Source organism: Micromonospora sp. NPDC051227 (assembly GCF_044455385.1).
In the GTDB taxonomy this organism is placed as follows: Bacteria; Actinomycetota; Actinomycetes; order Mycobacteriales; family Micromonosporaceae; genus Micromonospora.
This window is the reverse complement of record NZ_JBITET010000007.1, coordinates 267,843-324,693: the sequence shown is the minus strand read 5'-3', so window position 1 is coordinate 324,693 and position 56,851 is coordinate 267,843. Positions and strand designations below refer to the sequence as shown.

Genomic DNA, 56,851 nt, shown 5'->3' with positions numbered 1-56,851 from the left:
GCCGTGGCGTCGGCCGCCGTCGGCGGCGACGACCACGAGGAGCAGCCCAGCCGGTTCCTGCACGAACTGGGCCCGAGCACACCGCCGCCGACCCCGCCGAGCACACCGCCGACAGCGCCCGGCCCGCCGCCGACCCCGCCGAACACGCCGCCAACCACGCCGACAGCGCCCGGCCCACCGCCCGGTCCCCGCACCGAGCCGTCCTCCGGCGGCACCGGCGGCTCTGCAGTGGGTGAGACCGGCGACGAGGAGCCGGGCCGCCCCGGGGCACTGCCGGTGACCCGTCCACCCCGGGCGCTCACCCTGCCGGCGTTGGTCGCGGAACTGCGTACCGCCATCACCGACCCGGCCGCCCCGGCGGCCCGGCGGCGCGCCGCGGCGGCCGAGCTGGCCCGGCTCGCCGCCGCCGGGGTGCCCGGCGCGCACCCCGACGACTGGTGGGGGCTGCGGGTGCTCTCCGACGACCGGCCGCTGGTCGACGACGGTGACCCGGTGCGGGTCACCCCGTCGGCCATGGAGAGCGCGTTGCGGTGCAGCCTGCGCTGGCTGCTGGAACGGCACGGCGGTAGCGGCCCGACCAGCACCGCGCAGGGGGTGGGCAACCTGGTGCACGCTGCCGCGATGCTCGCCGAGGACGCCAGCGCCGACCGGGGCGCGCTGCTCGACTACGTGGCCGCCCGGTTCGACGCGATCGAGCTGGCGGCCCGGTGGATGGCCGGGCCGGAGCGGGAACGCGCCGAGGCGATGGTCGACAAGTTGCTGCGCTGGCTGGCCACCAATCCGCGTCGGTTGCTCGCCATCGAGCACGAGTTCGCCGTCCGCCTGGACGACCCGAACCGACCCGTCGACCTGACCGGCCGGGTCGACCGGCTGGAGGTCGACGAGGCCGGGCGGCTCGTGGTGATCGACCTGAAGACGGGCAAGTCCACAGCTGTCACCGGCACCGACCTGGCGGAGCACCCACAGCTCGGCGCGTACCAGGCGGCGGTGGAGGCGGGGGCGTTCGCCGAGTTCGGTGACGAGTCCGGGGGTGCCGCGCTGGTGCAGCTCGGGACCTCCGCCAAGGACGCCAGGGAGCAGAATCAGCCCGCTGCCAGCGAGGGCCCGGCGGCCGGTTGGGCGACCGCGCTGGTCCGGCGGACCGCCGATACGATGGCAGCCGCCACGTTCGCCGCGGTGGCCAACTCGAAGTGCCGGGTCTGCCCGGTGCGCACCAGCTGCCCGGTCTCCGGGCAGGGTCGCCAGGTCGTCGAGCCGCCCACCGTTCGACGCACAGGTGAGGGCGAGGAGTGAGCTTGCGAGCCCAGTCGCGCGTGAGGGCGAGGAGTGCGCCGGTGTTGGGAACCGAGACGGCACCGTGAGTCAGCCCACCCTGTTCGGCGCGGGCCCCGCGCCGACACCCCGACTCGCGGACTCCGGCCCCCGGTACACACCGGTGGAGCTGGCCAAGCTGCTGCGGTTGCCGGCGCCCACCCGGGAGCAGGCCGCGATCATCGCCGCTCCGGTGGAGCCGCTGCTGGTGGTCGCCGGCGCCGGGTCGGGCAAGACCGAGACGATGGCCGCCCGGGTGGTCTGGCTGGTGGCCAACTCGTACGTTCGGCCTGAGCAGATCCTCGGGCTGACCTTCACCCGCAAGGCCGCCGGTGAGCTGGCCCATCGGGTACGGACCCGGCTCGACCAGCTGATCCGCCGACTCGGCCGGCAGGGACGGGACCCGCTGGGCGATCCGCTCGCGGGAGAGCCCACCGTCTCGACCTACCACTCGTACGCGGGGCGGATCGTCACCGAGCACGGGCTGCGGGCCGGCTACGAGCCGTCCACCCGGCTGCTCACCGAGGCGTCCCGCTGGCAGTTGGTCGACCTGTTGGTGCGCAACTACGACGGCGACATGTCCGAGGTGGACCGGATGCCGAGCACCATCACCGACGCGGTGCTGGCGCTGGCCGGGGAGCTGGACGAGCACCTGGTCGCGCCGGACGACCTGGCGGCCTGGACCGGTCGGTTCTTCGCCGAGGTGCAGTCCCGGCCGGGTCGGGTCTACGCCGACGTGCGTAAGGCGCTCACCCTCCAGCAGACCCGGTTGCGCCTGTTGCCGCTGGTGCGGGCGTACGCCCGGCGCAAGGAGGACTTCGAGGCGATGGACTTCGCCGACCAGCTCGCCCGGGCGGCCCGGGTGGCCCGGGACCATCCGGGGGTCGGCGTGATCGAGCGGGACCGCTTCCGGGTGGTGCTGCTCGACGAGTACCAGGACACCAGCCACGCCCAGGTGGTGTTGCTCAACGCGTTGTTCGGTGGCGGGCACCCGGTGACCGCGGTGGGCGACCCGTGCCAGTCGATCTACGGCTGGCGGGGGGCCAGCGCGGGCACCCTGGACCGGTTCCCCACCGAGTTCGCCCGCGCCAACGGTGAGCCGGCCCCGGCGCTGGGGCTCACCACGAGTTGGCGCAACCGCCCGGAGATCCTCCGGGTGGCGAACGCGCTCTCCACCCCGCTGCGGGCGGCGGGTGCCCGGGTGCCGGAGCTGCGCTCCGCGCTGACCGTCCGGGACCCGATCCCGCACCGCAGCCCGGGCGGCGCGGCCGGCGGTACCGTGCACTGCGCGATGCTGCCCACGTACGCCGACGAGGCCGACTGGATCGCCGACAGTGTGCTCGCCGCTTGGCGTGGGGCGGCCGGGATGCCGGGCGCGGCCCCGGAACACATCCCGGTGGCGCGGCGTCCGACGACAGCCGTGCTGGTCCGGGTGCGCAGCCAGATCCCGGCGATCGAGTCGGCGCTGCGTGAGCGTGGCCTACCGGTCGAGGTGGTCGGGCTGGGGGGCCTGCTGGACACCCCCGAGGTACGCGACGTGGTCTGCACGCTGCGGGTGCTGGCCGACCCGACCGACGGCGCCGCGCTGCTGCGGTTGCTCACCGGCGCCCGTTGGCGGATCGGGCCACGTGACCTGGTGGCGTTGCACCGGCGGGCACGGGCCATCGCGAACGCCCGGCGACAGGTGGCCGCGGACGAGGCCGCGGAGATCAGCCCCGACCTGTTGGACGAGGCGACCCTGGTGGAGGCGTTGGCCGACCTCGGGCCGGCGCAGGCGTACTCGGCGGAGGGGTTCGCGCGGCTGCGCGCGTACGGCCGGGAGTTGGCGCTGCTGCGCTACCGGCTGGACCAGGCGCTGCCGGACCTCATCGCGGACATCGAGCGGACCATCGGCCTGGACGTGGAGGTCGCGGTGCGGGCCGGCCGGGACGGCGCCGGCGACGCGGGCCTGGCCCGGGGGCATCTGGACGCGCTCGGCGACGTCGCGGCCCGGTTCAGCGGGGAGACGCCCGGCGCGACCCTGTCCGGGTTCCTGTCCTACCTGGCCGCCGCCGAGGACGAGGAGCGCGGTCTGGCGCCGGGCGAGGTCGAGGTGGTGGAGGGCGCGGTGCAGGTGGTCACCGCGCACGCCGCCAAGGGCCTGGAGTGGGACGTCGTTGCGGTGGCCGGGCTCAGTCGTGGTCTGTGGCCGGGGCCGGTCCGCAACTCCGACCACTGGCTGGGTGGGCTGGGCGTGCTGCCGTTCCCGCTGCGCGGCGATGCCGACGGGCTGCCCGAGTTGGCACTCGACGAGGCGGGGGACCAGCGGGCCGTGGCGCGGGCGGTGACCGACTTCACCGACGCGTGGCGGGCCCACGACGAGCGGGAGGAACGCCGGCTGACGTACGTGGCTGTCACCCGACCGCGCCGGCTGCTGCTCTGCTCCGGTTACTGGTGGGGAGAGGGCACGAAGCGACCGCGAGGTCCGTCGGTCTTCCTGCGGGAGGTGTACGACGCCTGCCTCGACGGCGATCCGGGGCACCTGATCGACGTGTGGGCGCCGGAGCCGACCCCCGACGCGACGAACCCCACGGCCGAGGTGGTGCTTCGCGCGGAGTGGCCGGCCGACCCGCTGGGCGGTCGCCGGCCGGCGTTGGCCGAGGCGGCCGGGCTGGTGCGTCGCCTGATGGCCGACGGTCCGGCGGCGGCGCTCCCCGGGCCGGTCGGGCCGGTGCTTGCCGGGCCGGTCACGCCGATCGGGTCGACGGTCGAGCCGGTCGAGCCGGAGGTTGATCCGGAGGTGGCGCGCTGGCAGCGCGAGGCGGACCTGCTGTTGGCGGAGCGCGCCGAGCTGACCCGGCTCTCCGGTGCGGTCGAGGTGGCGCTGCCCGGGGCGCTAAGCGTCACTCAGCTGGTCGCGCTGCGGCGCGATCCGGCGGCGCTGGCCCGTACGCTGCGTCGCCCGGTGCCGGCCGAACCCAACCCGTACGCCCGTCGAGGCACCGCCTTCCACGCCTGGCTGGAGCAGCGCTTCGGCGCCGACCGCCTGTTGGACCTGGACGAGCTGCCGGGCGCGGCCGACGCCGATGCCGCACCCGACGAGGCGCTGGTCGAGCTTCAGGAGCGGTTCCTGGCCAGCGAGTGGGCCGACAGGTCCCCGGTGGAGGTGGAGGTGCCCTTCGCCACGGTGATCGCCGGAGTGGTGGTGCGGGGCCGGATGGACGCGGTCTTCGCCCGGCCGGGTGGCCGGTTCGACGTGGTCGACTGGAAGACCGGCGCGCAGCCCACCGGGCCGGCGGCCGACGTGGCCGCCGTGCAGTTGGCCGTCTACCGGCTGGCCTGGGCGGAACTTGCCGGCGTGCCGGTCGACACTGTGGGCGCGGCGTTCCACTACGTCCGGCACGGGGTGACCGTTCGGCCCGCCGACCTGCTGGATGTGACCGGCCTCACCGCCATGATCGCCCAGTTGCCCGAAGATTCCGCCCAAGCTTGACCATGGCGGGGGGAGCTGTGGTAGCTTATCCGGGTTGCAGTTTTGGTTACCAGAGACTCTGTGTGCGCCTGGCGGGAATTGTGGCCCCAGGCGCTCTTTGTTGTGTCCGGAGTTCTCCGGGCGGGGCGACCAGAAGCGACAGGCGATTCGCGCATCCCCGCGCGGAGCGCTCCTCTTCGGGCACGCAACAAGTGCGTGTCCGACGTTCCGTCAAGGAGACGAAACACATGGCTATTGGCACCGTGAAGTGGTTCAACGCTGACAAGGGCTTCGGCTTCATCACCCCGGACGGCGGCGGCGCTGACGTCTTCGCCCACTTCTCGGCGATCCAGTCCTCCGGCTACCGGAGCCTGGACGAGAACCAGCGGGTCGAGTTCGAGGTGACCCAGGGCCAGAAGGGCCCGCAGGCGGAGAACATCCGCCCGCTCTGATCTTCGGATCGGTCAGCATTACCTGTCCCGCCCTCCGGGTGTGACGGTGACGGGACCGGCCCGCCCCGCTGTCGCCTGCCTACGCAGGCGGCGGCCCGGCGGCGGGCCGGCCTGTACTCCCTTTCGGTTCGTGCTTGTGAGTCCTGGCGGCCTTTTTCCGCTGGTGACAGCGCCGACTTCGGCGCCCTCCCTCGACACGTTCCGCGTCGAGGAAGGCTTTTCGCATGACCACAGTTATTCCGTCGTTCGCTCATACCGGTCTGGCACCGGCGCTGCTCACCGCGCTGACCACGCAGGGCATCACCGAGCCGTTCCCGATCCAGACGGCGACGCTGCCCGACTCGCTCGCGGGCCGGGACGTGCTGGGCCGGGGTCGTACCGGCTCCGGTAAGACCCTCGCCTTCGGGCTTCCGCTGCTGTCCCGCACCGCCGGCCGTAAGGCGCGGCCGGGCCGCCCGCTGGCCCTGGTGCTGGTGCCGACCCGCGAGCTCGCTCAGCAGGTCACCACCGCCCTGGCCCCGTACGCCCGCGCCGTCGGGCTGCGCTGCGCCACAGTGGTCGGCGGCCTGTCGTTGCAGCGGCAGGCGGACGCCCTGCGCGCCGGCGCCGAGGTGGTCGTCGCCACCCCCGGCCGGCTGCACGACCTGATCAACCGTGGCGACGCTCGGCTCGACCAGGTCGAGATCACCGTCCTGGACGAGGCCGACCAGATGGCCGACATGGGCTTCCTGCCGCAGGTCACCAAGCTGCTGGAGCAGGTCGCGCCGCAGGGGCAGCGGATGCTCTTCTCCGCGACCCTGGACGGTGGCGTGGACCGGCTGGTCCGCCGCTTCCTGAGCAACCCGGTCACCCACTCGGTCGACCCGGGCACCGCCACCGTCACCGCGATGACCCACCACGTGCTGCACGTCGACGCGCTGGACAAGCCCGACGCGCTGACCCGGATCGCCGCCCGTGAGGGCCGCACCATCCTGTTCATGGGCACCAAGCACCGGGCCGACCGGCTGGCTCGCCAGTTGCTCTCCAAGGGCGTACGCGCGGCCGCGCTGCACGGTGGCAAGTCCCAGCCTCAGCGCACCCGGATCCTGGAGCAGTTCCGCAACGGTCAGGTGACCGCCCTGGTCGCCACCGACGTGGCGGCCCGTGGCATCCACGTGGACGGCCTGGACATGGTGGTCAACGTGGACCCGCCGACCGAGGCGAAGGACTACCTGCACCGGGGCGGCCGTACCGCCCGGGCCGGTGAGTCCGGTTCCGTGGTCACCCTGGTCCTGCCGGAGCAGCGTCGGGACGTGTCCCGGCTGATGGCCACCGCCGGTATCCGGCCCGAGTCGGTCCAGGTGCGCCTGGGTGACGGAGCGCTGGCCCGGGTGACCGGTGCCCGCGAGCCGTCCGGTGTGCCGGTGACCATCGTCGCTCCGCCGGCGCCCGCCTCTCGGGCCCGTACCTCCGGTGGCGCGTCCACCGATGGTGGCGCCCGTCCGGCGCACCGCGCGTCGGGCCGGTCCCGTCGCCCGCGTCGCCCGCGTACCGTCTGATCTTCTGCGCGTCGACCGACCCGTCCCGCTTCGGCGAGGCGGGTCGGTCTTGTCTGCGCGGTGTTCCGGGCCGGTCGGCTGTCCGTGCGGCGCGACCGGTCAGCCGGCCGCGCCGGGTGGCCCCTCTGCTGAGTCGGTAATCAGCCTCTGCTGGGTCGGCTGGCCGACTGCGCCCCGGCCGGTCGTGGTCGAGGCTGACCGATGGGGGAAGTCGGGCGGGGGGCCCGGCACGGGAGGGGTGACCATGGCGGGCGAAGCCGGCTCGGGCGCACTGCGTGAACTGATCCTGGTGGTCGCGGTCGCGCTCGCCGGGTTGTTGCTCGCCATGGTTGCGGCCTTCGCGCCCTGGCATGCCACCCCGGCGGGTAACGCTCCCGCCGGTCTGGTGGAGCTGCACAGTCCTGGCGACCCGGGCCTCGGCCCGGCGACCGCACACGTGGGCTGAGCAGCGACCGGCCTACCGGTGCCGGCGGAGGGGCAGGCCCGGTCAGGATCGGTACGAGGTGTGGTCGGGTCGGCGGGGCACCGGCCCGACCACATCGCCCCCGCGCCCCTCTCCCGGCGCCGATCTTGCACTTTCGGATGTCGATATGATTCGGATGTCTCTTATGCGGGGACAGTAAGTGCAAGATCGCGGAGTGGGACGTGTGGCGATCGCCCCGTGCACCGCCAGCCAGACGTCGGTGAGCCCGGCTGCCACTCCGTGATAGCCGGCCCGCTCGGTTGGCAGGCCGCGGACCGTGGTGAGCGAGCCGCCGACCGCACGCAGCACGTCTCCAACGGTGATCTCGTCGGCTGGGCGCGGGTCAGCGCGTACCCGCCGTCGGCGCCGCGATGGCTGTGCAGCAGACCGGCCCGGCGCAGGTCGAGCAGGATGCCCTGGAGGAAGCTGAGCGGAATGTCCTGCACCTCGGCCAGGCTGGCCGCCTTCACCAACTCGCCGACCCGGTCGCCGTCGCCGCCACCACCGGCGGCGGCGACGGCGAGCAACGCCCGGAGCGCGTAGTCGCTGCGCGCGGAGACGAACACGTCACTGACCAGCCTGGTCCAGTACGCCCCAGCGGCGCCGGATCGCCTTGTCCGCCGCGCCGAACGCGGCGTCCACGACGAGGCCGACGACCAGGATGACGATCATCGTGGAGAGTAGCCAGGGCGCGTCGGACAACTCGCGGGAGTAGGTGAGCTGGGCGCCGAGCGAGGTCTGTGAGATACCGCTCACGAGCAGCTCACCGGCCATCAGGCTGCGCCAGGAGAAGGCCCAGCCCTGCTTGAGACCGGCGACGATCGCCGGCAGGGCGGCCGGCGCGATGACGTACCGGTAGAGGTTGAGTCCCCGGGCGCCCAGGTTGCGGCCGGCGCGCACCAGCAGCGGCGGCACGTAGTCCACCCCGGAGATCACCCCGTTGGCGATGGACGGCGCCGCGCCGAGCACCACCACGAAGAAGATCGCCTTCTCGCTCAGCTCGAAGAGCAGGATGGCCAGCGGGAACCAGGCGATCGACGGCATGGTCTGCAATGCGGTGATCATCGAGCCGATGGCGGCGCGCAGCACAGTGGACCGGGCCACCGCGAGGCCGAGCAGCAGGCCGACGGCGACCGAGAAGACGTACCCGAGGGCGGCCCGTTGCAGCGTGGTGAGCAGGCCGTCCCAGAGCTGCGGGCCCTGGGCCTGGGCCACCAGTTCGCGGCCGACCTCCAGCGGTGGCGGCAGTGAGTACGGCGGCTTCCAGCCCGTCCAGACGACGATCTGCCAGGCGGCGATGGCGATGGCCAGCGCGGCGAGCTTGGGCCAGATGGCCGCCCAGATCCGGGCACCCCGGGAGACCTCCTTGTCCCGGCCGGCGATCTCCAGCGCGTCGAGGCCGGTGATCTCCGCGTCGGTACGCGCCGAACTGGTGAGGGTGTCACTGGCCATGGCGGCCCACCTCCGTACGGAGCCGCTCGGTGACCTCGGCGGCGATGGCGGCGACCTCGGGGGAGTCGATCCGGCGAGGGCGCGGGATGTTCACCTCGGTGGAGTAGATGATCCGGCCGGGTCGGCTGGAGAGCAGGATGATCCGGTCGGCCAGCCGGGCCGCCTCGCGGACGTTGTGCGTCACGAAGAGCACCGAGAGTTTGCGCTCGGACCAGATCCGTTCCAGCTCGTCGTGCAGGATGTCCCGGGTCATCGCGTCCAGCGCGCCGAAGGGCTCGTCCATCAGCAACACCGGCGTGTCCAGGGCCAGGGTGCGGGCCAGCGCGACCCGTTGCCGCATCCCGCCGGAGAGCTCGTGCGGGCGCTTACGGCCGAAGTCGGCCAGGTGCACAGTGCGCAGCAGCTCCGCGACCCGCTCGTGACGCTGGGCCCGGGGGAGCCGACGCAGCTTGAGCGGCACCTCCACATTGGCGTCGACGGTCAGCCACGGGAAGAGCGCCGGCTCCTGGAACATCAGGCCCGGGTTGGCGTCGCCGGCCAGGCTGATCCGCCCACCGCTGACCCGGTCCAGCCCGGCCACCAGGTTGAGCAGGGTGCTCTTGCCGCAGCCGGACGCGCCGACCAGGCAGACGAACTCGCCGGGCGCGACGTTCAGCGACACACCGTCCAGGGCCAGGACGGCGTTCGCCCCGCGCCCGTACACCTTGGTCACGCCGGAGAGCGTGACCGCTGTGGTCGCGCTCTGCGGCGCCGTCGTTGTCGACGTCATGGCTGGACGACCTCGGGCTTGCCCTGCGCCTTGAGCGCGTTGTTGAGGTACTTCAGGTCGTACAGGCCCTTGAGGTCCACCGGCTCGGTCAGGTCCACGTCGACGGCGTGGTCGAGCCCGGCCTTGAGGGAGGACGAGATCGGGTCGTTGGTGAACTCCAACGTCGGCCACGCCTGCTTGATCAGCTTCAGGTCCAGCGGCTTGCCAGTGATCTTGCCAATCGCGTCGGAGATGGCCTGCTGCGCCTCCTCCGGCCTGGTGTTGACGAACTCGTTGGCGGCCACCTGACCGTCGACCAGCTTCTGCACCACGCCCGGGTGCGCCTTGAGGAACTTGGTGCTCACCAGCAGGTTGGTGATGACGAACTTCTTGTCCGGCCACAGGTCGCGCTCGTCGATCAGCACCTTGCCGCCGGCGTTGACCAGGCGGGAGACGAACGGCTCGGGCACCCAGGCGCCGTCGATCGCGCCGCTGTTGAACGTCTCGATGGTCTGGGCGTTCTCCTGCGGCACGATCTTGACGTCACCACCACCCTCCTTGGTGGTGGTGAGGCCCTGCTGCTTGAGCCAGTAACGGATCGCCACGTCCTGGGTGTTGCCCAACTGCGGGGTGGCGATCTTCTTGCCCTTCAGGTCCTGCGTGCCGGTGATGCCGGGCTTGACGACCAGCGCCACGCCGCCGGAGGCCGCGCCGGAGATGACCCGGACGGCCTCACCCTTGGACTTGGAGAAGGCGTTGACTGTCGGGTTCGGACCGATGTAGGTGGCGTCCAGCGCGCCGGAGAAGACCGCCTCGATGGCGGCCGGGCCGGCGTTGAAGGTTTTCGGGTCCAGCTTGACGTTGGTGCCGAGCTTCTCCGCGAAAATGCCCTTCTCCACGCCGATGACCGCCGGCGCGTGGGTGATGTTGGGGAAGTAGCCAAGGCGCAGCGTCACCGGGCCGGAGCTGCCGCCCGCGCCCTCGCTGTCGTCGCCGCACGCGGCAGTGCTGCCCAGTGTCGCCGCGCCGAGGGCGGCGAGGGTGGCCAGGGTGACCAACCGGCGCAGGGGGAGCCGTCTCATCGTCCATCCAATCCGCAGTATTCCTACTTAGTTGGTAGGAAGAGTGGGTCAGGCTGCGGTCAGCGTCAAGACCCATCCACATGACGGGATGGCGCGTCTCAGTTATGTCGGCATTTCCTACCAGCTTGCTAGGCAGCTACGCCGAGGTCGCGGCTCCGAATCGACGAGTACGCCGCGCTCGGCGTCGACGAGTTCATCCTCTCCGGCTGGCCGCACCGTGAGGAGGCCGAGCGGGTCGGCGCCGAAGTGCTGCCCCAGGTGACGGCCCCTGTCGCGGCGGCTCCGGGAAGGTCGCGGGTGGCGGAGGTGTCGACGCGCTAGGGTCGACTCCGTGGCGGCGCGGAGATCCAGAATTCCAGCGACGAAGTATCCGGTCGAGCGGTTCACCCTCGACAACGGCCTGCGGGTGGTGCTCACCCCCGATCGCAGTGCCCCGGTGATCGGGGTGGCGGTGGTCTACGACGTCGGCATCCGCTCGGAGCCGGAGGGGCGTAGCGGCTTCGCCCACCTCTTCGAGCACCTGATGTTCCAGGGCTCGGAGAACCTGGAGAAGCTGGCCCACTTCCGGCACGTGCAGGGCGCGGGTGGCACCTTCAACGGCTCCACCCACCTGGACTACACCGACTACTTCGAGACGCTGCCGAGTAACGCGCTGGAGCGCGCGCTGTTCCTGGAGGCGGACCGGATGCGCGGCCCCCGGCTGACCGAGGAGAACCTGCGCAACCAGGTCGACGTGGTCAAGGAGGAGATCCGGGTCAACGTCCTCAACCGGCCGTACGGCGGCTTCCCCTGGCTCACTCTGCCGCCGGTCATGTTCGACACCTTCCCGAACGCCCACGACGGCTACGGCTCCTTCGACGACCTGGAGTCGGCGACCGTCGCCGACGCCGCGGACTTCTTCCGCCGCTACTACGCCAGCGGCAACGCCGTGCTGGCCGTCAGCGGCGACATCGACGTGGCCGAGGCAACCGAGCTGGTCACCCGGCACTTCGGCGACGTGCCGGCCCGACCGGCACCGAAGCGGCCCGACTTCACCGAGCCCGACCTGAGCGCCGAGCGGCGCACCTCGTACACCGATGCCCTGGCGCCGCTGCCGGCGGTGGCCGGCGCCTGGCGCGTGCCCGACCCGGTCACCGACTTCGCCGGCTACCTGCCGTACGTGGTGCTGGCCGAGGTGCTCACCGACGGCGACGCGTCGCGGCTGGTCGAGCGGCTGGTGCAGCGGGACCGCACGGTGACCAGCCTCGGCGGATACCTCGGTTTCATGGGCGAACCGTTCGACGTACGCGATCCCACGGCGCTGCTTTTGCAGGCGCACCTGCCGCCCGGCGGCGATGTGGACAAGGTGCTGCGCACCATCGACGAGGAGCTGGACCGGCTGGCCACCGACGGGCTGACCGACGGTGAGCTGGCCCGCACCCAGGCCCGGATGGCGACCCACCTGCTGCGGGACACCGACGCGGTGCTCGGTCGGGCGCTGCGGATGGCCGTGCTGGAGCAGCAACGCGGCGAACCGGGCCTGCTCAACGAGTTGCCCCGGCTGGTCGGCGAGGTCACCGAGGAGCAGGTCCGGGCCGCCGCGGCCACCCTGCGCCCGGAGCGCCGGGCCGCCATCGAGGTCATTGCCGGAGGCGCCCGATGAGTGTCACCACCGCTCCTGCCGGCCCGCGTACGCTGCCGCCGCTCGGGCCGACCCGCAAGCTCAAGGTGCCCAAGCAGTCCGAGCGCACGCTGCGCAACGGTCTCACCGTGATCGCCGTACGCCGGCCCGCCGTACCCCTTGTCGAACTGCGCCTCTGGGTGCCGTTCGGCCGGGTCCACCTGGCCCGCGGCGCGATGCTCTCGCAGACCATGCTCTCCGGCACCGAGTCGATGACCAGCGTGCAGATCGCCGCCGAGTTGCAGAAGGTGGGCGGCGGGCTCTCCGCGGGCGTCGACCCGGACCGGCTGATGCTCTCCGGCGCCGGCCTGGTCACCGGCCTGGACCGGATGCTGGAGCTGCTGGCCGAGGTGCTGACCGGCGCCAGCTACCCCAGTGACGAGGTGGCCACCGAACGGGACCGGCTGGTCGACCGGATCCAGGTGGCGCAGAGCCAGCCTTCGCACCTGGCCCGGGAGGCGCTGCTCAAGCGGATTTACGGCCGGCACCCGTACGCGACGCAGACGCCAGAGCCCGGCCAGATCCGTGCCGTCCGACCGGCGGCGCTGCGCACCCTGCACTCGGAGCGGGTCCACCCGTCCGGCGCGCAGTTGGTGCTGGTCGGTGACGTGCAGCCGGAGAAGGCACTGGACGCGGCCGAGCGGGCGCTCGGCGGCTGGTCGGGTGCCGGGCGTGCGGCCGAGCTGCCGGCGACCCCGCCGCTGGAGCCGGGGCCGCTGCTGCTGGTCGACCGGCCGGGCTCGGTGCAGTCTTCGCTGCGGATCGCGCTGCCGGCGGTGTCGCGCACCGACCCGGACCACGCCCCGCTGCAACTGGCCAACCTGATCTTCGGCGGCTACTTCTCCTCCCGGTGGGTCGAGAACATCCGCGAGGACAAGGGCTACACGTACGGCCCGCACTCGGCGATCGAGCACTCCGTCGCCGGGTCGGTGCTGGTCGCCGCCGCCGACGTGGCCACCGAGGTCACCGGCCCGGCGCTGCTGGAGACGACGTACGAGCTGGGTCGGTTGGCGTCGCTCCCACCGAAGCCCGAGGAGTTGGAGCAGGCCCGGCAGTACGCCCTGGGCACCCTCCAGCTCGGCATGTCCACCCAGGCCGGGTTGGCGGCGTTGACCAGCGCGTACGCCGGCAATGGTCTGCGCCTGGACTTCCTCGCCGAGTACGCGGCGCGGTTGGCGAAGGCGAGCATCGACGACGTCGCGCAGGCGGCGGCCCGCTACCTGGCCCCGGCTCGGGCGGCGATCGTGGTGCTCGGCGACGCGGAGCGGGTCACCCCGGGGCTGGCCGCGCTGACCACGGTTCAGACCGAGCAAGAGGCGTGAGCGAGCGGAGCGAGCGAGCCATGGGGTTCAGCAGCGGGCCGTCTCACGGCGGCGTGCAGCGAAGGGGAGCGCCGGCGTGAGCGAGCGGAGCGAGCGAGCCATGGGGTTCAGCAGCGGGCCGTCTCACGGCGGCGTGCAGCGAAGCGGAGCGCCGGCGTGAGCGGGGAGGCGGCGCCGCCGTTGGCGCGGTCCACGCTGGATCGGGCCGCGCACCGGCGGGGTGACTCGCAGTGGTTGACCGAGGCGTGGTTGCGCGCCCGGGTGCTGCTGCTCGACTCGACCGACGAGGGTCGGACGCTGGCCCGCACCGAGACGTCGCCTCCGACGTTGGTGCTGTTCGGGGCGGCTGACGTACCCGCCGGGTCGGAGTCGATGGCGATGTTCCTGGGTGTCGAGCCGGACGGGGTGCCGGTCTTCGCTGTCGACGCGCCTCTTCCGGCGATCCCGGGGACCCGGGCGGTCCACCTCCGGGAGGTGGGTCACCTGCTCGCCGATCGGGAGGCCGGCATCTTCACCACCGCGTTGGCGCTGGTCAACTGGCACACCCGACACGGTTATTCCACGAGCACCGGGGCGCCGACCGCGATGGACGAGGCCGGTTGGTCCCGGGTGGACCGCAATGGTGGGCGGATCTGGCCGCGTACCGACCCGGCGATGATCGTGCTCGTGCACGACGGCGTGGACGGCCCGGACGGCCGCTGCCTACTCGGCAACAATGCCGGCTGGCAGGGCACCCCGGGTGGTCGCCGCTACTCCTGCCTGGCCGGCTACGTGGAACCGGGGGAGTCGGCGGAGGCGGCCGTGCTGCGCGAGGTCCGCGAGGAGGTGGGCATCGGGGTCGAGCGCATCGGGTACGTGGGCAGCCAGGCCTGGCCGTTCCCCGGCTCGCTGATGCTGGGCTTCCTGGCCACCGCGAACCCGGCCGAGCCGGTGCGGGTCGACCCGTCCGAGATCGCGTACGCCCGGTGGTTCTCCCGCCGGGAAATCGGGGCGGCGTTGGCCGGGGAGTCGGTGGACGTGGGCGAGGGGGCCCGACTGATCCTGCCGCCCCCTTCGTCGATCGCGCTGTTCCTCATTCACCGCTGGCTGGACGGCTGGGTGGACGCCGACCGCTGAGCACGGTCCCGGCCCGTGGCCGCCGTTGCCGCGGCGGTCACGGGCCGGGAACACGGGCCGTCGTGGTCGGCGGGTGCGAGTAACGCGGCGGGGGAGCCGGTCCGACCACGACGGACGACCTGTGGAATCAGGTGCCGGTGCGGCCCGGTCTGTGTCGGAAGGCGGGCCGGGATTCGATCAGCGGGAGGACCTTGACCCGTTGCTTGCCGGCGCGGACCGCGCCGACGGTGGCCAGGGCGCGGGCCAGCAGCAGCGCGGCGTCCCGGTCCTCGGCGTGCACGATCTGCCGGCGCGGCTCGGGCGTGGTCGTCTCGTCGCGAAGTCGGTGGCCGTCCGCCCATGCGGCGGCGATGTCCCCGTCAGCGACGGCGCGGATGTCGGTGCGAACGATCAGGAACCGCATGAGGGTCTCCGGATGAACCGCGACGGATGAGCCAGTGTGGAAGTTCCACGTATCCGAGGGCCATGTTACGCCCCGTGTTCGTCCCAGCAACTGAAACGCGCCTATCGGTTTCGAGCCTCGTCCGATCGGCGGATCGCTGCTCAGCAGGGTCGCCGAGCGACCGAGTCGCCGGGTAGGACGCGACGGGGCCGCCGGCAGTGCGCCGACGGCCCCGTACCAGTCACCGAATCAGTTCAGATCGAACTGGCCCTTCTTTGCCCCGGTGATGAAACCGAGCCATCCCGCGCGGTTGAACAGCAGTACCGGGCCGCCCCGGTCCTTGCTGTCGCGCAGGGCGACAGCCGACGGGCCGGTGGCCAGCGGGGCGACCTCCACGCAGTTGGAGGTCTGGCTGCGTGTGCTGGTACGCCACGGGGCGTCCGCCAACGAGTGGGCGGAGACGGACGGCGTGTTGCGGATTTCGTTCATGGTTCTGCTCCTGATGTGCAGCGATCCGATGGGACGAGTGGTGCCGCACGTCCCGACGGAGGGTCCCCCGTGGATCACCGGTCCGTCAGTCGCCCTGATTCCCGGCGGCGTTGGGTCGGCGCCGTTGCCGGTCCGAACGCCACTGTGGATGGGGGCGCCGCCTCGGTCAGCCGTCCCGTCGCCTCGATCAGCCAGGAGAGGGTGTCCGAGGCGTCAAGTGCCGCCTTGCATAGCCACTCGAACACCACTTTATAGCGATTTAGCGTGATTGACTCGGTCGACATGACGTCGGTGAAGCCACCTTCGATGGCCAATGTCTCCGGATCGAGGGGATCGGCGAACCGATAGACCGAGAAGGCGGTCGGCGGAAGGTACCAATCGCCGATCTGGGTGTCCCGGGGCAGCACGTGCAGGGCCACGTTGGGCAGCAGCGCCAACTCGCAGAGCTGGAGCAACTGTTCGTGCAGCACCTCCGGCGGCCCGGCCCGGCGGCCGAGAGCCGCCTCCTCCAACACGGCGGTGTAGCGGGGAGCGTGCGGCTCGCGGGTCAGCAGCGACTGGCGGGCCAGCCGCGCCTGCACCTCGGTCTCCGGCTCGTCGCCGGGCTCCGGCTCGCCCGCGCCCGCGTTGACCTGCCGGGCCGACACGATCCGGAGCTGGGCGTACCCGGGGGTCTGCAACAGGCCCGGCACCAGCACCGGGTTGTACTCGGAAATCTCCGCGCAGCCCGCCTCCAATTCGGCCCAGCCGCGCTGTTGCTGCGTCATCACCGGGAAGTTCTTCAACCAGCCGCGCATGTCGCCGGCCTCGTTGGTGATGCCCAGCAGCTCGTCGTGCAGCGCCTGGTCGGCGCCGTAGAGGTCGAGCAGGTCGCCGACGTCCTGCGGGTCCGGTCGACTGCGGCCGTTCTCCAAGCGGGACAGTTTGGACGCGGAGGCCCAACCGATACGCTCGATGACCTGATCGCCGGTGAGGCCTGCGGCTTCACGTAGGCGGCGCAGCTCGATGCCCAACCGGCGACGACGCAGGATCGGGCTGGGTGCGGCAGGAGGCACAGTGTCCTCTTTCCCGTCGACCGCCGCAGACGCGACGGTAACTGTATGAAATTCGCCCCCCACGGTCAGTATGGACGGCGCGACCGGTGTCGGAGGTTCCGGCGAGGGCGTGTCTTGCGAAAATCGCACCACGGGAATGCCGGACGAAGACGGACCCGCGGTCGCGGCCCGTCGACCTCGCCCACCTGGGCACGCCATCCCGCCGGAGGGACCCATGCGCACGATCCTGCGCCGACCCGACTTCCGCCTGCTCTTCGGCGGCCTGCTGGCCAGCATGACCGCCGAGTCGATCCTGCTGCTCGCACTCGCCATCTGGGTCAAGGATCTGACTGGCTCGAACGGGTTGGCCGGTGCCACGATCTTCGCGGTCATCACGCCGATGACGCTGGCGCCACTGGTCGGCTGGGTCGTCGACCGCTATCCGCGCCGACCGTTCTTCGTGGCCGCGAACGTGCTGACCGCAGCCCTGCTCGCCCCGTTGTTCACCGTCCGCGACGCGGGCGACGTCTGGGTCGTCTATCTGGTAGCCGCCCTGTACGGACTCTCGTCCATCACGCTCGGCGCGGCGCTCAGTGGGCTCATCCGCGAGATGGTGCCGGTCGAGCTGCTGGCCGACGCGAACGGCGTGCTGCAGACCGTACGCCAGGGGATCCGACTGGTCGGCCCGCTGGTGGGCGCGGCGCTCTACGCGGCGCTCGGCGGGTGGGCGCTGGCCGGAGTCGGCATGGTCGGATTTCTGACCGCGGCGGCGGTGGTCACCGCGCTGCCCACCCCGCAACAGCTGCCACCGGCCGTACGGCTGCGGTGGCCGGCCGAACTGGGCGCCGGTCTGCGGCACCTGGCCGGCGAGCCGGCCCTGCGGCGGGCCCTGCTCGGCTACGGGCTCGGGTCACTGGTGATGGGCTTCAGCGAGTCGCTCATCTTCGCCTACGTCGACCAGGGGCTTAACCGGGATGCCGCCTTCGTGGGGGTGCTGGTCACCGTGCAGGGCATCGGTGGGTTGCTTGGTGGACTCTGCTCACCGACGCTGGTCCGCCGGCTGGGAGAGGTCGGCACGCTGGCCGCCGGGGTCGCCTTCTTCTCTCCGGCCGCGCTCGCGCTCGCTTTCCCCGATTTGCGGCTCGGGTTCGCGGCGGTGCTGCTGGCCGGGGTCTCACTCCCGCTGACGATGGTTGGTCTGCACACGCTGATCCAGCGCCGCACGCCGCCTTCGCTGGTCGGCCGGGTCGCCGCGGCCACCCAGGCGGTGGTCAGCGGGCCGCAGGCGGTCTCCATCGGGGCGGGCGCCCTGCTGGTCGGGTTCCTGGACTACCGGCTGCTGTTCGCGCTGGTCGGGGTGGCCACCCTGGCCGCCGGCAGCTACCTGTGGAGGGGCCGGCACCTGAGCGCGCCGGCCGGGGCCCGCCCGCCGACGCCGCCCACGCCGCCCACCCGCCCGACGCTCCCGGCACCCCGCCGACCGGTCGAGGACGCCGACCGGCCCGAGCTTCCGTCACTCGCCGACCGTCGCCGCGGTGACCCGCTCCGGAACACGACGAGCGGCCGCCCCGGGTGGGGCGGCCGCTCGTCGAGATTGAACCGGCAGATCAGGCGTTGAGCGTCTCCAGGTGCTGCTTCACCTGGGTGATCGAAGGATTCGTCAGGGCGCTGCCATCGGCGAAGCGCAGCGTCGGCACCGTCTGGTTGCCGCCGTTGACGCTCATCACGAACTCCGCGGCCTTCGGGTCCTGCTCGATGTCGACCACCTCGTACCCGATGCCCTCCCGGTCGAGCTGCGACTTCAGCCGGTGACAGTAGCCGCACCAGGGGGTGGAATACATCGTCAGCATCCTCGGATCCTCCAACTCCTCCGGCCGCGGCTTGCGGATCAAGCCGAGGCTGTTCGCTGCAACGCTGGGAGGAGCTGAGATGATTCCTGGTTGTGGCGGTTCACTCAGCGTCGGAACAGGTGCTCGCCGGGCTGGACCCGGAGCAACGCTCCGCCGTGACCGCACCTGCCGGCCCGGTCTGCATCCTGGCTGGCGCCGGCACCGGCAAGACCCGGGCGATCACCTCCCGAATCGCCCACCGGGCGCTCTCCGGGGAGATCTCCCCCCGGCACGTGCTCGCTGTCACCTTCACCGCCCGGGCCGCGGCCGAGATGCGACACCGTCTCACTCTGCTCGGGGCGCAAGGTGTCCAGGCGCGGACCTTCCACGCCGCCGCGCTGCGCCAGGTGCGGTACTTCGCGCCCCGGCTGCTGGCCGGCCGCGCCATGCCCGAACTGCTGGACAGCAAGGTACGACTGGTCACCCTCGCCGCGGCCCGGGTCGGCCTGCGTACCGACCGGGCCGCCGCCCGCGACCTGGCCGGCGAGATCGAGTGGGCGAAGTCGTCGCTGGTCGAGCCGACGGACTACGTGGTGGCCGCGGCTCGGGCACTGCGCGACACACCGCACGAGCCGACGAAGGTCGCCGACGTGTTCACGGCGTACGAGCAGCTCAAACGGTCGAACGGTGTGATCGACTTCGAGGACATGCTGCGGGCCGCGGTGTGGGGCATCGAGGAGCACCCGGACGTCGGCGAGCAGATCCGCAGCCAGTACCGGCACTTCGTGGTCGACGAGTACCAGGACGTCAACCCACTCCAGCAGCGGTTGCTGGACGCCTGGCTGGCCGGCCGCAACGACCTGACAGTGGTCGGCGATGCCAGCCAGACGATCTACTCGTTCACCGGGGCGACCTCGGCGTACCTGGTCGACTTTCCCCGCCGGCACCGCAACGCCACGGTGGTCCGGCTGGTCCGTGACTACCGCTCCACCCCGCAGGTGGTCGGGCTGGCCAACGCGGTGATCTCCCAGGCCCGGGGCACCGAGGCGCGCCTGCGGCTGGAGTTGAGCGGGCAGCGCCCACCCGGCCCCGAGCCGGACCTGCGGATCTTCACCGACGAGCCGGCCGAGGCGAACGCGGTGGCCGCGCGCTGCCGGTCGCTGATCGACGCGGGCACGCCGGCGAAGGAGATCGCCGTGCTGTTCCGCGTCAACGCGCAGTCCGAGGCGTACGAGAAGGCGCTGACCGAGGCCGCAGTGCCGTACGTCGTGCAGGGCGCGGAGCGGTTCTTCGAACGGACCGAGGTGCGCCAGGCGATGGTCGCGTTGCGTGCGGCCACCCGCTCGATCCCGGGGGAGACACCGCTGCCGGCTGCCGTCGTCGAGGCGCTCACCGCCGTCGGTTGGGCTCCGGACGCGCCCCCGGCCGGCGGAGCCGCCCGCGAGCGATGGGAAGCGCTGTCCGCGCTGGTCCAGCTCGCCGAGGAGTACGCGGCCACCCCCGAGGTCGTACCGATCGGCGAGGCCGCCTCGGTGGAGCGCCCGGTCACCCTCACCGACTTCACCGAGGAGTTGGCGCGCCGGGCCGCCCAGCAGCACGTGCCGACGGTGGACGGCGTGACGCTGGCGTCCCTGCACTCGGCCAAGGGATTGGAGTGGGACGCGGTCTTCCTGGTCGGCCTTGCCGAGGGCACCCTGCCCACCACGTACGCCAAGACCGTCGAACAGGTCGAGGAGGAGCGCCGGCTGCTCTACGTCGGGATCACCCGAGCCCGGGAGTGGCTGTGGCTGTCGTACGCCACCGCGCGCTCGCCGGGCGGACGGGCCCGGCGGCCGTCGCGGTTCCTGCCCCAACTGGACCGCTCCGGCGGCACCGAACGGGCGACCGGCGGCGCCGGTCCGGCCCGCCGTCCCGAGCGACGGCGAACCCAGATCGTCTCCTGCCGGATCTGCGGCGCCACCCTGCTCGCCGGCCCGGACCGCAAGCTCGGCCGCTGCCCCACCTGCCCGTCCGACATAGACGATGAGCTGCACGAACGGCTGCGCGAGTGGCGGCAGCGGGTGGCCGGTGCGCAGAAGGTCCCGGCCTACGTGGTCTTCACCGACGCGACGCTTGTCGCGTTGGCCGAGCGGCGACCGGGCCGGTCGGAGGAGTTGATCGCCATCGCCGGTATCGGCCCTCGCAAGCTGGGTCTCTACGGAGAGTCGGTGCTGGCCCTCGTGGCTGGTGCCGGGGTGGACGATGTCTGCCCGGAGAAAACTTTCGAAATCTCGTCGTAAATTCGTTTGCCCTCGCCCCGGCGCGAGGAATAGCCTCAGGACACACCACGCGAGCGGCGCCATTCCGGCTGCTCACGAGGTCGGTCCAGTCGATTCGAGGAACGTGAGGGAGGTGGCACCGTGAAGATCTTCACCTATGAGCGTCTGGCGGCGATGCCGTCTGTCTGCGCTCCGCTGTCGGCTGTCCGGGTGGCCCTCGCGGCTGCACGACCGTCGGTTCCACAGGTGCACCAGGTTCAGGCCGAGCTGATCCTGACCGTCGCGCCCGCTGGAGTCGAGGGGACCAGTGGCTTCACGGGCAATGGCATCCAGGTCGCCAAGAAGCGCATGGATGTCCGCGGCGTTCCACCTCGAGGTAAACCGGTCTGACCATCAGACTCCGGCTCACCTCGAGGCCGCGGAACCCGCTTACCGGGATCCGCGGCCTCAGTTTTTTGCCCGCCGTAAGTACGTCGGAATGCGATCCACGAGATCGAAGTGAGAGAGAGGTGACCGGGAGATGAGTCTGGCGTTGGCCCCCCTCGACATGAGCGTCGAGATGGAGGCGAACCTGCCCTGCCGGAAGTTCGACCCCGACCTGTGGTTCTCCGACTCGCCCACCGAGCTCGAGCTGGCCAAGTCACTCTGCGGGGACTGCCCGCTGCGTGTCGAGTGCCTGGCCGGGGCCGTTGAGCGAGCGGAGCCGTGGGGCGTCTGGGGCGGCGAGATCTTCGAGCGTGGCGCGGTTGTCCCGCGTAAGCGGCCCCGTGGCCGTCCGCGTAAGGAGGACGTCGCTCGTGACGCCGAGCTTCGGGTCGAGGCCGAGGCGCGCCTGGCGGCCAGTGGGCTGTCCGAGGTGCGTGGCGCGGTCCGGCTGGCAGCCTGACATGTTCCCGACCCGTTCCAACTACGCCGGTGGCACACCGGCAGTGAGTGAGAAAACGATGTTGAACGTTCCGAGTGGAGCCTTCGAGATGCAACTACTCCACGAAGCGTTGACCCGGGCTCGAATGCGCCGGCCTCAGGCCGGTCGTACCACCACGAGCACTGAGGCAACCCGATCCGCCCGTACCGTCGCCATGACCAGCCGCAACCAGGCGGCTCGCGACCTGGGCGTTCTCTAGTACCACCCCACGCAGAAGGGCGGGTGCCGACCGGCACCCGCCCTTTCCCATGTCGTCAGGCGCCCGGGCCTCGACGTGGTCAGACGCCCGGGCCTCGACGGTCAGGCGACCGGGGCGAAGCCGGGCAACCAGCGCTCCAGGATGCTTCGGTACGGCGCCTTCGCCTCCAACTGGCAGAGCACCCCGATCGACCCGAGTGTCACCCGGTGGATCAGCAGGTACGAGGGGGGCAGATTGAGCCGCTTGCTCAGCTGGTACGTGGGGGAGCGGGGGCTGGCCAGTCGACCCGCCTCGGCCCGTAGCCAGGCCCGGGTGAACCGGAAACCGTCCGCCGCGATGGGCTCCAACATGGGGCGGATGAAGTCGAGCACCCCCTCGGCGTCGATCTCTTCGACCGAGCCGATGAACCCCTCCGACCGCAGCCCCGCCACGACCTCGTCGGCGTCGCCGCGCAGGGCCGTCGCGGCGATACGACCGATCGGCTCCGGGGTGCCCTCCGGCATCCGGGCCACCGCACCGAAGTCGATCACCCCGAGCCGGCCGTCGGGCAGCAGCCGGAAGTTGCCCGGGTGCGGGTCGGCGTGCAGCAGCCCCGCCCGCTCCGGCGCGGAGAGGTGCAGGGTGGCCATCAACCGGCCCGCCTCGTCCCGCTCCTCCTCGGTGCCCTCGCGGATGATGTCGGCCAGCGGGGTGCCCGTCACCCACTCGGTGACCAGCACCCGGGGCGAGGCGTCGACCACTTCCGGAATGAAGATCTCCGGGTCGTCGGCGTACGCGGCGGCGAAGGTGCGCTGCGACTCGGCCTCCAACTCGTAGTCCAACTCCTCGGTGATCCGTTCGCGCAGCTCGGCCAGGAGTGGCTTGACGTCCAGGCCGGGCTGGATGGCCCGGAACATCCCGCCCAGGCGGGACAGCTGCTTGAGGTCGGCGAGCAGGGCGTCGCCAGCCCCCGGATACTGGATCTTGACCGCCACGTCGCGGCTGTGCGGCGCGCCCGACTCGTCGTACCCGGGCTCGCGCCAGCGCGCCCGGTGCACCTGCCCGATGCTGGCGGCGGCGGCCGGGACGTCGTTGAACTCGACGAACAGGTCCCGCCAGTCGGGGCCGAGCTGCTCGGCCAGCACCTTGTGCACGCTGGCGGCCGGCAGCGGTGGCGCCGCCTCCTGCAGCTTCGTCAGCGCCTGCCGGTAGGGGGCGGCGATCTCCTCCGGCAATGCCGCCTCGAAGACCGACAGAGCCTGGCCGAACTTCATCGCCCCGCCCTTGAGCTGGCCCAACACGCTGAACAGCTGCTCGGCCGTGCGCTGCTGAATCTCCGCGGAGATCACGTCGGAGGCGAGCCCGGTGACGCGCTTTCCCATCCCGAGAACGGTCCGGCCGGCGAAGCCGAGCGGCAGGGCGGCGAGCTTGGCGGTGCGGGACACGGCGCGGCGCGGGATGTCGGTCACACGGTCATTGTTACCGACCGGAGGGCCCCGCTGCTGCTCTGCGGCCGTGCTGGTGCGGACACTCGGCCTCGCGAGCACCCACACGCCGGGTGTGGCGGCCAACCCCGACGACGAAAACGACCGGCACCGGTGATCTCCATGGCACCACCCAGCGTCTCCGGCTGGCCGCCGTCCAGCTGCGTCAGCGCCTCGGCCACGGCGTACCCGCAGGCGACGAGCAGCGTGCCGGCCGTTCCGGCGGCCACCGGGTCGGCGGCGGCGAGTTGAGCGGCGAGCCGTGGCCAGTCCGGGTCGCGATCGGCCCGGTGCAGCTCGACGCAGTGCAGGCAGGGCCCGGCGGGTGGGCGGACCAACGGCCCGATCACCGGTACGCCCTCGCGCAGCGTGACCAGCAGGTGCGGCTGCCGACGCTGGGCGAGACCGGCGGCGAGCAGCGCGGGAGGCCGGTCCGTACCGAGCTGGATCACCAGGTCGATCCGCCCGGCGCGGCTCGGGCGGGTGCCGGTGCCCGGTGCGACGCGGTTGACCGCAGCCCGCACCGCCGGTGCCAGCGGCCGACCCAGTTCGGCGGCGGGGATGCCCGTGCCGATCAGGTCGACGGGGCGTACCGAGCCGGTGAGCTGGGGAATCACCTGCCCCACGCCGGACTGGGCCAACGCCACCGTCAGCGGCCCGCCGAGCGCCCCGGCGCCGGTGAGCAGGACGCGGGCCGCCCGCCGCCGACGCAGGACCTGCGCGGGGGTGCCGGGCAGTCTGGCGGCGGCGAGCGCCAGCGCGCCGGCCTCCGCTGCGAGCCGGGCGCGGACCGGGCCGGTCAGGTCGCGGGGGAGCAGGCTGTGCGCGGGCACCAACAGGCCGGCGGCCCGCAGGGTGTCGAGCAGGGTACGCGCGTCGTCGGCGCTGACCTGGGCGGACGCCGCCTGGGTCAGCACGGTGCGCTCGCTGCGGGTGCCGTCGAGCAGGTCGAGCACGTGGGCGGCGCGGGGGTTGGCCAACTCCAGTAGGGCGGCCGGCCCAGGGCCGACGCCGAGTTGGAGGGTGTGCCGGTCGCGCCAGAGCCGGTTGAGGCCGGGCAGCAGAGTGGGGCGGGGCAGTACAGTGCGGCTCATGGTCACAAATCGTGACCGCAACCTCGCGTTCGGTCGATCGTTGTCCACAGGCGGTCAGGCCGCTGTCCAGCGCTATCCACAGGATTTGACGGGTTTTCCACAGCCCCTCGCGCCTGTTGTCGGTCACCCGACAGGGCTACGGCAGCGGTGGCACGCACTCCTGATTCGGTAACGGGGGTGGGGAGGCCACCCGGCCACCCCACCCCCGTTCACCCGTTCGGGTCAGACCTTGGCCTTGCCCAGGATGCGGTTCACTGTTGTACCGCATACCGGACACTTGCCCTTGGCCATGTTCATTCCGGTCTTCGAGACCTCGACGTGCCCCTCGAAGTCCCGCTTCTCCTTGCACTTCACGCAGTAACCGTTGTAGGTCGTCTGGGCCTGGTCGGCCACGGTGCCCTCCTCGTCTCGTCCGCCGGTCAATGCCGTCCCGGCGGGGTGCCCGGCGGCGGGCCACACGGGGCGCCGGCGCTGGGTCTCACTCCGCGGCCACCTTCGTGACCGCTGGTCCGCGGACCCTACCCAGGTCTGGGCGGTTCCATGTCAGCTGTGCATCGGCCTGTGAGCAAGTCGACGTCGAGAGTGTGCATGGCGAAATAGGTCGGATAAGTCAGTTTGGCGGGGACACGCCGACCAAACCCTGACAGCCACCCGTGCGAGTGCCCCCGCGGCGGCATTCGGGACGCTGATCACCTACGGTGGAGACGTGCCGCGTACCGGCGCCATCGGCGTTCACGAAGGGTGACGAGATGGCGCGATGGCGCTGCGGTCAAGAAATTTTCGGGACGGCTGGCGACCAATCACCATTTTCTGGGCGCGTGTCGTGCGGTTGACCCTTGCGGACCCCTGGTCAGTACGCATTAGCTTTCCCTCGTGACACGTAGCCGAGGCTGCGCGGGCCAGTGATGGCGGGGACGCGCAAGCCGGTCGTCGAGGTGCGGCGCAGCCAGCGCCGACGACGCACGGTGTCCGCGTACCGTGACGGTGAGCGAGTGGTCGTCCTCATCCCCGACCAGTTCTCCCGCGCCGAGGAGAGCGAGTGGGTCGACCGGATGCTCGCCCGGCTCGCCGCCCGGGAGGGGCGCCTCGCCCGGTCCGACGACGAGTTGCTGGCCCGCGCCAATCGGCTCATCGACCTCTACCTCGCCGGGTACGCCACGAAGGCGGTGCCGGCCAGCGTCCGATGGGTCACCAACCAGAACGGCCGGTGGGGCTCCTGCACACCGGCGGACCGCAGCATCCGAATCTCGCACCGCGTCCAGGAGATGCCCGAATGGGTGATCGACTACGTGTTGCTGCACGAGCTGGCGCACCTCATCGTGCCCAGCCACAACGCCCGGTTCTGGGCGTTGGTCGGTCGCTATCCCAAGGCGGAACGCGCCCGCGGCTACCTCGAAGGGGTCGCCGCCGCCTCGTCCTGCGCACCGCTCCCCACCTGATCACGACACCGCGCCGTTCGTCGGGTCGGGACCTGCCGCCACCCTGCCTCCTCACACCCAATCCGCTGGGCGCGGCGTCGAGCCTGTTGAGCACCGCGCCGCGCGCTTCAGGCGCTGCGCGTCGAGCCCCTGGGGCGCCGCGCCGACCGCCGACCGCTGTCTGATGCGCGATCGGCCTAGATCCACTCGCCTTCCTGAATAACGCGCTATCCGGGCTGCTGGGACACCGCGACTTCAATGAAGCCGAGCCGATCATGTTGTCGAGCCGCACGAGGACGGTCCGGGGCCGAGGGGTTGGGTCGGTGGTCGGGTTGGTCGGCCTCAGGCAGGTAGGTCGGATCCAGGTGGGTCGGGCCGGGTGGGGTGGCTGTGTCCGGTGGGGCGCTAGGGTCGGGGGATGGCGCGACGGGTGGTGGTGGCGTTGCTCGGGCCGGTGCACTGGTCGCCGCCCGGCGTCGACCTGGCGCAGTGGCGAGCGGCGCTCGCGGAAGACGTCATCGACCTGTTCGCCACGCTCAACGAGGTGGAGGTCGCGGTCGCGGTGACCCCGGCCGACCGGGCCCTGGCCGATGCGCTGGTGTGGCCCGGTACGGCGGTGTACGAGGTGGCCGAGCCGACGCCGAACGCCGTGTTCGCCGCGCTGGAAGGGTACGACCAAGCGGCCGTGCTGGTCAGTGACGTGCCTGACCTGCCCGCCCTGACCGTCGGCAAGCTGCTCCGCCCACTCACCAGTCGGCCGGTCGCGGTGGCTCCGGTCGAGGGCGGCGGCCCGGGTCTGCTCGGGGTCGCGGTACGACTGCCCGCGCCGGACTGGCTGCCGACGCTGGAGCTGGACACGGCGACGCCGGCTGAGGCGCGCGCCAACGCCCCGCGCCCGGGTGACGTGGCGGTCACCACGGGTTGGCGACGACTGCGCGGCCCGGCTGACCTGGCCACGCTGGACCCGGCCTTCGAGGGTTGGGAAGCGACCCGCGCCCTGCTCTCCGGGTCGGGCCGACCCACCTGAACCATCGGCACCGCCGAACGCGCCGCGGGTGCCCGCTGTCGATCTGCGGGCACCCGCGGCGCAGGCCGTCGATGTGCGGGCGTCAGGACTTGGTGTCGCCCTCGCCGTCGGTCTCGTCGGACGGACCGGGCTGCCCCGACTGACCCGACGGACCGGGCTGACCCGACTGACCCGACTGGCCGGGGGCCTTCTCCTCCACCCCACCGGGGGCGGTGAAGTCGAAGCTGTCCAGCTCGCTGAGGTCCATGTCGTTCATCGCGAAGGCGACCGGGTCGGCGAAGTCGTCGTCCGACGGGAGCAGGTCCGGGTGGCCCCAGACGGCGTCGCGGCCCTCGATGCCACGGTGCTGGGTGAGCGCGGCCCAGAGCGCCGCGGCCTCGCGCAGTCGGCGGGGACGCAGTTCCAGACCGACCAGCGCGGCGAAGGTCTGCTCGGCGGGACCGCCGGCGGCCCGGCGACGGCGGAACGCCTCGCCCAGCCGGACGACGTTGGGCAGCCGGTCGCTGGCGGCGCTGTCGACGACGTGGCACACCCAGCCCTCGACCAGGGCGAGTGCGGTCTCCAGGCGGGCCAGTGAGGCCTTCTGCGCCGGGGTGTCCTCCGGGGTGAAGATGCCCTCCAGGGCGATCGCCTGCATCGACTCGGGGTCGGTCGGGTCGACTCGGCCCATCGCCTCCTCGATCGCCTCCCGGTTGACCCGGATGCCCGAGGCGTACATCTCGACCGCGCTGAGCACATGCCCACGCAGCCACGGGACGTGCTGGAACAGCCGCTGGTGGGCGGCCTCGCGCAGCGCCACGTAGAGGCGGACCTCGTCCTCGGGCAGCTCCAGGCCCTCGCCGTACGCCCGGATGTTGGCAGGGATCAGCGCGGCCGTGCCGGCCGGGCCGAGCGGCAGCCCGATGTCGCCGGCGGAGAGCACCTCCGCGGCGAGCGAACCGAGGGCCTGGCCCAGCTGACCACCGAAGAGCGCGCCACCGAGGGAGGCCACCATCGACTGCATCGGGCCGAGCTGGGCGCGCGCCTCCGGTGGCACCAGGTCGCCCATCGCACCGACCATCCGGCTGGCGACGGGGTCGCACAGCTTGCGCCACACGTCCAACGTCTTGAAGATCCACTCGTTGCGGTTCCACGCAACGGGGTTCTGGATGCCGGAGGGCCACGCCGAGGCGGGCTCCAACCACAGGTCGGCGAGGCGCAGCGCCTCCTCGACCGCGTTGCGCTCGTACATCGACACCGCCGGGTCACCGGCGGCCGCGAGCTGGCTGGCTGCTACCTGCCGGGCCAGGTCCCAGTTGACCGGCCCGCTGCCCGGCGCGGAGAGCAGGTGCTGCAACTGCGACATGAACTGCTGCATCTGCGCGGGATCGTTGGGGTCTGGTGGCTGCCCACCCGGGAGCGCGAAACCGAACGGAATATCAGGCACGACATCTACGGTACGCGGACCGCGCCCCAGGTAGCCGCCGCTGGCGTTGCGCTGAGGGCGAAGTCGCGCGGCGCATCCGGCGGGTGACCCGCAGCCGGTCGGTACGCTCTGCGGCATGAGACGTCGTGGCCTGACGGTCCTGCTCGGTGCCCTGTTCACCGCCCTGCTGAGCATCGGGGTGCTCCGGGTGCCGATTCCGTACGTGGTGCTGGGCCCAGGGCCGACGGTCAACACCCTCGGTACGACCGACGGTAAGGAGGTCATCCAGATCTCCGGTCGGGAGACCTCGACCTCGGCCGGCCAGTTGCGGCTGACCACGGTGGGTGTGCAGCCCACTGTGCGGTTGCGGGGTGCGATCGCGGGCTGGTTCTCCGACGACGAGGCGGTGGTGCCGCGTGAGCTGGTCTACCCGCCGGGGGAGTCGACGGAGCAGGTCGAGCAGCGCAACGCCGAGGACTTCAAGGCGTCGCAGACCAGCGCGGAGACCGCCGCGCTGCGGGAGCTGGGCTTTCCGGTGCAGGTGGTGATCAAGACGGTGGCGGGGGACGGCCCGGCAGCCGGGGCGCTGAAGGCCGGCGATGTGATCACCTCGGTGGACGGCCAGCCGGTGCCGGTGGCCGCGAAGGTCACCGAGCTGGTCCGGGCCAAGCCGGCGGGCACGGCGTTGACCATCGGCTACACCCGTGACGGAGTGCCGGCCACCGCGACGGTCACCAGTCAGGAGCAGGACGGCCGACCGCGGATCGGTGTCGAGATCGATCAGCAGCAGCCGCACCCGTTCACGCTCGGCATCGACCTGGAGGACATCGGTGGGCCGAGCGCCGGTCTGATGTTCGCCCTGGGGATCGTGGACAAGTTGACCCCGGCCGACCTCACCGGCGGCCGGATCATCGCCGGCACCGGCACCATCGACGACGAGGGCGCCGTCGGCCCGATCGGCGGGATCGCCCAGAAGCTGGTCGGCGCCAAGCGCGCCGGGGCGAAGGTCTTCCTGGTGCCGGCGGACAACTGCGCCGAGGCGGTCCGCAATCCGCAGCCCGATCTGCCGCTGTTGCGGGTGGGCTCGTTGGACGAGGCGATGACCGCTCTGGAGACGTTGCGCGCGGGTGGTCAGCCGACGCGTTGCTGACCGGTGTGACCGTGCCCCGACACGCTCAGGAACACCCCGTACTCTGGGTGCCTGGTCGGAGCCGATCATATCGAGCGTGCGGAGCCAACAGTGGTCATGCGAAGCAGCAGCCCCCTCCCGAGGATGAGCCGGCGCGGGCGCGTCACCATCGCGGTCCTGGTCGGGGTGTTCGTGCTCTTCACCCTGCTCGGCTGGGGTGTCCAGGCGTGGACCGACTGGCTCTGGTTCGACGAGGTCCGCTACACCGAGGTCTTCACCGGCGTCCTGCTCACCCGGCTGGTGCTCTTCCTCGCCATCGGCCTCGGCATGGCGGTGATCGTCGGCGGCAACCTGTGGCTGGCCTACCGGTTGCGCCCGCGACTGCGTCCGCACTCGGTGGAGCAGGCGACCCTGGAGCGCTACCGGATGGTGCTCAGCCCGCGTCTCGGCACCTGGATCTCGTTGACCGCCGCAGTGGTCGGGCTCTTCGCCGGTCTCTCCGCGCAGAACCGGTGGAACCAGTGGCTGCTCTTCCGCAACGGCGGTGACTTCGGCATCAAGGACCCGGAGTTCGGGGTCGACATCGGCTTCTACGTCTTCCAACTGCCGTTCTGGCGTTACCTGCTCGGGGTCGCCTTCACCGCGGTGGTGCTGGCCGTGATCGGCGCGCTGGCGGTGCACTATCTCTTCGGCGGGGTCCGCCTGCAGGGCGTCGGCGACCGGATGAGCAACGCGGCCCGCGCCCACCTGAGCACCCTGGTCGCGGTCTTCGTGCTGTTGAAGGCGATCGCGTACGTGTTGGACCGGCGGGCCATGCTGCTGGAGTACAACGAGGGCGCCAAGTTGTACGGCGCCGGCTACGCCGACGTCAACGCGTTGCTGCCGGCGAAGGAGATCCTCGCCTACATCTCGATCGTGGTGGCGATCGCGATCCTCGTGTTCTCCAACGCCTGGATGCGGAACCTGGTCTGGCCGGGGATCTCGCTGGCGCTGCTCGGCGTGTCCGCGGTGGCCATCGGCGGCATCTACCCCTGGGCGGTGCAGACCTTCGAGGTCAAGCCGAGCGCCAAGGACAAGGAAGCGCCGTACATCCAGCGCAGCATCGACGCGACGCGGGCGGCGTTCGGATTGGGGGCCACCGAGACCACCCCGTACGCGGCGAACAACCTCACCCCACCGGCGAACCTGGCCACCGACACCTCGGTGGTGTCGAACGTGCGACTGCTCGACCCGCAGTTGGTCAGCGAGACGTACACCCAGCTCCAGCAGGTGCGTGGCTTCTACGACTTCGGTCCGAAGCTGGACATCGACCGGTACGGGGTGAACGGCAAGGTCTCCGACTACGTGGTCGGCGTCCGGGAGATCAACTACGGCGAACTGACCGACCAGCAGAACACCTGGATCAACCGGCACACCGTCTACACCCACGGGTACGGGCTGGTGGCCGCCCCGGCCAACCAGGTGGTCTGCGGCGGGCAGCCGTTCTTCGTCTCCGGCTTCCTCGGCGAGAAGACCCAGGAGGCGTGCTCCTCGCAGACCGAGCAGATCCCGGCCAAGCAGCCGCGCATCTACTACGGCGAGCGGATGGCCGCGGACGACTACGCCATCGTCGGGCAGTCCGACCCGAACAAGAAGGCCGAGTTCGACAGGCCGGTCGGTGACGGCGGCGGCGAGTCCTACACCTACACCGGTGAGGGCGGCGTGGAGATCGGCTCCTTCACCCGGCGACTGCTGTACGCCATCAAGGAGCAGGAGTCGAACTTCCTGCTCTCCGAGGCGGTCAACAAGGACTCGAAGCTGCTCTACGTGCGCAACCCGCGTGACCGGGTGGAGAAGGTCGCGCCGTTCCTCACCCTGGACGGCGACCCGTACCCGGCGGTGGTCGACGGTCGGGTGCAGTGGATCGTGGACGGCTACACCACGGCGGCCTCGTACCCGTACGCGGAGAAGGTCAACCTGCAGACGGAGACCACTGACGAGTTGACCAACCGGGGCACCTTCCAGCTGGCCCGGGAGGACGTCAACTACATGCGGAACTCGGTGAAGGCCACCGTCGACGCGTACGACGGCACCGTGAAGCTCTACGAGTACGACGACACCGACCCGGTGCTCAAGGCGTGGAACAAGGCGTTCGGCGGTGACCTGGTGCTGCCGAAGGCGGAGATCCCGGTCGAGTTGAGCGAGCATCTGCGCTACCCGGCGGACATGTTCAAGGTGCAGCGCAACCTGCTCACCAAGTTCCACGTGACCAACCCGGGTGACTTCTACTCCGCGCAGGACTTCTGGCAGGTGCCCAACGTGCCGGACGCCCCGGACAGCGGTCAGAAACAGCCCCCGTACTACCTGTTCACCCAGTTCCCGGGGCAGGAGAGCCCGCGGTTCCAGCTCACCTCGGCGGTCACCCCGAACGGCCGGCAGAACCTCGCCGCGCTGATCTCCGGGTCGTACGTCGAGGGGAAGCCCCGCCTGGAGGTGCTGGAGTTGCCGGACCAGACCCGGATCTCCGGCCCGGTGCAGGTGCACCAGCAGATGACCAACAACGCGAACATTCGTCAGCAGCTCAACCTGCTCTCCAGCAACCAGGCGCAGGTGCAGTACGGCAACCTGCTCTCGTTGCCTTTCGCCGACGGCATGCTCTACGTCGAGCCGGTCTACGTGAAGAGCAACCAGCAGGACGCGTACCCGCTGTTGCAGAAGGTGCTGCTCTCGTACGGTGACGGGGGCTCCTTCGTGGCGCTCGCCGACAACATCAACGACGGCATCAAGCAGTTGGTCGAGCAGGGTAAGAAGGCCGGGCAGGGTACGTCGCCGCCGCCGACGACCGGGGGTAACCCGACGACGCCCACGCCGACGCCTTCGGGCACCGCTACGCCAGCACCGACGGCGACCCCGAGCCCCGGCACCCCACCGCCGACCGGTGACCTGGCCACCGCCGCGAACCGGGTGCAGACCGCGATCACCGAGGTCCGGGCCGCGCAGACGTCCGGCGACTTCGAGCGGTACGGGCGGGCGCTGAAGGCGTTGGACGAGGCGCTCACCGCGTTCCAGCAGGCGCAGCAGGCCGCTGGTGTGCCGGGTGCCAGCCCGAGTGCCGGCGGCTGACCGCCACTGCACGTAGTTCCTCCCCGAGCCCCCGTCGCTCGGACCACATCAGGTCCGAACGGCGGGGGCTCGGCCATGTCGTGATCTGTGTGCATCTGTCACGTCACCGACAGCGCCCTCCACCACCGCAACCTGCGGGGCCGGTCCGCCGTCCTCAATGCGACGGGGCGGGAACGAGGGGGGTCAGCCGTGCGGGACGCGCAGAGCTTCGATGACTTCTACCGCAGCACCGCGCGGCGGACGCTGCGGTACGGCTATGCGGTCGCTGGGGACCACAGCGAGGCGCAGGACCTTGTGCAGGAGGCGTACACCCGGGCCTGGCGGCAGTGGGGGCGGCTGTCGTCGCATCCGGCGCCGGAGGCGTGGCTACGGCTCGTGGTGGCCCGGCTGGCGACCGACCGCTGGCGGCGTCTGCACCGTTGGCGGGTGGTGCTGAGCCGTACCGGACCACCGGCGGTCGCACCCCCGCCCAGTGAGGACGCGGTGCTCCTGGTCGGGGCGCTCCAGCAGCTGCCCGCCACGCACCGGCAGGCGCTGGCCCTGCACTACCTCTTCGACATGTCCGTCGAGGAGATCGCCCGGGAGACCGACGTCCCGGTCGGCACCGTGAAGTCCTGGCTGTCCCGAGGCCGGTCCCGGCTGGCCGCGCTGCTGCCCGACCTCTGCGCCGTGGAGTTGGAGGCGAACGATGTCAGTTGAACTCTCTGACCTGTACCGGTCGCTCAGCACCGTCGCGGACGGGCACGAGCTGACCCATCCCGAGTCGCTTCGGCGGCTCGCCGACCGGCGGGCCCGAGCCCGGATAGCCGGCTCGACGCTCGCGGTGGCGCTGCTCGTGGGCGGGGTGGCCATCGGTGGCCGACTGGCGTACCCGGCGGACGGCTCCGCGCCGCTGCCGCCGCCCGCCGACACCCCTGGCCCGGTGCCGACCGTGGCGACCGCGACGTCCGGGCCGTCACCCACGCCGACCCCGGCGTCGACACTCTCGTCCCCGCCGCCGTCGCGGGCCACCCCGAGCGGTACGCCGTCGCAGCCGGCCACCGGACCGGCGGCACCTCGGCCGCCCACCTCGATCCCGGACCGTGCCTTCTTCGTGTTGGCGGCCCCGAACCGGACCGGGCTGGAATCTTCGGGGGACGGTCCGGCACTGCCGACGCTGTGCGGGACGCGTCTGTCCAGCGACTCGGCCATGGTCCAACGCCGTGGCCGCTACCTGGCCTACAAGTTGCCGGAGACGCCCACGGGGCACGTGCCGGACGGCAGTTACCGGCACACCATCACCATCTACCGGCCAGGCCGCGCCGACGACGCGTTGCGGGAGTTGCGGCAGGCCGTGCGCGGCTGCCCCGACCAGAAGCTGCCCGACGACAGCAGGACGTGGCGACAGCGGCTGCTGGCCTCGGGGGTGTACGGGGACGAGTCGGTGCTGTTCGAGATGCGGGCCCCGATGCCGGACGGGTTGGGCGAACCGGGTACGGAGGAGGTTCGGCTGGTCCGGGCGGTCCGGGTCGGCGACGTGGTGACGGTGCTCTGGGAGCAGGGTTGGGAGCACACGGCGGTCGTTCGGTCCCAGGTCGATGCTGACAGTCGACTGGCGGTCGCGGCGATCGAGAACTGGCTCGACTGACAAGCCCAGGTCAGAGCTGTCGGTGTCGGCGGTATCGGAGTCGCTTTGCGGTGTCCCGGGTCGGTGCGCTACCGTTAGCGAGCCGACGCGGGGTGGAGCAGCTCGGTAGCTCGCTGGGCTCATAACCCAGAGGTCGCAGGTTCAAATCCTGTCCCCGCTACGAGAGAAACACCATTAAGCCCGCCTCCGGTTCACCGGGGGCGGGCTTTCGGCATTCCCGGGTGCCGGCCACGGGGGATGGCCACCCCACTGATCATCGTCCAGAACGGGTGAGTTAGTCTTAACCAATCGACGCGGGGTGGAGCAGCTCGGTAGCTCGCTGGGCTCATAACCCAGAGGTCGCAGGTTCAAATCCTGTCCCCGCTACCACTGAAGGTGATTTGAGTCCGGCCCCCACAGTGTGGGGGCCGGACTTGTTTGGCGCCGCTGTCGGAATGATGGGCCCTGCCGGGGGCCGGCACCTCGTCGGCGCCGGCCCCCGGCGGGTTCTACCGCAGGCCGAAGGCCCGGGTGACGGTCTGGGTGACACCGCCACCGTTGCGCTGCTTGGCGGTGACCCGGATCGACACGAAGTCGGCCCGGTGCGGCGCGTTCAGCGACGCCTGCCAGGTGCCCTTCTTCTCCCGCAGGTCCTGCCGCTGCCAGGTCGCCCCGTCGTAGGAGATCTCCAACTCAAGTGACGACACGGCGTCCCGAGCCGCCGTGCTGCCCACCACCACGGGCGTGATCGAGAAGGCGGTTCGGCGCTTCGTCCGACCCGCGAAGTCCACGTCCGTTCCGTAGTCCAGTTGGACCAGCGGGATGGCCTGCACCTCAGTGTTGCCGCCGGAGACGAAGCTCCACTCGGTGTGCGTGGTGGTCGAGTACGGGCTGAACTCGGGCTTGCCCTTGGTCTCGACGACCAGTCGGTACGGCAGCTTCTCCGGCGACAGGTCACCAGCGCCGACCTCCGGCCAGCCGTCGAACTGGGTCAGCTGCTTGTCGCCCTGATAGAACGTGACGATCTGCGACATGCTGGCCCCGCCGCTGTGTGCGGCGCCCGCGTCGCCGAACCCCTGGATGTAGGCGCTCATGGCCGTCTCACCACGGAACGGGATCTCGGTGCTGAGCAGCCGTGGCCGGGTGATGGGCCCGAACCAGCGGTCCTTCTGGACGCTGCCCGGCCGGTACGCGATGGCCTCCGTGTTGGACCGCGCCCAGTCGGCGACGTCGGCGTACTGCATCCACTTGATGCCGCCGCCTGCGGAGACCCAGTCGGTACGCGGCCCCGGCGCCACCGGCTCGAACGGGAACGGCCGTGCCGCCGCGTACTCGTACGGTGGGAAGTCCATCCGGGTCTCGCTGGACTGCTTCCCCGGGGGCGGGGAGAAGGTGAGATCGATCCGGGCGAGGTTGCGCGGGTCGGTCTTGGCGGACGGGTCCTTCGGCACCCCGCCACTGTGGTAGTCCACCAGGTCGTACAGGTACTTCGCCCTGGGGTGGGCGACCACGACCAGTCGTACCGGGTTGCGGCCCGCGTCGGTGATCTTCTGGATCAACGCCTCGCCCTCGTCCATGGTCACCGAGGCCACCGGGACCGGTCCGGGCGTCACGGCGTCGGGGTTGCCGTACCAGTCGCTCTTGCGACCCGCGCGGTCGTTGACCACGACGAGCATCGCCGCACCGGCGGTGTGCGCCGCCGCTGCCTGGTCCGTGGGGGTCACCGAGTCGTTGCCGCGGACGACCACTGCCTTGCCGCGAGCGGAGACGCCGGCGTAGTCGGCGGTGCCGCCGACTCCCGCGAAGACGGCGTCCAGGCGCGAGGTGCCGTCGGGCAGCGGTGGGGAACCGGGCTGCGCGAGCGGGTCGCTGAGGTGCCGGCCGTGGTAACTGATCGCCAGTGGCGTCTGCGCGGCGCGGATCCGGGTGGTGAAGACGAAGCTGCCCTTCCGCACCTTGTCCCTGGTCGGCAGGGCCCACAGGCTGTCGTAGGCGGCGCCCGGCCAGAACGTCTCGCGCAGCGCGCTCCAGTCGGTGGGTGTCGGCTCGCTCGAGGTGAAGGAGCGGTAGACGTCGATTCTGCTGTTGACGACGGCGGTCGGCTGGGGTGTTGCCACCTTCACCTGGCGGGCCCGCGCGGCGTCGAGTTCCACGACCCGGTTGGTCGTCAGGTCGACCTCGGGAGCGGTCAGCATCGCGAGCCCGAGGGAGCGGGGCCCGTGCAGACCCTCCACGTCCGCCGCCGTGACGACGGTGTACGAGCCGGGCGCCAGGCGGGCGGTGAGCTTTCCGTCCGGCACCCACATGAAGGCGGGGCCGGTCTCGGCGTTGACGACCTCGACCTCGCCGCTCATGGGCCGGCCGGCGCGGTCCTTCAGGTGGATGGTGAGGTCGTACTTCTTGGACTCGACGGCGACCCCGACGGTCGTGTGCACCTCGCCGCTGGCGAAGCGGGCCGTGACCTGGGCGGAGTACCTGCCGGCGGGGAGGCCCGCCGGGGCCACCACGACGTCGACAGTCGCGCTGGCCCGAGCGGGCACCGTGACGCTGTCGGCGGTTGCCGTGAACGTCTGCGCGGGGGCGGAGCCGTGGTCGACGGAGAGCGCCAACGCGATCGGGCTGTCCGTGGTGTTGGTGTAGGTGATCGTCCGCTTGATCGGCTGTGGCGCGGTGCCCCAGCCGACGAGTCCGGCGTCCACCGACCCGGACGCGACGACCTGGTCCTGGTGGTACGCGGCGGCGACGTTCAACCGACCGCTACCGGCCTGGTAGGCGTCGTAGTCGGGCGTGCGGACGCTGGTGCTCATCAGCGCGTCCTTGATCTGCCGCGCGCTCCAGGTCGGGTGCTTCTGGACCAGCAGGGCGGCCGCCCCGGCGACGTGCGGCGCTGCCATCGAGGTGCCACTGTCGGCGTAGTAGTAGCCCTCACCCCAGGTGATGTGCTGCGAGCGTGCCGCCAGCACGTCCACCCCGGGAGCGGTCATGTCGGGCTTGAGGGCCTCGTCGTTCATCCGGGGCCCGACGCTGGAGAAGCCCGCCAGGTGGTCGGAGGTGTCCACCGCCCCGATGGTCAGCGCGGCGTCCGCGGTGCCCGGCGCACCGAGGGTGTACGGATCTGGTCCGCTGTTGCCGGCGGCCACGACGAAGAGCGCACCCGTCTCGGCGGTCAGCTGGTTGACGGCCTGGCTCAGCGGGTCGTCCTGGGTGTGCCAGGCGCTCACGCCTAGGCTCATGTTGATCACTTTGGCGTGCTCGGCCCGCGCCGCCCACTCCATGCCCGCGATGATCCCCGAGATGGACCCGCTGCCGTACTCGTCGAGGACCTTGCCGATCACCAGGTTGGCGTCGGGGGCCACGCCCCGTTCCTTGCCGCCGGAGGCGGCGCCCGTCCCGGCGACTGTGGAGGCGGTGTGGGTGCCGTGCCCGTTCCGGTCGATCACGTCCTGGCCGGGGATGAAGCTCCGCGAGGCCACCACCTGGTCGGCGAGATCCGGGTGGGTGGTGTCCACCCCGCTGTCCAGGACGGCGACCCGGACACCGCTGCCGGTGCCACCCGCAGCCCACGCCGCGGGCGCGCCGATCTGGGCGGTGGTGTCGGCCAGGGTGGCCTTCGCCTTGCCGTCGAGCCACACCTTGTCGACGCCGGCCGCGAAGGAGGGTGCCGCGGTGGCAGCGCTGCGACCGGTCGGCAACTGTCCATCGGTGAGAGCCGACCAGAAGTCCGCGGCCTGCGATCGGCGAGTGCGGATCGCCTCACCACGGACGGAGGGAAGCTCCAGCGTGGTCTGCGCGCCGGGCAGCGTGGTGCCGGTCCTGAGCTTCGCCGCACCCGTCGTGCGGGTGACGATCAGGGGGAGTTCGGCGGTCCGCGCGTCGTCGTAGCCCTGGGCGATGAGCTGGGTGACGTCGAACAGCTGCTTGTCGAGTCGACCGGTGGCGAGGTACGGCATCGCCTCGTCCGGGTACACGTAGGTGTCCCGACCCTCCGTGGAGACGCGTACGGAGCCAATGGCGCCCGGGGCGCGCTTGACATCCACCGTTGGGGTTGCGCCGTGGACGCCCGGGGTCACCGTCACCCGGTCGCCGGTGATCAGTGTGACCGTGACGGGTGTGCGGTCCGCGTTGCCGCTCGGAGCGGGTTTCGTCGGCGGCGGTGGGGGTGGCGGGGCGCCGTGCGCCGCCGTGGGGGTGAGGAGGGCGGCGACGAGGGTGACGCCGACCGCTGCCGCCGCAGATCTTCGGGTGCGAGAGATCCGCGCACTGTCTACAGAGTTGAGCATGAGGCGAATCCGATCACCTCGAGAGATTCATGTAAAGATCATCATCTTTGCCGGGACGTTGCGAGCGCGTTGCGCCCCGACCCGGAGAGCTTCCGGACCATCCGGTCCCGTGATTCGGCGTGGACCGACGTGCCGAGGTTGCGTCCTTCGGCGAGGATGGGCACATGTCTTCATTCGGTAAGTGGTGGGGCCGCCTGAGCGCGGTCTTCGGTGCGGTCGTACTGGCGGTCTTCGTGCCCGTCGCGGCCTGGGCGTCCACGGGCACCGGCGAACTCGTGGTGGAGGCCGCCCGGCGGCGAGGCCGCGGTGGCTTCGGGGTGCTCCCGCTGCTCTGCTGCCTGGTGGTGGTCGCGATCGTCGTGTTCCTGGTGTTGCGTCTGATGCGCAACCGCCGGGGTGGCCCGCCGCGCTGAGCGGGCCCGAGGCGTCGACGGGTCACCAGCGGCCGGCTCCCGGGCCGGCCGCCGGTGCTCACACCGCCAGGGCCGCGATGGCCTGGGACAGAAAGCGCGCGGTGGCCTCGCGGGTGCCGTCGCGCTTGACGCGGATGCGCTCCGCGGCGGTGACCAGCAGGGTGCGCACCTTGGCGTGCCCCTTGGGCGGCGGCGCCGGCGCCGGCCCGAGCAGGTCGGCGATGCTGGCGCCGAACTCGGCGGCACGTCGTTGGGCCGGGTCGGTGATGCTGCCCTCGGCGTAGCGGCGGACCGCGGCACTGGCGTTCAACCCACGCTCGTGGCCGAGAACGGCGCCGACCTCACCATTGGTGGTCAAAAAGTTGATCACGTCGGCGACCGTGTCCGGGTGGCGGGTGCCGCGGAACGCCGCCCAGTACATCGACGCTCGTGCCCACTGAGCCCCCGGCGGGCCGGGAATGCCGACGATGCCCAACTCGGACTCGGTGAGTCGTTGCAGCTCCGGTAGCTGGTGCGACCAGGCGAAGGACGCCGCAGTCACCCCGTTCACCACGAGTTGCCGGGCCGGCTCGCCGCTGTCGGCCTGCTCGACCAGGGCCGCGCTCGGCGTGGCTCGGCCCCGGCGGGCCCGCTGCCACAACTCGAACCACGCGATCAGCTCGTCCGCGCCGAAGCCGAGCTGGTTGCCCCGGTAGAACTCGCCGCCCTGCGACCGCAGCCAGAGCCAGAGCGCCCGGTAGTCGCCCGACCCGTCCATGGTGCCGGCCACCCGGCGGTCGCTGGCCTCGGTGACCTGCGTGGCCCAGGAGATGTAGTCGGCCCAGGTCATCCCGGGGCGGGGCTCCGGCATCTCCAGCTCCCGCAGCAGGTCCCGGTTGAACACCACCACGGCGTGGGTCTGCCCGGCGGCCACCGCCATCGTCCGCCCCTCCACCGTGCCGTAGCGGATCAGACCCTCCGGCAGGCCCCGAAGATCCAGGCGGTGGTCGGTGAGGTCGAGGATGACCTGACGTTGGGTGTACTCGGTCAGCATGGCGTCGTCGATCTGGATCAGGTCCGGTACGTTGCCGCCGCCCGCCTGGGTGGCCAGTCGGTCGTAGTAGCCGTCGGCACCCTGCCAGGTGACCCGGAAGGTGACCCGGGGGTTGCGATCCGAGTAGAGCCGCAGCGCCTTCTCGGTGAGCTCGGCCCGCTTGGTGCCACCCCACCAGAAGACCGACAGCTCGACGGGCTCGTCCTGGGTCGAGGTGGCGGCGCCGTCGGTGCACCCCGCCAGCCCGCCGGACGCGAGCAGAGGTGCGCCGAGCAGTGCGCCGAGCAGTCGGCGCCGGTTCGGGTCGGCGCCGAGGCGGTCGAGCGGGGGTCGAACAACGGGCACGGGGCTCTCCTGGACCTACGGGGGTGGCGGTCGGACCATTCACGCAGGCAGCGCACGAAGGTGTCAACGTCCGTCCGGTCACCCTCGGCGAGGTGGTCGACTCGGCCCCTCCGATGTCACATGGTGTACTAGGGCGCGTGGAACTTCTGCACTCAGGCAAGGCTCGGGACGTCTACGCCGACGGCGAGGACCTGATCCTGGTCGCCTCCGACCGCATCTCGATCTACGACGTGGCGCTGCCGACGCCGATCCCGGACAAGGGCCGCCTGCTCACCGCACTCTCGCTCTGGTGGTTCGAGCAGCTCGCCGACCTGGTGCCGAACCACGTCATCTCGGCCACCGACGTGCCCGCCGAGTTCGCCGGGCGGGCCATCCGCTGCCAGCGGCTGGACATGCTCCCGGTCGAGTGCGTCGCTCGCGGCTACCTCACCGGCGGCGGCCTGCGGGAGTACGAACGGACCGGCGCCGTCTCCGGCGTACCACTGCCACGAGGGCTGGGCGAGGCCTCGATCCTGCCCGAGCCGATCTTCACACCGTCGAGCAAGGCGCCGATGGGCGAGCACGACGAACCCATCACGTACGACGACGTGGTGGACAAGGTGGGCGAGGCGACTGCCGAGCGGCTGCGCCAGATCACCCTCGACGTCTACCGGCGCGGCGCCGAGCTGGCCGCCGACCGGGGCATCCTGGTCGCCGACACCAAGCTCGAGCTGGGTTGGGCGCCGGACGGCACCCTGGTCCTCGCCGACGAGCTGCTCACCTCCGACTCGTCGCGGTTCTGGCCGGCCGAGTCGTACCAGCCGGGCCGGGTGCAGTTCTCCTACGACAAGCAGTACGTGCGGGACTGGGCCACCGGCAGCGGCTGGAACAAGCAGGCCCCCGCCCCGGACCTGCCGGCCGAGGTGGTCGAGGCGACCCGGGCTCGCTACGTCGACGTCTACGAGAGGCTCACCGGCAACCGCTGGGAGTGACCGGTCACTCCACCCAGTCGAGGGTGCGCTGCACGGCCTTGCGCCACTGGCGCAGCTCCTTCTCGCGCAGCTCCGGGGCCATGGCCGGCTCCCACTGCGCGTCGGAGCGCCACTGCGCCCGCAGGGTGGCCAGGTCCGGCCAGAAGCCGACCGCCAGACCGGCCGCGTACGCGGCGCCCAGGCAGGTGGTCTCGCTGATCCGGGAACGGACCACCGGCACGTCGAGCACATCGGCGAGGAACTGCATGAGCAGGCCGTTCGCGGTCATCCCGCCGTCCACCCGGAGACGGCGCAGTGCCACATCCGAGTCGGCGTTCATCGCGTCGACCACCTCGCGGGTCTGCCACGCCGACGCCTCCAGCACCGCGCGCGCGAGGTGCCCCTTGGTGATGTAACCGGTCAGGCCGGCGATCACCCCGCGGGCGTCGCTGCGCCAGTGCGGGGCGAACAGCCCCGAGAACGCCGGCACCACGTAGCAGCCGCCGTTGTCGTCCACGGCGCCTGCCAACTCCTCCACCTCGGCAGCGGTGGAGATCAGCCCGAGGTTGTCCCGCAGCCACTGCACCAGTGAGCCGGTGACCGCGATGGCGCCTTCGAGGGCGTACGCCGGTGGTTGGTCCTTGATGCGGTAGGCGACCGTGGTGAGCAGGCCGTGCGTCGACGGAACCGGGCTGGCGCCGGTGTTGAGCAGCAGGAAGCTGCCGGTGCCGTAGGTGCACTTCGCCTCGCCCGGCTGGAAGCAGGTCTGCCCGAACAGGGCGGCCTGCTGGTCGCCGAGCGCACTGGCCACGGGCACCCCGGCGAGCACCCCGCCCGCCGTGCCGTACACCTCGGCGGAGCAGCGGATCTTCGGCAGCATCGCCGCCGGAACACCCACCGCGTCCAGCAGCTCCGGGGCCCAGTCCAGGGTCGTGAGGTCCATCAGCATGGTCCGGCTGGCGTTTGTCACGTCGGTGACGTGCTCGCCGGTCAGCTTCCAGATCAGCCAGCTGTCCATGGTGCCGAAGAGCACCTCGCCGCGCTCGGCGCGCTCGCGCAGGCCGTCGACCTCGTCGAGCAGCCAGCGCAGCTTCGGCCCGGCGAAGTAGGTGGCCAGCGGCAGGCCCGTGCGGGCCCGGAACCGCTCCTCGCCGTACGTCGACGCAAGCTCGCGAAGCAGCGGCCCGGTCCGGGTGTCCTGCCAGACGATGGCGTTGGCCACCGGGCGGCCGGTGGCTCGGTCCCAGACGACTGTGGTCTCCCGCTGGTTGGTGATGCCGACGGCGGCCAGCCCGGACGCGTCGGTGCCGGCGGCCCGCAGCGCCTCGGCGACCACCTGCTCGACGTTGTCCCAGATCTCCTCGGCGTCGTGCTCCACCCACCCCGGTCGGGGGAAGATCTGCCGGTGCTCGCGCTGGGCCACGGCGACGATGTCCCCGGCCCGGTCGAAGACGATGCACCGCGAGGAGGTGGTGCCCTGGTCGATGGCGGCGACGTACTGGGGGGTCACCGCAGCACCGTACCCGGACGGCGGCGCGGCGCGACAGGCGTCACTGTGGGTGGGTTCCGGCCCGCCGCCGATCGGCGGCCGTCGGCTTCCCCTACGATGTGCGAACGTGCGCGACATCGCAGTTTTCAGTGGAACCGCCCATCCCGACCTGGCTGCCGAGATCTGCGCCCACCTGGGGGTGCCCCTGCACCCGGTGCGGGTCTCCCGGTTCGCTAACGACTGTCTGGAAGTCCAGTTGCAGGCCAACTGCCGGGAGCGGGACGTCTTCCTGATCCAGCCGTTGGTGCCGCCGGTGCAGGAGCACCTGGTCGAGCTGCTGCTGATGATCGACGCCGCCCGGGGCGCCTCCGCCGGTCGGATCACTGTGGTGCTGCCGCACTACGCGTACGCCCGGTCGGACAAGAAGGACGCGCCACGGATCTCGATCGGCGCCCGGCTCGTCGCCGATCTCCTCACCTCGGCCGGGGCGGACCGGGTGCTCGCGATGACCCTGCACTCGCCGCAGGTGCACGGCTTCTTCAGCGTCCCGGTGGACCACCTGCACGCGCTGCGGGAGCTGGCCACCCACTTCCGGCGCTACGACCTCAGCAACACAGTTGTCGTCTCGCCCGACCTGGGCAACGCCAAGGAGGCCGCGGCCTTCGCCCGGCTGCTCGGCACGCCGGTCGCGGCCGGGGCGAAGCAGCGGTTCAGCGACGACCTGGTCAAGATCAGCGCGGTGATCGGCGACGTGACCGACCGGGACGTCATAGTGCTGGACGACGAGATCGCCAAGGGCAGCACCGTGGTCGAGCTGATGGAGCATCTGCGGGGCCTGAAGGTCCGGTCGATCCGGCTCGCCTGCACGCATGGTCTCTTCTCCGGCGACGCGTTGCAGCGGCTCAGCGACCAGGACGGCGTCCTGGAGATCGTCTGCACCAACACGGTTCCCATCCCGGCCGCCAAGCGGGTCCCCAAGTTGCAGGTCCTGTCGGTCGCCCCGGCCCTGGCCGAGGCGATGCGCCGAATCCACAACGGAGAATCCGTCTCCGCTCTCTTCGCCTAGCCCGCCCTCGCCCTTCGCCCCGGCACCCGCGCGATCTTGCAGTTTGTGTCGCCGGGATGAGCGGTTCCGGGTGATTCGTCGGGACAGTAAGTGCAAGATCGCGCGCAGAGGGGGCGCGCGGGTGGGGGTGGGGGTGGGGTTAGCGCGGGGTGTGGTTGTGGTTGGTGAGGCCGGTGGTGATGCGGACGGTGGTGCCGGCGGTGCCGGTGACGACCTCCATCGCGTCGGTCAGCTCGCGGGCCAGCCATAGGCCCCAGCCGCCGGCGGTGTCCGGGGCGGGCCGACTGCGGTCGCCCAGCCGTTGCGGGCTGATCCCGTGCCCGTGATCGGCGACCTCGCAGACCAGCACACCCGGCTCGTGCCAGAGCCGCAGCCAGCCGCGCCCGCCGCCGTGCCGTACCGCGTTGGTGATCAGTTCGTTGATCGCGAGCACGAAGTCGTCCAGCCGTTGGCCACTGAGACCCGAGGCATGCGCGCAGGAGGTGACCGAGTGTCGAATCTCGGTCACCTGGGCCTGGTCAAAGGCGCCGGCGATCAGGAGGGCAGGTTCGATGGGCACAACCGTACGCGGTGCGTGCGGGTCTGCGTTCGTCATGGGCCCGTCCCGGCGGCGCATCTCGGAGTACTTCGCGGCTTTTCCACCGTACGTCAGGGTTTCCCGAACCGCACTCGCTGCTCGCCGTGCGCCGGCACGGTTGTGGCATCCTGACCGCCATGCCGTCGCCGGGTGGGTTCGAGGTGCCGCTGTGGCGTGCGCTCACCGTGTTCAGGCTGGCCTCCCTTGCGTACGTCTGCGCACTCGCGGTGCGCGACGCCGACCGGTACGCCCACCCGTACGCCGTCGGTGCCCTGATCCTGTTGATGATCGTCTGGACCGGCGCGACCGCGATCGGGTACGCCCGACCGGCCTGGCGGCGATGGCCGCTGCTGCTGGCCGACCTCGGGGTGGTCGTGGCCATCGTGCTGGCCACCCCGTGGGTGGTCGGCCGGGCGGCGCTCACCCACGGCGTACCCACCCTGGGGGTGGCCTGGATGGCCGGCCCGGTGCTGGCCTGGGCCGTCTCCGGTGGCCGGCGGCGGGGCACTGTCGCCGCGCTGCTGGTGGCCGGCGCGGACCTGGCCACCCGGGAGCGGATCGGTCAGTCCTCGTTCACCGGGGTGATCCTGATGCTGCTCGCCGGAGTGGTGGTCGGGCACGTGGCCCGGCTCGCGGTGAGCGCCCAGGAGCGGTTGCAGCGCGCGGTGGAGCTGGAGGCCGCCACCCGGGAGCGGGAGCGGCTGGCCCGGGACATTCACGACTCGGTGCTCCAGGTGCTGGCGCTGGTGCAACGGCGCGGCGCCGACCTGCCCGGGGAGGCCGGCGAACTGGCCCGGCTGGCCGGCGAGCAGGAGGTTGCCCTGCGGGCGCTGATCGCCGGCACCGGCCCGACCGCCGCGAGCCTCCCGGACGGCAGCGAGGCGGTGGACCTGCGGACCCTGCTCGGCCGGTACGCCTCGGCGGCGGTGGCGCTCTCCGCCCCGGCCACCCCGGTGCCGCTGCCCCGACGGGTGGCCGGAGAGTTGGCGGCCGCGACCGGCGCGGCACTGGACAACGTGGGGCGGCACGCCGGTGGGCGGGCCTGGGTGCTGATCGAGGACGAGGGGGCGACGGTGACCGTGTCGATCCGTGACGAGGGGCCGGGCATCCCGGACGGCCGGCTGGACGAGGCGGCCGCCCAGGGTCGGCTCGGCGTGACCCAGTCGATCCGGGGCCGGGTGACCGACGTGGGCGGCACGGTTCGGATCGTGTCCGCCCCCGAGGCGGGCACCGAGATCGAGCTGAGCGTGCCGAGGTCAACGCGGTGAACCCGATCCGGGTGATGGTGGTGGACGACCATCCGATGTGGCGGGAGGGCGTGGCCCGCGACCTGACCGAGGCCGGTTTCCTGGTGGTGGCGACCAGTGGCGAGGGACGACAGGCCATCCGGGTGGCCGCCGCCGCCCGGCCCGACGTGGTCGTTCTCGACCTGCAACTACCCGACATCTCCGGCGTCGAGGTGATCCTGGGGTTGCGCGCGGCACTGCCCGCCGTACGGGTGCTGATGCTCAGCGCCAGCGGCGAACAGCAGGGCGTGCTGGACGCGGTCAAGGCCGGGGCCACCGGTTACCTGGTGAAGTCGACAGCGCCCGCCGAGTTCCTGGAGGCGGTGCACCGCACCGCGGCCGGCGACGCGGTCTTCACCCCCGGCCTGGCCGGGCTGGTGCTCGGCGAGTACCGCCGGCTGGCCGCCGGACCGGGGCGGGGGACCGGCCCGGCCGGCGCTGCCGAACCCCCGACGCCCCAGCTCACCGAACGGGAGACGGAGGTGCTGCGGCTGGTGGCGAAGGGGATGTCGTACAAGCAGATCGCCCAGCGGCTCGGCCTGTCGCACCGCACGGTGCAGAACCACGTGCAGAACACCCTGGGCAAGCTGCAACTGCACAACCGGGTCGAGCTGACCCGGTACGCCATCGAACGCGGTCTGGACGACTGAGCGGACGTCAGACCGAGCGCGGCGGCTCCGTCTCGTGGATGGCCAGTTCCTCGGCGGTCGCTCCGCCCCCGGCCGATCCGGCGTCGTACGCCACCGAGTCGGTCTCCTGGTCGGTGTGCGACCCCTCGTCCGGCTCCACCAGGCGGCCCACAGTGGCGTCGGCCACCGTGCCGAGCTGACCGTGGTCGTAGAGGGAGACCGGTGAGTTCGGGTCCGAGGTCGGCCCGGGATCCATCACGTCGGCGTCCAGCTGAGCCTCCGCCGCGGCTTCCAGGTTGTCCGCCTCGAAGGCGATCCTGGGGTCGATGGTGCCGGCCAGCGGGTCGTCCGCCGGGCGCTCGTAGACCTCGCGGTCGAGCTTGTAGTCCAACGACTCACCGTCGAGCTGTTCCTCGGCGGTCGTGCCGAACCGGTCCACCGCCACCGGCGTCCGATCGCCAGGCAGTTGGGCCGGGTCCGGGCCGTCCGCCTCGCGCCCGGTGAGGACGTCGTCGTTGGCGGTCGAGTCGTCATCGGCGGTGTCGGGCAGCCCTTGCGCCTCGGTGTCGGACACGGGGGTCGGGTACTCGTTGTCGCGCATGTCTGATCACTACCCGCTGCCCTGCCGCCATAACCGGACGACCTCCGGCGGTACGTCGCCGAACCGGGCACCGATGGCGAAAGCCCCGTCAGGCGGCCTCGTCGTCGGGGTGCAGCACACACCAGACGACCTTGCCGTCCGGTACGGCGCTGCTGCCCCAGCGACGGGTCACCGTGTCGATCAGCAGCAGGCCCCGGCCGCCGGCACGGTTCGGCGGGGAGATCCCGGCGAAGGTCGGTTGACGCGGGGAGTGGTCGCGAACCGCCAGGTGCAGGGTGGTCTCCTGAGGTGCCAGCCGAACCGTCATCGGGGTCCGGGCGTGTGCCACCACGTTGTTGACCATCTCGGTGATCGCGATGCACGCCGGGTCGGTGAGCGTCGGCATGCCCCAGCGCTCGCAACCGGTGGTGACCAGCTCGCGCGCCTGCCGGGCGGCTCCCACCGCCGGAGCCAGTTCGGCGGTGAGCACCGCCGCCAGTGGTGTCGCCGCCACAGCGGCCAGCGCTCCGTCGAGCGTCGGCCAGGCCGGCACTCCGGCGAGCGCGGCGTCCGGATGGGCGGGCCCGTCGACCGCTGGGTCACAGAGCAGCAGGTCCGCGGCGGGCCAGTCGGCGACCTCCCGGCGTACGTCGGCGAAGACGCCGCGCCCGGCCGGGTCGACGACCCGTAGGCCGGTCACGTCGGCCACCACCGGGCCGGGCCGGGCCAGCAGACGGGCGAGCAGCGCGCCGCGCACCGCCTCGGCGCCAGCGGCATCGAGCACACCGGTCAGCCGGACCACCGCCGACGACTCGTCGATTTCCACGAGACAGCTCGACATGATCGCCCCATTGTGCGCGCCAGTGACGGTCAGCGCATTCGGGCGCTCGACATCGGCCATCAGCGGTCCGACCGCGAGCGGCGGTTGATGGCCGCCAGGGTGCCGACAGCGGTGCCGGCGGCGGCCAGACCGAATGCGGCGGTCATCCGCACCAACTGCCGCCGCCGACCGTGCCAGCCTCCGTCCTGGCGCGCCAGAGCATCGGCGTCGAACACGTTGCCGCTGCTGTCCACCCGGGCGCCCGGGCCGAACTGGGTGCGGTGGGCGTACCAGCCGAGGGTGCGCTCGACCAGCGCGGGCGCCAGCCGCCACTGCAGGCCGATCAGCCGGGCCGCGCCGCCGGCGTACGCCTCGCGGCGGGGCCGGCGCAGCAGCCGGACGATGGTCTCGGCGACCACCTCCGGCGGGTAGATCGGAGGAGGCGGCATCAGCTCCCGGCCGCTGTGGTTGCCGGTGTGCCGGAAGAACGGGGTGTCGATCGTGGCCGGCAGCACTGTGCAGACGGAGATGTGACCGCGACCGGTGACCCGCAGCTCCTGTCGTACGGTGTCGGCCAGCCCGCGGATGCCGTGCTTGGAGGCGTTGTACGCCGACTGGTACGGCATGGCCACCTCGGCCAGCACCGAGGCGTTGTTGACCAGCACGCCACCACCGGCAGCGCCCAGGTAGGGCAGAGCGGCCTTGATGCCGTGCACCGCCCCGAGCAGGTTGACCTCCAGCACCCGGCGGAACTCGGCGACCGGGATCTCGTCGAACAGGCCCACGGCGCTCACCGCGGCGTTGTTCACCCAGGCGTCGATCCGGCCGAATTCGGCCGCCGCCTGCTCGGCCAGCCGCCGCACCGACTCCAACTCGGTGACGTCGGTCGGTACGACCAGCGCCCGGCCGCCCAACTCCCGGCAGCGCTGCGCGACCTGTAGCAGGGCCGGCTCGCTGCGGGCGGCCAGCACGACGGCCGCACCCCGGCGGGCCAGTGCGTACGCGGTCGCCGTGCCGATCCCGCTGGACGCGCCGGTGATCACCACGGTCGAATCGTCGAGACTGCGGGTCAGCGGCATTCCTGAGCGGTACCCCCGGCCAGGCCTGGTCACACCGCCCACGGCTTGTCGATCATCGTCGAACCGTGCTGTCGCGTGTCGCATGTGCTTGCCGTGGCGCAAGTGTCGGTGGCACTCGCGCTGACTCTTCCTGATCTGCCAGGTTTCGGCTCAGCGTCGCGGGGTTAATGGGACGCTCTGACCGGGAGGACCACCGCCGAGGAAAGATCGCAGGGAGGTGACCCATGCGCGTCGGCCTCGTCTGCGCGCACGCCAGTTCCTACCGCCACGCCGGCGGCCCGCCGGTCGGCACCCGACAGCACACCGCGAGGGTCGCCGCCGAGTTGGCCGAGCGAGGCCATGACGTCCGGCTCTACGTGCGCCGGGACGACCCGACGCTGCCGGCGACGATGAACGTCGACGGCTACCAGGTGCACCAGGTGCCCGCCGGTCCGCCCACCCCACTGCCCACCGTCGAGCTGATCCCCTACGTGACGGAGGTCGGCCGCTGGCTGGCCGACGAGTGGACGGGTTCCTGGCGGCCCGAGGTGGTGCACGGGCACTACTGGGTCGGTGGCCTGGCCGCCGCGCACGCCGTCCGGGAGACCGACATTCCGGTGGTGCAGACGTTCCACTCGCTCGGCATCGAGCAGCTGCGTCACCTGGGCGGCCACTACGACGGGCCGGGGCAGCGGATCACGCTGGAGCGCGCATTGACCAGGGCGGTCGACATCGCCGTGGCCCAGTCCAACGACGAGGTCGACGAGCTGACCCGGATGGGTCTGCAACGCAGCTCGGTCGCGTTGGTGCCGGCCGGCGTCGACATCGATCTGTTCCATCCCGACGGTGAGGCAGCACCGCGCGAACAGCGGCCCCGCATCCTCTCGGTGGGCTCGCTGGCCGCCGGGCACGGCCAGGAGGACCTGATCCGGGCGATGCGACTGGTCGGTGACGCCGAGCTGGTGATCGCCGGTGGGCCGCCGGCCGACCAGTTGGCCAACCACGCCGAGGCACGACGCCTGCGCGAGCTGGCCGAACAGCTAGGCGTCGTCGACCAGGTACGGCTCGTCGGGGCGGTGCCGCACGACCAGATGGCCACCTGGTACCGGTCGGCGGACGTGGTCGCCTGCACGCCGCACTACTCCTCGGCCGGGCGGGTCTCGCTGGAGGCGATGGCCTGCGGAGTGCCGGTGATCGGCTACGCGATGGGCGGCCTGGCGGACGCCGTCGTCGACGAGGTCACCGGCCGTCTGGTGCCCCCCGGTGACGTACGGGCACTCGGAGTGTCGCTGCGCCGTCTGCTCGCCGACAACGCCGGTCGGTTCGCGTACGGGCACGCCGCGGTGGACCGGGTGCGCAGCAGCTACACCTGGGAGCGGACCGCCGGTGCGTTGGAGCGCCTCTACGAACGGGTGGTGAGCCGCCGCAAGCCGGTCGAGGCCTGAGTCGGCGGCGGTGCTGCGACACCTCTGCCCCGCTGGTGCGGTGCCGGACGGTCAGCCCGGCTGGCCGGCACCGACCATGGCGGGGTCCCGTCGGCGTGCCACCGAGCGGTGCTGCTGCGGTTCGGCGTACCGGGTCAGGCCGATCACCGCGGCCAGGGTGACCAGGAAGCCGACCGCCGCCAGCCACTCCCGCCCCGGCCAGATCTTGTCGTTGAGCAGCAGCAGGCCGACGATCGCGGCCGGCACCGCACCGGCGGCGTCCATCGCGGCTACCGCCGCGGTCGTCGAGCCGCGCTGCATGGCCAGGCCGAGCAGCAGCTGACCCACGATCGAGTGGGCGATCAGCAGGTAGAACAGCGGGTCGGCGAGGAACGCCTCGGCGGACGGCGCGGATGCCAGTGGCCGGGCGGCGACCGCGGCCGAGCTGAACGCCAGCCCGGCCAGTGAACCGAGGGCCACCGAACCCGGCGCCCCGTGCAGCCGGACGGCGAAGAAACCGAGCACCGCGATCACACCGAGCGCCACCAACAGGGCGATCGAGCCGGCGGTGCCGAGCTGCTTCGACGGGGCTGGCCGGGCGGACAGCACCAGCGCGGTGATCCCCGCGAAGAGCAGTGCCAGCAGCACCACCTCCGCCGCCGGCAGCCGCCACTTCAGCACCAGCACCCCGAGGATGGCGGTCACCCCGAGCCCGGCGGCCACGCTGGCCTGCACGAGGAACAGCGGCAGGTCCCGCCGGGCCAGGAAGGCGAGCACGAAACCGCCGATCTGACAGCCGAGGCCGACCAGGTACGTCCGGTGCCCGGCGAGGCGCAGCAGCAGGCCCGGATCGAAGGTGTGGTGGACCGTGGTGCGGGCCGCCGCCACCGACTGGAGCAGGTTGGCGAAGCCGTACGCGACGATCATCGCCGCGAGAAAACACCAACTGGAGGAGACCACCTGGCGAGGATAGAGGTTGCCGGGGGTCAGCGCTCGGCTGGTCGATTGAGACGGGCGAGGATGTCGGCGTGCAGCACACCGTTGGTGGCCACCACGCTGCTGTCGGTGCCCGGAGCGCCGGCGGGGGCCGGTTTTCCGGTCAGATCCGTGACCGTGCCACCCGCCTCGGTGACGATCGGCACCAGCGCCGCCACGTCCCACACTGACAGTTCCGGTTCGACCATCACGTCGAGTGCCCCCTCGGCCAGCAGCATGTAACCGTAGAAGTCGCCGTACGCCCGGTTGCGCCAGCTGTCCCGCATCAGGTCGAGCACCGCGTCGAGTCGCCCGGCGCTCTCCCACCCGTTCAGCGACGAGTAACAGAAGCTGGCATCGGGGATCCCACGCACCTTGGACACGCCGATCCGCTCGCCGGCCGCCGGACCCGGTCCGGCGAACGCGCCCGCACCCGCGCTGGCCCACCAGCGTCGTCCGAGCGCCGGTGCGGACACCACGCCGACCGCCGGCCGGTCGCCGTCGTAGAGCGCGATCAAGGTGGCCCAGATCGGCACGCCACGGACGAAGTTCTTGGTGCCGTCGATCGGATCGATGATCCACCGGCGGCCGTTCGGGTTGGCCGACGGCTGCGCGCCGTACTCCTCACCGAGCAGCCCGTCGGCCGGTCGGTGCTCGGCCAGCAGGGCTCGGATCTCCCGCTCCACGGCGGTGTCCGCGTCGGAGACCGGGGTCAGGTCGGGCTTCGCCTCGACGCGCAGGTCGAGCGCGCGGAACCGGGCCGTGGCGATGGCGTCGGCCCGGTCGGCGAGCAGATGGGCGAGGACGAGGTCTTCGGCGTACCCGGTCATGCCGGCAACCTAGCCCACACCCGTCGGGTCACTCGTCGGGGCCGCGCCGGTCACCCTCGCCGGGGCCGCGCTGGTCGCTGTCGCCGCGCGAGTCACCCTCGCCGGCCCGGGAGGCGAGCAACCGACGGTACGAGGCCAGCCGGCGCGGGTCGGCCTTACCGGCGGCCACCCAGGCGTCCAGCCCACACTCGGCCTCGTCGGCACTGTGGGGGCAGTTCGGTGGGCAGTCGACGGTGCCTTCGACAAGGTCCGGAAAGCCGTGCAGCAGGCTGTCGGCCGAGACGTGCGCCAACCCGAAGCTGCGGATCCCGGGGGTGTCGATGATCCAGCCCGGGTCGGTGTCGATCCCGGGCACCGGTGGCAGCCGCAGCGCCACCGCGCTGGTCGAGGTGTGCCGGCCCCGACCGATCGCGCTGACCACGCCGACCGCTCTCAGCGCATCCGGAACGAGGCGGTTGACCAGCGTCGACTTGCCCACTCCGGAGTGCCCGACCAGCACCGACACCTTGCCGCTCAGCAGCGCACGGAGCGCGTCGAGGTCGGAGTCGGGGCGGTTGAGCACGTAGGGCAGCTCCAGCTCGGTGTAGTAGCCGAGCACCTCCTCCGGCCCGGCCAGGTCGGCCTTCGTGAGGCAGAGCAGCGGCTCGACGTCCGCGTCGTACGCGGCCACCAGGCAGCGGTCGATGAACCCGGTGCGCGGCGGTGGGTCGGCCAACGCACTGACGATCACCAACTGGTCCGCGTTGGCCACCACGACCCGTTCCAGCCGACCCTCGGCGGTGGTCTCGTCGTCGTCGGCGGTGCGGCGCAGCACCGAGCGGCGTTCGGCGATCCGGACGATGCGGGCGAGAGCGCCCTCCGCGCCCGACGTGTCACCGACCAGGCTGACCCGGTCACCGACCACCACCGACTTGCGGCCCAACTCGCGGGCCCGCATGGCGGTGACCGTGGGCAGCTCGGCTCCGACAACGCCGCGTTCGGCCCCGGAGAGCACGCAGGTGTAGCGCCCCCGGTCGACGGCGATGACGAACCCGTCGACCGCGTCGGCGTGCTGCGGGCGGGTGCGCGTACGCGGGCGCGACGACTTTCCGGGTCGGACCCGCACGTCGTCCTCGTCGTACTCCCGCCGTTTGGTCGCCAGGACCTGTCCTCTTCTCGCGTCAGCTCTTGCCGGTCACCATCGCTGACCATAGTGCCGGGAACTCGGGCATGGTCTTGGAGGTACACCCCACGTCGTCCACCTCGATGCCCGGAACGGCCAGGCCGGCAACCGCGGCGGCGTGCGCCATCCGGTGGTCGTGGTAAGTGCGGAAGACCCCGCCGCGCAGCGGTCGGGGCCGGATTTCCAGCCCGTCCGGTGTTTCGGTGATGTCCGCGCCGAGCCCGCCGAACTCGCGCGCGAGCGCGGCGAGCCGGTCGGTCTCGTGCCCACGGATGTGCCCGACGCCGGTGAACACAGACGGCGAGTCGGCCAGCATGGCCAGCGCGGTCAGCACCAGGGTCAGCTCGCCGACGTCGGACAGGTCGGCGGTCAGACCATGCACCACGCCGGTGCCACGGACGGTCAGCCCGTTGGTGGAGAGAGTGACCTCACCGCCCATCCGCTGTAGCAGCGAGCGGAGTTTCTCGACCGGCTGCGCGCTGCTGTGCGGCCAACCCTGAAGGGTCACCTCGCCACCGGTGACCAGGGCGGCGGCGAAGAACGGCACGGCACCGGAGAGGTCCGGTTCGATGTCCCAGCCGCGCCCGGTGAGCGGACCGGGCTCGACGGCCCAGACGTCGGGAGTGCTGTCGTCGACCGCCGCGCCGGCGGCCCGCAGCATCTGCACCGTCATCCGAAGGTGCGGCGCGGAGGGCACCGGCGGGCCGACGTGGCGGACCACGACGCCCCGGTCGAAGCGCGGGGCGGCCAGCAACAGCCCGGAGACGAGTTGGCTGGAGGCGGACGCGTCGATCACGACCTCGCCGCCGGTGATCCGGCCGGTGCCGAGCACTGTCAGCGGCAGGCTGCCGGTGCCGGTGACGTCGATCCGGACGCCCAGCGAGCGCAGCGCGCCGACCAGCGGGCCGAGTGGCCGGGTGCGCACGTACGGGTCACCGTCGAAGGTGACCTGCCCGTCGGCCAGACCCGCCACCGGTGGCACGAAGCGCATCACGGTGCCGGCCAGCCCGACGTCGACGTGGGCGGGGCCGGCGAGCGGGTGCGGTCGGACCAGCCAGCGCTCGTCGTCGCTGATCGAGACGTGAGCGCCCATCGCCCGCAGGCCGGCGGCCATCAACTCGGTGTCACGGGCGCGCAGTGGCCGGGCCAGCGTCGACGGGCCGGCGGCCAGCGCGCTGAGCACCAGGGCCCGGGCGGTCATCGATTTGGAACCGGGCAGGCGCAGCGTCGCCGCCACCGGGTCGGATGCGGTCGGTGCGGTCCACGGCTGCGGCGGCCGGGTCGCGGTCAGGTTGCCCACGGTCACATTCTGCCGTGTCGGCGGGCGGGCGGCGGCGCCCGGCTTTCGTACTCCCGGTTGGCGGGACAGCCGACGGGGCCTCCGACGCGTTAGCGTGTGCCCCATGTGCGGCAGGTACGCGACGACCCGGAGCTCCGGTGAGCTGAGCGCGCTGTTCGAGTCGTCCGACGACTCCGACGGCCTGGTCCGGGCGGACCACAACGTCGCGCCGACCGACCCGGTGCCGCTGGTCCGGGTCAGCCCGGAGGGGCACCGCAGCCTCTGTGTCGGCCGCTGGGGTCTGCTGCCGCACTGGTCCCGGTCCGCCTCGGGAGCCGCTCGGATGATCAACGCGCGGGCGGAGACGGTGGCCACCAGCCGGGCGTACGCCGGCTCCTTCTCCCGTCGCCGTTGCCTGGTCCCGGCCGACGGCTGGTACGAGTGGGTCCGGTTGCCCGACGGCGGGCGACAGGCGTACTTCATGACCCCTCGGGACGGCTCGGTGCTCGCGCTGGCCGGCATCTGGTCGCTCTGGGAGTCCGACGCGGAGACCCGGCTCACCTTCAGCGTGCTGACCACCGCGGCGCTCGGCGACCTGGCCGAGGTGCACGACCGGATGCCGGTGCTGCTGCCCGCTGAGCGGTGGTCGTCGTGGCTCGCGCCGACCGACGAGCCGGGGCGGCTGCTCACCCCGGCATCGGCGGAGCAGTTGGCGGGGTTGGAAATCCGTCCGGTGGGTGCGGCGGTGGGAGACGTTCGTAACGACGGGCCACAGCTGACCGCGCGGGTGGCGGTGGCGCCGACGGTGTCACCGCAGGAGCTGACCCTGTTCTGACGCCGCCGCGCATCGTCGGCCGCCGATTTGCCAGGGTTCCGCGCGATTCGTCTCCTGACTGTTCAGTCATGTTCCCGGCAGACCCTTGTCCCGGTGTTGTGAAGTGCGATAGAACACAGCGCCGGTAGTGGCTGTCGATCCGCACGGGGCGGACGACGTCCACAGCTTTTGCCGGTCCCACGGGGGAGGTGGGTGGATGACACGGGCACGTATGCCGCGCCCGCACGAGGTGGCAGCGGCGCGGCGAGATCCGCGACTGCTGCGGGCCGTGCGAGAACGGCGACAGGACGACGCTTGGCGCACCAGAGGAACCTGCCAGAGCGTCGATCCGGAGACATTCTTTCCGGCACCGAACGAGCCGGCGGACGCCGCCGTCGCGCTGTGTCGCAGTTGTGACGTGCAGGGGTCCTGCCTGGCCTGGGCCCTCGATGTCGGTGACTGCCACGGCGTGTGGGGCGGCACCACGCCGCGGGAACGACGGGCGATGCTGGTCGCCTGGCGCGGCGCTGTCGAACCCGATCCGGACGCCATCGACGACGCCGGCCCGCCGGTGCGCGATCGCCTGCTCGCCCTGGTCCCGCTGAGCTGATCGGCGGCCCGGTTCGCACCCGACGCCCGCCCGGCGGCGCAGAATAGGCCGGTGCCAGCCAGCAACGAGATCGACACCCCGCGCGGTCCGGCGCGGATCGACAGCGACCTGCCGGTCCGCCCGGCCACCGCCCTGCTCGTCCTCGGGCACGGCGCGGGCGGGAGCGTCGACGCGCCTGACCTGCTCGCGGTCCGGGACGCGTCGGTGGCGGCCGGCCTGGCGGTGGTCCGGGTGACGCAGCCCTACCGGGTCGCCGGTCGACGTGCGCCGGCACCGGCAGGTCACCTCGACGAGGCCTGGACGGCGGTGCTCGCCGAGCTGCGTGACCGGCACACCGACGTGCCGGTGGTGGTCGGTGGGCGTTCCAGCGGCGCACGGGTGGCCTGTCGGACGGCCCGTGCGGTGGGCGCGGTGGGCGTGGTCGCGTTGGCCTTTCCACTGCACCCGCCCGGCAGGCCGGAACGTTCGCGCGCCGCTGAACTGGGCACCGGGCTGCCGACGTTGGTCGTCAACGGCGACCGGGATCCGTTCGGGACGCCGGCCCCGGGGCCGGCCGTGCAGGTGGTGAGCCGTCCCGGTGAGACGCACGACCTGCGCCGGGATCCGGCCGGCACCGCCGCCGCCGTTCGCGACTGGCTGTCCGCCCAGGGCTGGGCGGCCAACTGACCCGTCGCGGCCGGCGCGCCGGGGCGACCGTTTCCGGGGCGGGCACGGGTCGTTGCATCCGATGGTGCCGCCGGCCCGAGCAGAGCCGGTGACACCAGTCCTCCCAGGCCCTTCCTGGTCCCAGCGCCGGCCGCCGTCGGGGCCGGGACCAGGAACGGGGAGGGTCGGCCGGAATGCCCCAGTGGTCATCTCGCGTTACTACCCCCGGACGACTTTTCTGTGAGGGGGTGACCGGTGCCAACCGAGACACGAAGCCTGGAACGGGACGAGCGGGACGCCCGGCAGCTTAAGCGGCTGCTGGATGGCCCGGAGTGGCCCGCAACGGCGGGACCGGGCGGGGTGGGTGCGGTGAGCACGGGCACACCGGCCGGAAGTGAATCTGCGGGCAGGTCCGTGCGCGTATCCTCGGCGGGAAAGCATCCGACGCGAGGGGATGTGCGGTTGACCACCGAGAAGACGGACGAGCGCAGGGCCCGATTCGAGCGGGACGCGATGCCATTCGTCGATCAGCTCTACGCTGCTGGGCTGCGGATGACACGCAACCCGGCGGATGCAGAGGACCTGGTCCAGGAGACGTACCTGAAGGCGTACGCGGCCTTCCACCAGTTTG

The 56,851-nt window shown here is 71.9% G+C and carries 49 protein-coding genes, 2 tRNA genes and 2 pseudogenes (2 of these 53 only partly in view); 30 read left to right on the top strand and 23 right to left on the bottom strand.

From position 1 onward, the window contains the following. The 5 genes from ACIA47_RS20040 to ACIA47_RS20020 form a co-directional block, all read left to right on the top strand. Positions 1-1,293, top strand: the end of a protein-coding gene (locus ACIA47_RS20040) for an ATP-dependent helicase (protein ID WP_396709720.1). Its footprint begins 2,283 nt before the window's first position; only the last 1,293 of its 3,576 coding nucleotides appear in the window; the start codon falls outside the window, past its left edge; it ends in the stop codon at positions 1,291-1,293. A gap of 64 nt (positions 1,294-1,357) precedes the next feature. Beyond that, entirely contained in the window at positions 1,358-4,783 is a 3,426-nt protein-coding gene (locus tag ACIA47_RS20035; RefSeq protein ID WP_396709718.1) for an ATP-dependent helicase, read from the top strand. Between the two features lie 227 nt (positions 4,784-5,010). Further along, a complete protein-coding gene (locus ACIA47_RS20030) occupies positions 5,011-5,214 on the top strand; it encodes a cold-shock protein (RefSeq protein ID WP_007464836.1) in 204 nt (67 codons plus the stop codon). A 224-nt stretch (positions 5,215-5,438) separates the two neighbouring features. Next, positions 5,439-6,752, top strand: coding sequence for a DEAD/DEAH box helicase (locus tag ACIA47_RS20025; protein ID WP_203123851.1), 1,314 nt, complete (start codon positions 5,439-5,441; stop codon positions 6,750-6,752). Between the two features lie 244 nt (positions 6,753-6,996). Next, positions 6,997-7,197 carry a hypothetical protein gene (locus tag ACIA47_RS20020; protein WP_091406170.1) on the top strand — a complete coding sequence of 67 codons (201 nt, stop codon included), beginning with the start codon at positions 6,997-6,999 and terminating at the stop codon, positions 7,195-7,197. Positions 7,198-7,401: 204 nt separating this feature from the next. Here the strand turns inward: ACIA47_RS20020 and ACIA47_RS20015 are convergent. The 4 genes and pseudogenes from ACIA47_RS20015 to ACIA47_RS20000 all read right to left on the bottom strand — a co-directional run. Next, positions 7,402-7,781: pseudogene (locus tag ACIA47_RS20015) on the bottom strand (RrF2 family transcriptional regulator); the annotation flags it as partial. A 1-nt stretch (position 7,782) separates the two neighbouring features. Further along, complete coding sequence (locus ACIA47_RS20010; protein ID WP_396709715.1) at positions 7,783-8,667, bottom strand: ABC transporter permease; 885 nt, start codon at positions 8,665-8,667, stop codon at positions 7,783-7,785. Beyond that, positions 8,657-9,436, bottom strand: a complete 780-nt coding sequence (locus tag ACIA47_RS20005; RefSeq protein WP_396709713.1) for an ABC transporter ATP-binding protein — start codon at positions 9,434-9,436, stop codon at positions 8,657-8,659. The genes ACIA47_RS20010 and ACIA47_RS20005 overlap by 11 nt, the downstream gene beginning before the upstream one ends. Continuing rightward, positions 9,433-10,497, bottom strand: coding sequence for an ABC transporter substrate-binding protein (locus ACIA47_RS20000; RefSeq protein WP_396709711.1), 1,065 nt, complete (start codon positions 10,495-10,497; stop codon positions 9,433-9,435). The genes ACIA47_RS20005 and ACIA47_RS20000 overlap by 4 nt, the downstream gene beginning before the upstream one ends. A 331-nt stretch (positions 10,498-10,828) precedes the next feature. Here ACIA47_RS20000 and ACIA47_RS19995 point away from each other — a divergent pair, with 331 nt between their 5' ends. The 3 genes from ACIA47_RS19995 to nudC all read left to right on the top strand — a co-directional run bounded on the left by ACIA47_RS19995 (position 10,829) and on the right by nudC (position 14,595). Beyond that, the gene (locus ACIA47_RS19995; RefSeq protein WP_396709709.1) at positions 10,829-12,139 is read left to right on the top strand and encodes a M16 family metallopeptidase; all 1,311 of its coding nucleotides are present in this window, start codon (positions 10,829-10,831) and stop codon (positions 12,137-12,139) included. Then, positions 12,136-13,479, top strand: coding sequence for a M16 family metallopeptidase (locus tag ACIA47_RS19990; protein ID WP_396709707.1), 1,344 nt, complete (start codon positions 12,136-12,138; stop codon positions 13,477-13,479). Before ACIA47_RS19995 ends, ACIA47_RS19990 begins: the two co-directional genes overlap by 4 nt. A gap of 156 nt (positions 13,480-13,635) precedes the next feature. Next, positions 13,636-14,595: an NAD(+) diphosphatase gene (nudC, locus tag ACIA47_RS19985; protein ID WP_203123840.1), complete on the top strand. Its 960-nt coding sequence runs from the start codon at positions 13,636-13,638 to the stop codon at positions 14,593-14,595. Positions 14,596-14,722: 127 nt separating this feature from the next. Here the strand turns inward: nudC and ACIA47_RS19980 are convergent, their stop codons facing one another. From ACIA47_RS19980 to ACIA47_RS19970, 3 genes are all read right to left on the bottom strand, one after another. Then, positions 14,723-14,998, bottom strand: a complete 276-nt coding sequence (locus ACIA47_RS19980) for a hypothetical protein (protein WP_091406149.1) — start codon at positions 14,996-14,998, stop codon at positions 14,723-14,725. A gap of 228 nt (positions 14,999-15,226) precedes the next feature. Then, entirely contained in the window at positions 15,227-15,466 is a 240-nt protein-coding gene (locus ACIA47_RS19975) for a DUF397 domain-containing protein (protein WP_112583698.1), read from the bottom strand. Positions 15,467-15,540: 74 nt separating this feature from the next. After that, positions 15,541-16,521: a helix-turn-helix transcriptional regulator gene (locus tag ACIA47_RS19970; protein WP_203123836.1), complete on the bottom strand. Its 981-nt coding sequence runs from the start codon at positions 16,519-16,521 to the stop codon at positions 15,541-15,543. Between the two features lie 214 nt (positions 16,522-16,735). On the opposite strand from ACIA47_RS19970, the pseudogene ACIA47_RS19965 reads away from it, so the two are divergent. Beyond that, positions 16,736-17,956 (top strand): annotated as a pseudogene (locus ACIA47_RS19965) (MFS transporter); the annotation flags it as partial. 151 nt (positions 17,957-18,107) lie between these two features. Here ACIA47_RS19965 and ACIA47_RS19960 read toward each other — a convergent pair. Continuing rightward, the gene (locus ACIA47_RS19960; RefSeq protein ID WP_030337579.1) at positions 18,108-18,350 is read right to left on the bottom strand and encodes a mycoredoxin; all 243 of its coding nucleotides are present in this window, start codon (positions 18,348-18,350) and stop codon (positions 18,108-18,110) included. 92 nt (positions 18,351-18,442) lie between these two features. On the opposite strand from ACIA47_RS19960, the gene ACIA47_RS19955 reads away from it, so the two are divergent. From ACIA47_RS19955 to ACIA47_RS19945, 3 genes are all read left to right on the top strand, one after another. Then, positions 18,443-20,608 carry an ATP-dependent DNA helicase UvrD2 gene (locus tag ACIA47_RS19955; protein ID WP_396709703.1) on the top strand — a complete coding sequence of 722 codons (2,166 nt, stop codon included), beginning with the start codon at positions 18,443-18,445 and terminating at the stop codon, positions 20,606-20,608. A 153-nt stretch (positions 20,609-20,761) separates the two neighbouring features. Continuing rightward, positions 20,762-20,977, top strand: a complete 216-nt coding sequence (locus ACIA47_RS19950; protein ID WP_181518366.1) for a hypothetical protein — start codon at positions 20,762-20,764, stop codon at positions 20,975-20,977. A gap of 130 nt (positions 20,978-21,107) precedes the next feature. After that, positions 21,108-21,473: a WhiB family transcriptional regulator gene (locus ACIA47_RS19945; protein ID WP_030490434.1), complete on the top strand. Its 366-nt coding sequence runs from the start codon at positions 21,108-21,110 to the stop codon at positions 21,471-21,473. Between the two features lie 339 nt (positions 21,474-21,812). On the opposite strand, the gene ACIA47_RS19940 is transcribed toward ACIA47_RS19945, so the two are convergent. The 3 genes from ACIA47_RS19940 to ACIA47_RS19930 all read right to left on the bottom strand — a co-directional run bounded on the left by ACIA47_RS19940 (position 21,813) and on the right by ACIA47_RS19930 (position 24,661). Continuing rightward, on the bottom strand, positions 21,813-23,159 hold the full coding sequence (locus ACIA47_RS19940) for an ABC1 kinase family protein (RefSeq protein WP_396709701.1): 1,347 nt from the start codon (positions 23,157-23,159) through the stop codon (positions 21,813-21,815). Further along, complete coding sequence (locus ACIA47_RS19935) at positions 23,156-24,268, bottom strand: TOMM precursor leader peptide-binding protein (protein WP_396709699.1); 1,113 nt, start codon at positions 24,266-24,268, stop codon at positions 23,156-23,158. The genes ACIA47_RS19940 and ACIA47_RS19935 overlap by 4 nt, the downstream gene beginning before the upstream one ends. Before the next feature lie 222 nt (positions 24,269-24,490). After that, positions 24,491-24,661 (bottom strand): DUF5679 domain-containing protein, encoded by a 171-nt coding sequence (locus ACIA47_RS19930; RefSeq protein WP_167457767.1) that lies wholly within the window; start codon positions 24,659-24,661, stop codon positions 24,491-24,493. Between the two features lie 512 nt (positions 24,662-25,173). Here ACIA47_RS19930 and ACIA47_RS19925 point away from each other — a divergent pair. Further along, positions 25,174-25,707 carry a M48 family metallopeptidase gene (locus tag ACIA47_RS19925; RefSeq protein WP_091406137.1) on the top strand — a complete coding sequence of 178 codons (534 nt, stop codon included), beginning with the start codon at positions 25,174-25,176 and terminating at the stop codon, positions 25,705-25,707. A 397-nt stretch (positions 25,708-26,104) separates the two neighbouring features. After that, positions 26,105-26,713, top strand: a complete 609-nt coding sequence (locus ACIA47_RS19920; protein ID WP_091406135.1) for a hypothetical protein — start codon at positions 26,105-26,107, stop codon at positions 26,711-26,713. Between the two features lie 82 nt (positions 26,714-26,795). On the opposite strand, the gene ACIA47_RS19915 is transcribed toward ACIA47_RS19920, so the two are convergent. Further along, on the bottom strand, positions 26,796-28,139 hold the full coding sequence (locus ACIA47_RS19915; RefSeq protein WP_396709697.1) for a zinc-dependent metalloprotease: 1,344 nt from the start codon (positions 28,137-28,139) through the stop codon (positions 26,796-26,798). A gap of 115 nt (positions 28,140-28,254) precedes the next feature. Between ACIA47_RS19915 and ACIA47_RS19910 the strand changes: the two genes are divergently transcribed. From ACIA47_RS19910 to ACIA47_RS19885, 6 genes are all read left to right on the top strand, one after another. After that, complete coding sequence (locus ACIA47_RS19910; RefSeq protein ID WP_396709695.1) at positions 28,255-29,268, top strand: PDZ domain-containing protein; 1,014 nt, start codon at positions 28,255-28,257, stop codon at positions 29,266-29,268. A gap of 96 nt (positions 29,269-29,364) precedes the next feature. Further along, entirely contained in the window at positions 29,365-32,349 is a 2,985-nt protein-coding gene (locus tag ACIA47_RS19905; RefSeq protein ID WP_396709693.1) for a UPF0182 family protein, read from the top strand. A 189-nt stretch (positions 32,350-32,538) separates the two neighbouring features. Beyond that, positions 32,539-33,048: a SigE family RNA polymerase sigma factor gene (locus ACIA47_RS19900; protein WP_396709691.1), complete on the top strand. Its 510-nt coding sequence runs from the start codon at positions 32,539-32,541 to the stop codon at positions 33,046-33,048. Then, positions 33,038-33,976 (top strand): hypothetical protein, encoded by a 939-nt coding sequence (locus tag ACIA47_RS19895; RefSeq protein ID WP_396709688.1) that lies wholly within the window; start codon positions 33,038-33,040, stop codon positions 33,974-33,976. Before ACIA47_RS19900 ends, ACIA47_RS19895 begins: the two co-directional genes overlap by 11 nt. An 86-nt stretch (positions 33,977-34,062) precedes the next feature. Continuing rightward, positions 34,063-34,136 (top strand) — tRNA-Met (locus tag ACIA47_RS19890). A 132-nt stretch (positions 34,137-34,268) separates the two neighbouring features. Next, positions 34,269-34,345, top strand: a tRNA-Met gene (locus ACIA47_RS19885). Positions 34,346-34,464: 119 nt separating this feature from the next. Here the strand turns inward: ACIA47_RS19885 and ACIA47_RS19880 are convergent. Continuing rightward, complete coding sequence (locus ACIA47_RS19880) at positions 34,465-38,235, bottom strand: S8 family serine peptidase (protein ID WP_396709686.1); 3,771 nt, start codon at positions 38,233-38,235, stop codon at positions 34,465-34,467. Between the two features lie 164 nt (positions 38,236-38,399). On the opposite strand from ACIA47_RS19880, the gene ACIA47_RS19875 reads away from it, so the two are divergent. Next, positions 38,400-38,648: a hypothetical protein gene (locus tag ACIA47_RS19875; protein WP_396709684.1), complete on the top strand. Its 249-nt coding sequence runs from the start codon at positions 38,400-38,402 to the stop codon at positions 38,646-38,648. Positions 38,649-38,706: 58 nt separating this feature from the next. Here ACIA47_RS19875 and ACIA47_RS19870 read toward each other — a convergent pair whose 3' ends face one another. After that, the gene (locus ACIA47_RS19870; RefSeq protein ID WP_396709682.1) at positions 38,707-40,026 is read right to left on the bottom strand and encodes an ABC transporter substrate-binding protein; all 1,320 of its coding nucleotides are present in this window, start codon (positions 40,024-40,026) and stop codon (positions 38,707-38,709) included. Between the two features lie 137 nt (positions 40,027-40,163). Between ACIA47_RS19870 and ACIA47_RS19865 the strand changes: the two genes are divergently transcribed. After that, on the top strand, positions 40,164-40,997 hold the full coding sequence (locus ACIA47_RS19865; RefSeq protein WP_203126851.1) for a phosphoribosylaminoimidazolesuccinocarboxamide synthase: 834 nt from the start codon (positions 40,164-40,166) through the stop codon (positions 40,995-40,997). A gap of 4 nt (positions 40,998-41,001) precedes the next feature. Here ACIA47_RS19865 and glpK read toward each other — a convergent pair whose 3' ends face one another. Further along, a complete protein-coding gene (gene glpK, locus ACIA47_RS19860) occupies positions 41,002-42,486 on the bottom strand; it encodes a glycerol kinase GlpK (protein ID WP_396709680.1) in 1,485 nt (494 codons plus the stop codon). A 106-nt stretch (positions 42,487-42,592) separates the two neighbouring features. Here glpK and ACIA47_RS19855 point away from each other — a divergent pair, with 106 nt between their 5' ends. After that, complete coding sequence (locus tag ACIA47_RS19855; RefSeq protein ID WP_203126849.1) at positions 42,593-43,531, top strand: ribose-phosphate pyrophosphokinase; 939 nt, start codon at positions 42,593-42,595, stop codon at positions 43,529-43,531. A gap of 139 nt (positions 43,532-43,670) precedes the next feature. On the opposite strand, the gene ACIA47_RS19850 is transcribed toward ACIA47_RS19855, so the two are convergent. Further along, positions 43,671-44,126: an ATP-binding protein gene (locus tag ACIA47_RS19850; protein WP_203126847.1), complete on the bottom strand. Its 456-nt coding sequence runs from the start codon at positions 44,124-44,126 to the stop codon at positions 43,671-43,673. 119 nt (positions 44,127-44,245) lie between these two features. On the opposite strand from ACIA47_RS19850, the gene macS reads away from it, so the two are divergent. Both macS and ACIA47_RS19840 read left to right on the top strand, forming a co-directional pair. Beyond that, the gene (gene macS, locus ACIA47_RS19845) at positions 44,246-45,376 is read left to right on the top strand and encodes a MacS family sensor histidine kinase (protein WP_396709677.1); all 1,131 of its coding nucleotides are present in this window, start codon (positions 44,246-44,248) and stop codon (positions 45,374-45,376) included. Between the two features lie 14 nt (positions 45,377-45,390). Further along, positions 45,391-46,044, top strand: a complete 654-nt coding sequence (locus tag ACIA47_RS19840; protein ID WP_203124172.1) for a response regulator transcription factor — start codon at positions 45,391-45,393, stop codon at positions 46,042-46,044. Between the two features lie 7 nt (positions 46,045-46,051). Here ACIA47_RS19840 and ACIA47_RS19835 read toward each other — a convergent pair whose 3' ends face one another. The 3 genes from ACIA47_RS19835 to ACIA47_RS19825 all read right to left on the bottom strand — a co-directional run bounded on the left by ACIA47_RS19835 (position 46,052) and on the right by ACIA47_RS19825 (position 48,502). Next, positions 46,052-46,624 carry a DUF5709 domain-containing protein gene (locus ACIA47_RS19835; protein WP_203124156.1) on the bottom strand — a complete coding sequence of 191 codons (573 nt, stop codon included), beginning with the start codon at positions 46,622-46,624 and terminating at the stop codon, positions 46,052-46,054. A gap of 88 nt (positions 46,625-46,712) precedes the next feature. Beyond that, the gene (locus ACIA47_RS19830; protein ID WP_396709675.1) at positions 46,713-47,444 is read right to left on the bottom strand and encodes an ATP-binding protein; all 732 of its coding nucleotides are present in this window, start codon (positions 47,442-47,444) and stop codon (positions 46,713-46,715) included. Between the two features lie 59 nt (positions 47,445-47,503). Then, positions 47,504-48,502, bottom strand: a complete 999-nt coding sequence (locus ACIA47_RS19825; protein ID WP_396709673.1) for an SDR family oxidoreductase — start codon at positions 48,500-48,502, stop codon at positions 47,504-47,506. 224 nt (positions 48,503-48,726) lie between these two features. Between ACIA47_RS19825 and ACIA47_RS19820 the strand changes: the two genes are divergently transcribed. Next, a complete protein-coding gene (locus ACIA47_RS19820) occupies positions 48,727-49,926 on the top strand; it encodes a glycosyltransferase (RefSeq protein ID WP_203124158.1) in 1,200 nt (399 codons plus the stop codon). 51 nt (positions 49,927-49,977) lie between these two features. On the opposite strand, the gene ACIA47_RS19815 is transcribed toward ACIA47_RS19820, so the two are convergent. Genes ACIA47_RS19815 through aroA form a run of 4 tightly spaced genes read right to left on the bottom strand, consistent with a single transcriptional unit; the run spans position 49,978 to position 54,172 of the window. Continuing rightward, on the bottom strand, positions 49,978-50,832 hold the full coding sequence (locus ACIA47_RS19815; RefSeq protein ID WP_238411627.1) for a hypothetical protein: 855 nt from the start codon (positions 50,830-50,832) through the stop codon (positions 49,978-49,980). Positions 50,833-50,891: 59 nt separating this feature from the next. Further along, positions 50,892-51,710 (bottom strand): histidinol-phosphatase, encoded by an 819-nt coding sequence (gene hisN, locus ACIA47_RS19810; RefSeq protein WP_203124162.1) that lies wholly within the window; start codon positions 51,708-51,710, stop codon positions 50,892-50,894. A 28-nt stretch (positions 51,711-51,738) separates the two neighbouring features. Further along, positions 51,739-52,815 (bottom strand): ribosome small subunit-dependent GTPase A, encoded by a 1,077-nt coding sequence (gene rsgA / locus ACIA47_RS19805; RefSeq protein ID WP_396709670.1) that lies wholly within the window; start codon positions 52,813-52,815, stop codon positions 51,739-51,741. 55 nt (positions 52,816-52,870) lie between these two features. Next, on the bottom strand, positions 52,871-54,172 hold the full coding sequence (gene aroA, locus ACIA47_RS19800; protein ID WP_350858266.1) for a 3-phosphoshikimate 1-carboxyvinyltransferase: 1,302 nt from the start codon (positions 54,170-54,172) through the stop codon (positions 52,871-52,873). Between the two features lie 103 nt (positions 54,173-54,275). Here aroA and ACIA47_RS19795 point away from each other — a divergent pair, with 103 nt between their 5' ends. The 4 genes from ACIA47_RS19795 to ACIA47_RS19780 all read left to right on the top strand — a co-directional run. Beyond that, complete coding sequence (locus tag ACIA47_RS19795; protein ID WP_396709668.1) at positions 54,276-54,986, top strand: SOS response-associated peptidase; 711 nt, start codon at positions 54,276-54,278, stop codon at positions 54,984-54,986. A gap of 196 nt (positions 54,987-55,182) precedes the next feature. Next, positions 55,183-55,575 (top strand): WhiB family transcriptional regulator, encoded by a 393-nt coding sequence (locus ACIA47_RS19790; RefSeq protein ID WP_203124168.1) that lies wholly within the window; start codon positions 55,183-55,185, stop codon positions 55,573-55,575. A 51-nt stretch (positions 55,576-55,626) separates the two neighbouring features. Next, entirely contained in the window at positions 55,627-56,241 is a 615-nt protein-coding gene (locus ACIA47_RS19785) for an alpha/beta family hydrolase (protein WP_396709665.1), read from the top strand. 234 nt (positions 56,242-56,475) lie between these two features. Then, positions 56,476-56,851, top strand: the 5' portion of a protein-coding gene (locus tag ACIA47_RS19780) for a sigma-70 family RNA polymerase sigma factor (RefSeq protein WP_112583674.1). 449 nt of this gene lie beyond the right edge of the window; the window shows 376 of its 825 coding nt (coding positions 1-376); its start codon is at positions 56,476-56,478; its stop codon lies beyond the right edge, outside the window.

Coding starts and splice junctions, on each gene's coding strand:
- ACIA47_RS20030 (WP_007464836.1), top strand. CDS start 5,011: ATGGCTATTGGCACCGTGAAGTGGTTCAACGCTGACAAGGGCTTCGGC.
- ACIA47_RS20025 (WP_203123851.1), top strand. CDS start 5,439: ATGACCACAGTTATTCCGTCGTTCGCTCATACCGGTCTGGCACCGGCG.
- ACIA47_RS20020 (WP_091406170.1), top strand. CDS start 6,997: ATGGCGGGCGAAGCCGGCTCGGGCGCACTGCGTGAACTGATCCTGGTG.
- ACIA47_RS20010 (WP_396709715.1), bottom strand. CDS start 8,667: ATGGCCAGTGACACCCTCACCAGTTCGGCGCGTACCGACGCGGAGATC.
- ACIA47_RS20005 (WP_396709713.1), bottom strand. CDS start 9,436: ATGACGTCGACAACGACGGCGCCGCAGAGCGCGACCACAGCGGTCACG.
- ACIA47_RS20000 (WP_396709711.1), bottom strand. CDS start 10,497: ATGAGACGGCTCCCCCTGCGCCGGTTGGTCACCCTGGCCACCCTCGCC.
- ACIA47_RS19990 (WP_396709707.1), top strand. CDS start 12,136: ATGAGTGTCACCACCGCTCCTGCCGGCCCGCGTACGCTGCCGCCGCTC.
- ACIA47_RS19980 (WP_091406149.1), bottom strand. CDS start 14,998: ATGCGGTTCCTGATCGTTCGCACCGACATCCGCGCCGTCGCTGACGGG.
- ACIA47_RS19975 (WP_112583698.1), bottom strand. CDS start 15,466: ATGAACGAAATCCGCAACACGCCGTCCGTCTCCGCCCACTCGTTGGCG.
- ACIA47_RS19960 (WP_030337579.1), bottom strand. CDS start 18,350: ATGCTGACGATGTATTCCACCCCCTGGTGCGGCTACTGTCACCGGCTG.
- ACIA47_RS19950 (WP_181518366.1), top strand. CDS start 20,762: ATGCCGTCTGTCTGCGCTCCGCTGTCGGCTGTCCGGGTGGCCCTCGCG.
- ACIA47_RS19945 (WP_030490434.1), top strand. CDS start 21,108: ATGAGTCTGGCGTTGGCCCCCCTCGACATGAGCGTCGAGATGGAGGCG.
- ACIA47_RS19935 (WP_396709699.1), bottom strand. CDS start 24,268: ATGAGCCGCACTGTACTGCCCCGCCCCACTCTGCTGCCCGGCCTCAAC.
- ACIA47_RS19925 (WP_091406137.1), top strand. CDS start 25,174: ATGGCGGGGACGCGCAAGCCGGTCGTCGAGGTGCGGCGCAGCCAGCGC.
- ACIA47_RS19920 (WP_091406135.1), top strand. CDS start 26,105: ATGGCGCGACGGGTGGTGGTGGCGTTGCTCGGGCCGGTGCACTGGTCG.
- ACIA47_RS19910 (WP_396709695.1), top strand. CDS start 28,255: ATGAGACGTCGTGGCCTGACGGTCCTGCTCGGTGCCCTGTTCACCGCC.
- ACIA47_RS19905 (WP_396709693.1), top strand. CDS start 29,365: ATGCGAAGCAGCAGCCCCCTCCCGAGGATGAGCCGGCGCGGGCGCGTC.
- ACIA47_RS19895 (WP_396709688.1), top strand. CDS start 33,038: ATGTCAGTTGAACTCTCTGACCTGTACCGGTCGCTCAGCACCGTCGCG.
- ACIA47_RS19880 (WP_396709686.1), bottom strand. CDS start 38,235: ATGCTCAACTCTGTAGACAGTGCGCGGATCTCTCGCACCCGAAGATCT.
- ACIA47_RS19875 (WP_396709684.1), top strand. CDS start 38,400: ATGTCTTCATTCGGTAAGTGGTGGGGCCGCCTGAGCGCGGTCTTCGGT.
- ACIA47_RS19850 (WP_203126847.1), bottom strand. CDS start 44,126: ATGACGAACGCAGACCCGCACGCACCGCGTACGGTTGTGCCCATCGAA.
- macS (WP_396709677.1), top strand. CDS start 44,246: ATGCCGTCGCCGGGTGGGTTCGAGGTGCCGCTGTGGCGTGCGCTCACC.
- ACIA47_RS19840 (WP_203124172.1), top strand. CDS start 45,391: ATGGTGGTGGACGACCATCCGATGTGGCGGGAGGGCGTGGCCCGCGAC.
- ACIA47_RS19835 (WP_203124156.1), bottom strand. CDS start 46,624: ATGCGCGACAACGAGTACCCGACCCCCGTGTCCGACACCGAGGCGCAA.
- ACIA47_RS19830 (WP_396709675.1), bottom strand. CDS start 47,444: ATGTCGAGCTGTCTCGTGGAAATCGACGAGTCGTCGGCGGTGGTCCGG.
- ACIA47_RS19825 (WP_396709673.1), bottom strand. CDS start 48,502: ATGCCGCTGACCCGCAGTCTCGACGATTCGACCGTGGTGATCACCGGC.
- ACIA47_RS19820 (WP_203124158.1), top strand. CDS start 48,727: ATGCGCGTCGGCCTCGTCTGCGCGCACGCCAGTTCCTACCGCCACGCC.
- ACIA47_RS19815 (WP_238411627.1), bottom strand. CDS start 50,832: ATGATCGTCGCGTACGGCTTCGCCAACCTGCTCCAGTCGGTGGCGGCG.
- hisN (WP_203124162.1), bottom strand. CDS start 51,710: ATGACCGGGTACGCCGAAGACCTCGTCCTCGCCCATCTGCTCGCCGAC.
- ACIA47_RS19795 (WP_396709668.1), top strand. CDS start 54,276: ATGTGCGGCAGGTACGCGACGACCCGGAGCTCCGGTGAGCTGAGCGCG.
- ACIA47_RS19790 (WP_203124168.1), top strand. CDS start 55,183: ATGACACGGGCACGTATGCCGCGCCCGCACGAGGTGGCAGCGGCGCGG.